This window comes from Amycolatopsis bartoniae, assembly GCF_014191255.1.
Taxonomy (GTDB): domain Bacteria; phylum Actinomycetota; class Actinomycetes; order Mycobacteriales; family Pseudonocardiaceae; genus Amycolatopsis_E; species Amycolatopsis_E bartoniae.
The window spans coordinates 191,735-244,476 of record NZ_JACHWH010000008.1 but is presented as its reverse complement, the minus strand read 5'-3'; the positions used below and the strand labels follow the sequence as shown (position 1 = coordinate 244,476).

Below are 52,742 nucleotides of genomic sequence, written 5' to 3'. Positions count from 1 at the left end.
GCCCGGCCCGCGTCCGCTTGCCCAGCGGCAGCCTGCCGCCCGCGTCCTCCGGGATGTCCAGGTCGCTGAACAGGTGCTTCGACGTCGAGTACGTCTCCACCGGCTCCGGGATGTCGAGGCCGAGCGTGTCGGAGATCAGCTTCCAGCGCGCCTCCTCGTCCCAGTCGACGAGGGTGATCGCGACACCCGTCTTGCCCGCGCGGCCCGTGCGGCCGATGCGGTGCACGTACGTCTTCTCATCGTCGGGCGTCTGGTAGTTGATCACGTGCGTGACGTCGTCCACGTCGATGCCGCGTGCCGCGACGTCGGTGGCCACCAGCACGTCCACCTTGCCCGACCGGAACGCCCGCAGCGCCTGCTCCCGCGCGCCCTGGCCCAGGTCACCATGCACCGCGGCCGCGGCGAACCCGCGCTCGGCGAGGTCGTCGGCGACCTTCTGGGCGGTGCGCTTCGTGCGGGTGAACACCATGGTCAGCCCGCGGTCCTTCGCCTGCAGCACGCGGGCGAGCAGCTCCGGCTTGTCGAGCGAGTGCGCCCGGTACACGAACTGGGTGGTGCGCTCGTGGATCGCGCCCGCGTCGTTCTCCTCCGCGCGGATGTGCGTCGGGCGGTTCAGGAACGTGCGGGCCAGCGTGATGATCGGGCCCGGCATGGTCGCCGAGAACAGCATGGTCTGCCGCTCGTCCGGCACCATCCCGAGGATGCGCTCGATGTCGGGCAGGAAGCCCAGGTCCAGCATCTCGTCGGCCTCGTCGAGCACCAGCGCGCGGACCTTGCCCAGCACCAGGTGCTGCTGCTCGGCCAGGTCCAGCAGGCGGCCGGGGGTGCCGATGACCAGGTCGACGCCCTTGCGCAGCGCGTCGATCTGCTGCTCGTAGGGGCGCCCGCCGTAGATCGCCAGCGTGCGGATGCCCAGGTGCTTGCCCGCGTCCTGCAGGTCGTGGGCGACCTGGACGCACAGCTCACGGGTCGGGACCACGACGAGGGCCTGCGGGGTGCCGTCACCCGGAGTGGTGATGCGCTGCAGCAGCGGAACGCCGAAGCCCAGCGTCTTGCCCATGCCGGTGCGGGCCTGGCCGATGAGGTCCTCGCCGGCGAGCGCCAGCGGCAGGGTCAGGGCCTGGATGGCGAACGTGCGCTCGATGCCGGCCTCGTTCAGCGCCCGCACGATCTCGGGGCGCACCTCGAACTCGGCGAACGTCGGGTTTTCGGGCTTGACCTCGGCCTCCGCGCGCAGCGGGTGCGAGGTGTCGGTGGCGGGCACGCCGCTTTCGCTGTGCTCCAGTGCCACCGCGTCGGTCTCTGTTCGGTTGGGGGAAGTGCTCGCGGTCAGTGTGATCGCCTCTCTCGTACCAGCGCGCACAAGCCTGGTAGGGGCTCGGCACTCGACCGCGGGATTCGTCAGCCGGCGGGAATGCCGTCAAAAGGCGTGCACGCACACTGTGTTGTCCTCAGGCCGCCGGGATGCGGCCCGATATCCGCCCCGCAGCGGCGTCACCCCAGGTGAGAGGCACTGTGCCTCGAGGGCGGGCGCCCTGTCGCCGGAGCGGAAGCTCCGTCATACGCCTACTATTGTACCGGCAACCCGGCTGGCCTCGGGATTTCGGTCCCGCGTGTCCACGTTAGATTGGTCTCTTCCAGTGCGGCTATCGTCGAGGCGTGACCACCCAGATCAGTGAAGGCGTCGTCGACCTGCTCGGTGTCATCGCCTACGGGGAGCTGTCCGCGTTCGACCGGATGGCGGAGGACGCCCGCGGCGCCCCCACTCTTTCGGGCCGGGCGGCGCTGGCCTCGATGGCCGCCGCCGAGATCGGGCACTACGACCTGCTGTCGAAGCACCTCGCCGAGCACGGGGTGCCGGTCGAGAAGGCGATGGAGCCGTTCGTCGACCACATCGACGCGTGGCACGCCAAGACCGCGCCGAAGTCGTGGCTGGAGTCGCTGGTCAAGGCATACGTGGGCGACGGGCTGGCGGCGGACTTCTACCGCGAGGTCGGCAGCTGGCTGGACGAGGAGACCAAGCAGCTGGTGCTGACGGTGCTGGACGACACCGGGCACTCCGCGTTCGCCGAGCGCGAGGTCGCCGCCGGGATCGCCGCCGATCCGAAGACGCGGGACAAGCTGGCGCTGTGGGGACGGCGGCTGCTGGGGGAGGCGCTCACGCAGGCGCAGTACGTGGCGGCCGAGCGGGACGGGCTGACCGAGCTGATCGTGTCCGGGTCGGGTGACCTGTCGGGAATCGCGGCGCTGTTCCGGCGGTTGCAACAGGGGCACTCCAAGCGGATGCAGAAGCTCGGGCTCGGATAACCTGAGCCGGACGAACGTACGACGGACAGGCGGAGGTCACCTGTGGAGGTCAAGATCGGCATCAAGGACTCCCCCCGCGAGCTGGTGGTGTCCAGTGGCCAGACGGCCGACGAGGTCGAGACGCTGGTCGCCGACGCCCTCAAGGCCGCCGACGGGGTGTTCCGCCTCACGGACGAGAAGGGGCGCAAGTTCCTGGTCCCGTCCGACCGCATCGCCTACGTGGAGATCGCGCCGACGGACGTCCGCCGGGTCGGCTTCGCGGTCGGCGCGTAGGGCTTTTCACTCGAACGAGGGTCGTTCCCGCTGCGGCGGGGACGACCCTCGTTTCGTTTCGGGGCCCGGGTCAGCCCGTCAGGTCGGCCAGCGTCGTCGGCACCCGGAACGGGGGTGTGCTCGTGCCGAGCAGGCGGTAGCGGCCCCACGGGTCCGGGTCGGACACCTCGCCGCGCGCGGTGCCTTCCGGCGTGCGGATCTCCGCCGGCTTCTTGCGGCCGCCCAGCAGCTCGTCCAGCGCGGGGTCCGCACTGATGCGGCCGTACCAGCGGTAGTAGCCGTCGATGGGCTGGAAGTGCCCCCGCAGCTCCACCCGCACCTCGAACTCCGCGCCGTCCACCACGAGCGTGGCCGGGCCGGTGTAGCCGTCCTCGTCGTCAGCCGACATCCGACTTCTCCTCCTTCACGGGTGCGAGCTGCACGACCTTGTTCTCCTCCAGCGGGAGGTTCGGGTCGATCGTGATGCCCTGCTGCCGGGCCAGGCCGTCGATCGCGGCCCAGATGATCTGCGTCAGGTACTCCACCACGGAGTCGCGGCTCATCGAGCGGCGCTCCAGCCACCACTCACCGGTGTTCTGGACCATGCCGACGATCCCGTACGCCCACGGCTCCGCGGCGCCCGAGTCCATGCCGAACATCCGCATGTAGTCGCCCAGCAACGCGGTCAGCGCGGTCGCGATGAGCTCCTTGTCCTCCGCCACCACGTCCGCGTCCGCGGCCTTTTCCGGGAACGAGCCACGCGCGAGCAGGTGGTAGAGGTTCGGGTGCTCCTCGATGACGGTGAAGAACGCGTCCAGCGCCATGCGGATCCGCGGCACCGGCGCCAGCTCGGAGTTGATCGCCGGCACGAGCCGGGAGAACAGCAGCTCCGTGCCGCGCTGGCCGAGGGCGAGGTACAGGTCCGCCTTGTCCGCGAAATGCCGGTACAGCACGGGTTTCGTGACGCCCGCGGCGACCGCGACGTCCTCCATCGCCAGGTCGGGGCCGTGCTCGTCGAGCGCCTTCAGCGCCGCCTCGACGAACTCCGCCCGCCGCGCCACCCGGTGCTTGCGCCACCGGTCGCGCCGGGCGTCGCCGGTCGCGGGCTCGCCCGCCTTGGGTGCCTTGCCGCCACGCTTGACATGCTCCGTCACGGGACGCATGCTACCAAAGGTAACTGTTACCGGGAGTTACAGAAACCTGGGAGGGCGCGATGACGCGGGCACTCGACGGCCGGGAGAAGACGGCGGACCGGCTGCTGAAATCTTCGGCCAACAAGTTCTACGACCCCGAGGTCGACATCGACTGGAGTGCCCCGCTTCCGGACGGCAGCCTGTACCAGCTCGAACACCGGTGCTCCCTCTACGGCACCCACCTGTGGGACCGGCTGACCCCCGAGCAGCGCATCGAGCTGGGCAAGCACGAGCTGGCCAGCATCGCGAGCAACGGCATCTTCTTCGAGGTGCTGCTGATGCAGCTGCTGCTCAAGGAGGTCTACAACTCCGACCCGACGACCCGGCACGTGCAGTACGCGCTCACGGAGATCGCCGACGAGTGCCGCCACTCGACGATGTTCGCGCGGTTCGTGGAGCGCACCGGCGCGGAGGCGTACGGGCCGGTTCCGATCGTGCACCGGCTCGGCAAGCTGCTGCCGTTCATCGGCTACGGCCCCGCGCTCTACGGGTCGATCCTGGTGGCCGAGGAGGTCCTCGACCGGCTGCAGCGCGAGACCATGGCCGACGAGCGCGTTCAGCCGCTGGTGCGCATGGTCAACCGCATCCACGTCCTCGAAGAGGCCCGGCACGTCACGTTCGCCCGCGAGGAGGTGACGCGGGGCATGGCGAAGCTGTCGAAGACCGAGCTGTACTACCAGCGCTGGCTGATCGCCGCGGTGAGCTTCGGAACCGTCCGCAGCCTCATCAACCCGCGCGTCTACAAGGCCGTCGGGCTGCGGCCGCGCGAGGCATGGGAGACCGCACTCGCGAACCCGCACTTCCAGGAGACGATCCGGTGGGCGGGCGAGCGGATCATGGGCTTCCTGCAGGAGTCGGGCCTGGTCGGAGCCCCGGGTATGAGCCTGTGGCACAAGTCGTTCCTGCTCGCGAAATGACGGCGATCGGACAGCGCGGCACGCGCCACCGCTTCGTGACCGCCGACGGCACCGCCCTCTACGTCGACGTCACCGGACCCGAGAACGCGCCGGTCACGCTGGTGCTGGTGCACGCGTGGACCCAGGACCACACCGAATGGGCGCCGATCCTGCCCCTGCTGCCCACGGACGTCCGGGTGCTGCGCCACGACCACCGCGGGCACGGCGCGTCCGCGCCCGCGAAACCGGGCACGGCGACGATCGCGCAGCTGGCCGACGACCTCGCCGAGGTGATCGCCGACCGCGCGCCCGAGGGGCGGCTCGTGCTGGCCGGGCACTCGCTCGGCGGCATGACGGTGATGGAGCTGGCGGAGCGGCATCCGGAACTGGTGCGCGAGCGGGTCGCGGGAGTCGCGTTCATCGCCACGTCGTGCTCGAACATGGACCGCCTCACGCTCGGGCTGCGTGGCCCGGCGGGGCGTGCCGCGATCCGCGCGGACAAGGCGCTGGCGCGCATGCTTTCCCGGTACGGCAAGGATTCCGCGCCGGTCCCGGCGCCGCTGGCGCGGCCCGCGACGAAGTGGCTGGCGTTCGGGAAGAAGGCCGTGCGGGCCGACGTGCGCGCGATGACGGACCAGGTGCTGCGCGCGCACCCCAGCAGCATCGGCGGCTTCCGGGACTCGATCTCGCGGCACGACCGGCGTGAGGCGCTGGCGACGCTGGCGGGCAAGCCGGGCGTGATCATGGTCGGCGACCGGGACCGCCTCACGCCGGTGCCGCACGCCCGCGTCATCGCGGACGAGCTGCCGGGGGCGGAGTTCGTGCTGTTCCCGGGCGCCGGGCACGAGCTGCCGTATGAGCGCAAGCACGGGGTGGCGAAGCGGCTGACCCAGCTGGTGGACGCCGCGCGGGAGTGAATTCCGCTACTTCCCCTGCAGGGGGAAGCCGGCGCCGATGCCCCGCCAGGCGAGGGTCGCGGTGAGGTTCACGGCTTCTTCGCGGCTCATGGTGCTGTGGTGGGTCAGCCAGAACCGGGCACTGACCTGGCTCAGCCCGACCAGCCCGACCGCGAGCAGGCGCGCCTTCGCCTCGTCGAGTCCGGCGTCGGCGGTGATCGTCTCGGTGATCGCGTCGACGCTCGCCGACGTGGCGCGGTCGACGGCGTCCTGCACGGCGGGCTCGCCCCGCAGGTCCGACTCGAACACCATGCGGAACGCGCCTGCGTCGTTGTTCACGAAGTCGAAGAACGCGCCGACGGCGGCGTGCACGCGCAGCTTGTTGTCCGTGGTCGAGGCGAGCGCCTCCTCGACGCGCCCGACCAGCTCGTCCACGTGGCTCTCCAGCAGCGCGATGTAGAGGTCGAGCTTGCCGGGGAAGTGCTGGTACAGCACGGGCTTGGACACCCCGGCCTGCTCGGCGATCTCGTCCATCGCCGCGGCGTGGTACCCGTTCGCGGAGAAGACGCGCTGCGCGGCCGCGAGCAGCTGGGCCCGCCGCTCGGTGCGCGGCAGCCGCACTCCCCGCTGCTGTGCGGGCGCCATTTCCGACATGTTTCCTCCTGTATCAACCCGTTCGAGATTACTCGTGGGTACCGTTGAGTCGCCAAGGCCGGGTCGCGGTTGCATCCTGGTTCAATGACCGACACCGTGCAGAGAGCCGGGGAAGCCGGTTCCGGCAGACGTTCCCCGCTCACCCACGTGCCCCTGTCCAAGACCCCGTTGCCCGCGCTGGACCCGCAGCTCAAGCCCTGGCCGGGCGAGATCGAGACGGCGGGCGGGGTGTCCCTGCACACGCGACGCACGCCCGGCTCGGACGAGGCCACGGCAGTCTACGTACACGGCCTGGGCGGTTCGTCGACCAACTGGACCGACTTGGCCGCGCTGCTGTCCCCGTTCGCGTCCGGGATCTCCGTCGACCTGCCCGGGTTCGGCTTCTCCGAGCCGGTCGAGGGGTTCCGGTTCAGCCTCGACGAGCACGCCGACGAGCTGGGCAGGTTCGTCGAGGGGCTCGGCGCCGGGCCCGTGCACCTGCTGGGCAACTCGATGGGCGGCGCGGTCGTGCTGTTGCTCGCGGCGAAGCGGCCGGAGCTGGTGCGTTCGCTGACCCTCATCTCGCCCGCGATGCCCGACCGCAGACCCGATCCGCGACGGCTGTCGGACCCGCTGATGGCGCTGGCGTACCTGCCGGTGATCGGCCGCGGTGTGCGCAAGCGGCTGGCGTCGCTGAGCGCGCGGGAGAGGGCGGAGCAAGTGATCAAGCTGTGCTTCGCCGACCCGGACGCGTTCCCCGCGCACCGGCTCGACGAGCTCGTCGAGGAGCACAACGCGCGCGCGGAGCTCAAGTGGGCCAACGCGGCGATGGCGGCGAGCACGTTCGGCATCTTCCGCACGTGGTTCGCGCGGGGTGCGGCGTCGCTGTGGGCCGTCGCCCCGCAGGTGCGCGTGCCGTCGCTCGTGGTGTGGGGCACGCAGGACAAGGTGATCTCCGTGCGGCGCGCGGCGCGGACCGCGAACGCGCTTCCGCGGGCCCGGCTGCTGGTGCTGCCGCGCACCGGGCACGTGGCTCAGATGGAACGCCCGGTTCCGGTTGCGAGGGCGGTTTTGGGCATGTGGGAGCGCTTGGAGGGGAACGCCTGGTAGGCCATCCGGGTGAGAGAAATCCGGTGTGTGGTGGACCAGTCGCTGTGCGCAGTGCACCGGGGGTGTGGCACCCTTGGGCCGTGAACCGGGTGACGAACGGCGCGCAGAGCGAGGATCAGCGGGTGCGACCGCGGTCTTCGGCCCGCCGTTCCCGCCGGGATCCGGCCGGCCGGTACGAGCCGCGCCGCCGTCGCACGACGGCCGAACCGCTCAGCGCGTCGTGGCGGCCCGCGACCCCCGGACAGTTGGAGCAGACGCCGGAGGAGGCCCGGCGGGCGCGGCGGGAACGCGGGCGGATGCGGCGCGTCGCGAAGGCGTACGGCTGGCGCATGTACGCGTTGCCGATCCTCGTCGTGATCACCGCGCTCGTCGTGTTCAACACCGCGCGCGAGCCGGCGCAGCCGATCGACCCGGCTGCCACCGGCGGCGACAACGCGTTCGGGAACAACGTCGTCGCCGAGAAGCCCGCGCTGCCGGCGAACCTGAACGTGCCCACGGCGCCGCTGCCGGACGGCGGTGCGTTCACGCAGGCCGGGAAGATGACGTGGCACGTGGTGCCGCTGGCGGCGGACGGCACGAGCGGCAAGCGCGCCGGTACCGAGGGGAAGCTGTACCACTACACGGTCGAGGTCGAGGACGGCATCGATCCGGCGAGCTACGCGGGTGACGACTCGTTCGCGCGCACCGTCGAGGCCACGTTGTCCGACAGCCGCAGCTGGATCGGCACCGGCAAGGTGAGCATGCAGCGGGTCGACGCGAGCTACCCGGACCCGGACTTCCGCGTGCGGCTGACCACGCCGGACACCGCGACGCGCGCGGACCTGTGCGGGTTCGGCATCCCGTTCCCGACGTCGTGCTACATCCGCGGCTTCCACCACAGCGTGATCATCAACCTGTCGCGGTGGGTGCGGGGCGCGCTGGCGTTCGGGGCGGACATGGGCACGTACCGGCAGTACGCGATCAACCACGAGGTCGGGCACGCACTGGGCAACGGGCACGTGGGCTGCAAGGAGGACGGCGCGCCGGCGCCGGTGATGATGCAGCAGACGTTCGGGGTGAGCAACAACTACGTCGCCGAGCTGAACCAGGTGGACATCTACAACTCGAAGTCCGTGCCCGCCGACGGGAAGACGTGCAAGCCGAACGCCTGGCCGGTGCTGAACCTGGGGGACACCGCGCCGACGGGGTGAGCCGGGGGCGAAACGAGGGCCGCGGCGACGAAGTGGGACCACGGCTCGCGGTAGGGCCGCTCCGGTACCTCGCTCGGTCGGTCCGGATCCGGGGTGCCCGGGTTGCACGGGCGCCGCATCTCGACAGGTGCGAGTCGACCGCTCGTCGCTTCGCCGTTCGCGCGACCACCCGTCCCGCGTCGCGGCCTTACCCTTCCCACTTCCTGGGACGCCGCCCGGGAAGACGCGGGACCTCACCCGCGTTGTGGATACTGGGTAGTTGGGACGCGATCCGCGCGAGTATGGAGGACCCGATGTCAGGCACGCTGCCGCCGCTGGTCGAGCCGGCCGCCGAGCTCACCAAGGAAGAGGTGGCCCGCTACAGCCGCCACCTCATCATCCCGGATGTCGGGATGGACGGGCAGAAGCGGCTGAAGAACGCCAAGGTGCTGGTCATCGGCGCGGGCGGCCTCGGCAGCCCGGCCCTGCTGTACCTCGCCGCGGCGGGCGTCGGCACCCTCGGGGTGATCGACTTCGACGTCGTCGACGAGTCGAACCTGCAGCGCCAGGTGATCCACGGCCAGTCCGACGTGGGCAAGCCCAAGGCGGTCTCCGCGAAGGAGTCGATCGCCGAGATCAACCCGTTCGTCGACGTCATCCTGCACACCGAGCAGCTGACCACCGAGAACGCGCTCGACGTGTTCCGGCCGTACGACCTGATCCTCGACGGCACGGACAACTTCGCCACGCGCTACCTCGTCAACGACGCCGCGGTGATCCTCGACAAGCCCTACGTCTGGGGCTCGATCTTCCGCTTCGAGGGCCAGGTCAGCGTGTTCTGGGAGAACGCGCCCAACGGCCGCGGCCTGAACTACCGCGACCTCTACCCCGAGGCCCCGCCGCCCGGCATGGTGCCGTCGTGCGCCGAGGGCGGCGTGCTCGGCGTGCTGTGCGCGTCGATCGGTTCGATCATGGTCACCGAGGCGATCAAGCTCATCACCGGCATCGGCGAACCGCTGCTCGGCCGTCTGATCAGCTACGACGCGCTGGAGATGAAGTACCGCGAGGTCAAGATCCGCAAGGACCCGGAGACCCCGAAGATCACCGAGCTGATCGACTACGAGGCGTTCTGCGGTGTGGTCAGCGACGACGCGCAGCAGGCGGCGAGCAACCACACCATCACCCCCGCCGAGCTGAAGGCCAAGTTCGACGCGGGCGAGAACTTCGAGCTGATCGACGTCCGCGAGCCGCACGAGTACGAGATCGTGAACATCAAGGGCGCCAAGCTCATCCCGAAGGACCGCATCCTCTCCGGTGAGGCCCTCTCGGAGCTGCCGCAGGACAAGCCGATCGTGCTGCACTGCAAGTCGGGTGCGCGCTCGGCCGAGGCGCTGGCCGCGTTGCACCGCGCGGGCTTCAAGGACGCCACCCACCTCGGCGGCGGTGTGCTGGCCTGGGCCAAGCAGATCGACCCGAGCCTGCCGACCTACTGACGCCGACCACCACGAAGGGGCGCCCCGGAACTCTTCCGGGGCGCCCTTTTCCGCAGGTAGCCTCGGTTCCGTGTCGTCCGGATCGGCTGTCCCGCAGCGCGTGCTGAACGCGTTCGGCGTGCAGGAGGAGCCGGAGCGGATGCCGGGCAGCTCGGCGTGGCGCTGCGGTGACCTGGTGCTGAAACCGGTCTCCGACAAGGCCCGCGCGGTGTGGCTCGCGAACGTGCTGGGCCGCCTGGTGGTGCCGGACCTGCGCATCGCGCGCCCGGTGCGCGCCACCGACGGGCGGTGGATCATCGGCGGCTGGACGGCGAGCCGGTTCCTGTCCGGGCAGCCCGAGCACCGCCACGACGAGACCATGCTGGCCGCGCTGAAGCTCGCGCTGGCCACCTCCCGGCTGCCCCGGCCGGACTTCCTCGGCCGCCGCCAGGATCCCGACGCGCTCGCCGACAAGATCGCGTGGGGCGAGCTGGACGTGCCGGTCGAGGAGAGCAGGGGCGGGCGCTGGTTCGAGGTGCTCGCGGTTGCGCGAAGACCGGTGCCGCTGCCGGACCAGGTCGTGCCGGGGGACCTGTTCGGTGCCGTGTTGTTCGACGGCCCGGCCCCGCCGGGGATCGTCGACTTCGAGCCCTACTTCCGCCCCGCCGAATGGGGCGCCGCCGTCGCCGCGGTGGACGCTGTCGCGTGGGGCGGCGCGGATCTGGATTTCCTGCGACGCTGGTCACATCTGCCCGAGTGGTCGCAGTTGTTGTTGCGGGCCGTGCTGTTCCGGCTCGCCGGGCACTCACTTCGCCCGCGTGCCACCGTTTCCGCGCTCGACGGCCTGCGTGCCGCGGCCGCGGCGGTGAGCGAGCTGCTCTGAGCAGCGGCTTCTCACCACCTGCCCGCCGCGATTGCCGAGCAATGTCAAACGCCTGAAACATTCGGACGTTTCCAGGTAACAAGCCCTCCTTACCGTCGGTACGCGTCGAGGTGAGGAGGTGTCCCGTGACGTTGACGGCTGACCAGCAGGTCGGAACCGCGACCCACTGCCCGTACTGCGCGCTGCAGTGCGGAATGACCGTGACGGGCACCACAGTGGCTCCGCGTGAGTTCCCGACCAACGGCGGCGGCCTGTGCCAGAAGGGCTGGACGTCCGGCTCCCTGCTCACCTCGCCCGCGCGGCTCACTACGCCGCTCGTCCGCGTCGACGGCGAGCTCGTGCCCGCGGACTGGGACGACGCGCTCGACCTGATCGCCCGGCGCGTGACGGAAATCCAGGCGCGCCACGGCAAGGACGCGGCCGCGTTGTTCGGCGGCGGCGGGCTGACGAACGAAAAGTCCTATCTGCTGGGGAAGTTCGCGCGCGTCGCGCTGGGTACCTCGCAGGTCGACTACAACGGCCGGTTCTGCATGTCCTCGGCCGCCGCCGCGGGCAACAGGGCGTTCGGGCTGGACCGCGGGATGCCGTTCCCGCTCACCGACCTGGCCGAGGCCGACGCCGTGCTGCTCGTCGGCTCGAACCCGGCCGAGACCATGCCGCCGTTCATGCAGCACCTGCGCCGCGCCAAGGAGGTCGGCGGGCTGGTCGTGGCCGACCCCCGGCGCACGCCGACGGCGGAGCAGGGCAACCTGCACCTGGCGCCCGCGCCCGGCACGGATCTCGCGCTCGCGCTGGGAATCCTGCACGCCGCGGTCGCCGACGGGCACGTCGACCGGTCCTATGTGGACGAGCGCACGCACGGTTTCGACGCGGTGTGGCGGATCGCCGCGCGGTGGTGGCCGGAACGCGTCGAGCGCGTGACCGGAGTCTCCGCCACCGACCAGCGCCAGGTCGCCGAGCGACTCGCCAAGGCGCGCAACGCCTACATCCTCACCGCGCGCGGCACGGAACAGCACGCGAGCGGCTCCGACACGGTCAGCGCGTGGATCAACCTCGCGCTGGCGCTGGGACTTCCCGGTCGCCGCGGCTCCGGCTACGGCTGCCTCACCGGGCAGGGCAACGGCCAGGGTGGCCGGGAGCACGGCCAGAAGGCCGACCAGCTGCCCGGTTACCGGAAGATCGACGACCCGGCCGCGCGCGAGCACGTCGCGGGAGTGTGGGGGATTCCCGCGGAGTCGCTGCCGGGGCCGGGTCGCTCGGCGTACGAGCTGCTCGACGCGCTGGGCACGGAAGGCGGGCCGAAGGCGCTGCTGGTGTTCGGCAGCAATGTCGTCGTGTCGGCGCCACGCTCGGCGCACGTCGCGGACCGACTGTCCTCTTTGGACCTACTGGTGGTCGCGGACCTGGTGCTGTCGGAGACCGCCGCGCTGGCGGACGTCGTGCTGCCGGTGACGCAGTGGGCCGAGGAGAGCGGCACGATGACCAACCTCGAAGGCCGCGTCCTGCTGCGTCGTCGCGCGCTCCCGCCGCCCGCGGGGGTGCGCACGGATCTCCAGGTCCTGCAAGGGCTCGCGACGCGGCTCGGCCAGCCGGCGGAACGCTTTCCCGTCGACGCGGAGACCGTGTTCACCGAACTCCGCGCGGCCTCGAAGGGCGGCCTCGCCGACTACTCCGGCATCACCTACGACCGGCTGCGGGCGGGCGAAGCACTGTACTGGCCCGTTCCCGGCGAAGCACACGAAGGAACCCCGCGAGTGTTCCTCGACCGGTTCGCGCACCCCGACGGGCGCGCGCGGTTCGTTCCGGTCGAGCACCGCGGCCCCGCCGAGCCCACGGACGAGGAGTTTCCCTTGCAGCTCACCACCGGCCGGGTGCTGCAGCACTACCAGTCCGGCGCGCAGACACGGCTGGTCGCCGAGCTCAACGACGTCGTGCCGGAGGCGTACGTGGAGGTGCATCCCGACACCGCTTCCCGTTGTGGCCTGGGCGAAGGCGACTGGGCGCGGCTCGCGTCGCGGCGCGGCGAGATGACCGCGCGCGTGCGCTGCGTCTCCTCGATGCGCCCGGACGTCGTGTTCCTGCCGTTCCACTTCGCGGGTGCGCAGCGGGCGAACCTGCTGACCAACCCCGCGCTGGACCCGACGAGCCGGATGCCCGAGTTCAAGGTGTGCGCCGTCAAGCTGGAGGTGGCATGACTCCGCGCAAGGTCGTCGTGCTCGGGTACGGCATGGCCGGGGCGCGGCTGGCCGACGAGATCCGCCGCCGCGACCCGGAAGGCGCCGCCGTCGCGCTCACTATCGTCGGCGAAGAGCCGCACCACGCCTACAACCGCGTGCTGCTCTCGGCCGTCGTCGCGGGAACCATGCACGCGGACCTGGTGCGGCTGCACGAGTCCGGCTGGGCGGCCGAGCACCACGTGGACCTGCGCACGGGAGTCCGGGCCACCGGCATCGACCGCGAGCGGCGGCACGTCACGCTCGACGACGGATCCATTGTGGACTACGACGCGCTCGTGCTGGCCACCGGCAGCAAGCCGTGGTTGCCGCCGGTCGAAGGGCTGACCCGCGAGGACGGCACTCCCGCGCCGGGCGTGGTCACCTTCCGGACACTGGAGGACTGCGACCGCATCCTCGACGTGGCGAAGGCCGGGGCGCCGGTCGCGGTGCTGGGCGGCGGCCTGCTCGGCCTCGAAGCCGCCCGCGGCCTGGCCGGACGCGGCAACCTCGTCACCGTCGTGCACCCCGCGGGGCACGTCATGGAGCGCCAGCTCGACGCGGGCGCGGGCCACGTGCTGGCCCGGCTGCTAGGCACGCACGGCATCGACTTCCGGCTCAACGCCTCCGCTGCCCGCTACCTGCCGGGCAGCGGCCTCAAGCTCGACGACGGCAGCAAGGTCGCCGCCGACCTCGTCGTGGTCTCCGCCGGTGTGCGGGCGGAGACCGAACTGGCCCGGGACGCCGGGCTGGCGGTCGACCGCGGGGTCGTCGTCGACGACTCGCTGCGCACCAGCGACGGGCGCGTGTACGCGATCGGCGACTGCGCGCAGCACCCCGGCACGGTGTCCGGGCTGGTGGAACCCGCGTGGCAGCAGGCGGCGGTGCTCGCCGACCTGCTCACCGGCACCCACGTCGCCGCGCGTTACCGCGGCACGCAGGTGGTCACCAAGCTCAAGGCCCGCGGCGTCGACCTGACCGCGCTCGGCGAGGCGCACACCGACGTGCACGACGCGCACGCCGAGGTGCTCTCCCTCGCCGACCCGACCGGCGGCCGCTACACGAAACTCGTGATCCGCGAAGACCGCGTCACCGGAGCGATCCTCCTCGGCGCACCCGACGCGGCGGCCACCATCACCCAGCTCTACGACCGCGGGGTACCCGTGCCCGCCGACCGCCTCGCCGTCCTGCTCGGCCGCACGCTGCCTTCGGGCACGTCGGTCGCGGGCGGCCCGGCCGACCTGCCCGCCTCCGCCGTCGTGTGCCGCTGCAACTCGGTGACGAAGGGGCGCCTGGTCGAAGCGTTCCGTGCCGGGGCCACCGACGTGGCCGGGCTCGCGTCGGCGACCAGGGCGACGACCGGCTGCGGCAGCTGCCGGGACGCGGTGTGCGGCATCTCCGAGTGGCTCGCGACAACTTCCTGACAGGAGCGGAAAACATGACGACTGCGACCCGCGGCCGCCGGTGGATCGACCACTGGACGCCGGAAGACGACACGTTCTGGGCCGCCACCGGGAGGAAGGTGGCCAACCGCAACCTGTGGTTCTCCATCTTCTCCGAGCACGTCGGGTTCTCCATCTGGAGCCTGATGTCGGTGCTGGTGCTGTTCATGGGCACGCCCTACCACCTGTCCGCGGCCGACAAGTTCCTGCTGACCTCGACGGCGACGCTCGTCGGCGCGTTCGCCCGGATCCCGTACAACTTCGCGGTCGCCAGGTTCGGTGGTCGCAACTGGACGATCATCAGCGCGTTGCTGCTGCTGATCCCGTCGATCACGGCGGCGTTCGTGATGAAGCCCGGTACGCCGCTGGGCGTGTTCCTGCTGCTGTCCGTCCTTTGTGGAGTAGGTGGTGGGAACTTCGCCTCGTCGATGACGAACATCAACGCCTTCTTCCCGGAGAAGAAGAAGGGCATGGCGCTGGGGTTGAACGCCGGTGGCGGCAACCTCGGCGTGGCGGTCATCCAGCTGGTCGGACTGTTGATCATCGCGACCGCGGGGACGAGCGCGCCGAGGCTGATGCTGGCCGTGTACATCCCGCTGATCGTGCTCGCCGCCACGGGTGCCGCGTTGTTCATGGACAACCTCGCGTCGGTCCGCAACGACCGCAAGGGCATGCGCGAGGTCATGAAGGACGCGCACTGCTGGGTGATGTCCTTCCTGTACATCGGCACCTTCGGCTCGTTCATCGGCTACAGCTTCGCCTTCGGCCTGGTGCTGCAGAACCAGTTCGGTCGCACCCCGCTGCAGGCCGCGTACGTGACCTTCCTCGGCCCGCTGCTCGGCTCGCTGGCGCGGCCCGTCGGCGGCTGGCTGTCCGACCGGATCGGCGGCGGCCGGGTCACGTTCTGGAACTTCCTCGGCATGGCCGCGATGACGGTGGTGCTGATCGTCGCCTCGGAGGCCAAGTCGCTGGGACTGTTCACCACCGCGTTCGTCGTGCTGTTCGTGCTGACGGGCGTCGGCAACGGGTCGACGTACAAGATGATCCCGGCGATCTTCAAGGCCAAGGCGAAGGCCGCGATCGACGCCGGTGCGGACGAGGCGGCGGAGCTGCTCCGGGCGCGGAAGCTCTCCGGCGCCCTCATCGGCCTGGCCGGCGCGATCGGTGCGTTCGGCGGCCTGCTGGTCAACCTGGCGTTCCGGCAGTCGTTCCTGAGCACGGGGAGCGGGTTGTCGGCCTTCATCGGGTTCCTCGTGTTCTACGGGGTGTGCTTCGTCGTGACCTGGGCGGTGTACCTGCGCAGGTCCGAGGTCAGTGAAAAGCAGCCGGCCCTGGCCCAGGCCCGGGTCTGAAAGAGCTGCGTGAGGAGGAACGAGTCATGACGCGGACACTGGTCGTCGCCGGCCACGGCATGGTGGGACACCGGCTCGTGGCGGAACTGCGGGCGGCGGACACCGAGGGGACGTGGCGGGTCGTCGTGCTCGGCGAGGAGCCCCGCCCGGCGTACGACCGGGTCGCGCTCACGTCCTACGTGGACGGCTGGGACGCGCAGGCACTCGACCTCGGTGCGCACACCGGCGTCGAGCTGCGGCTCGGCGACCCGGTGGTGGCCGTCGACCGGGAGGCTCGCACGGTCACCACCGCGAGCGGGCACACCGAAACCTACGACGCGCTCGTGCTGGCCACCGGGTCGAAGCCGTTCGTACCGCCGGTGCCCGGCCACGACCTGCCCGGCTGCTTCGTGTACCGGACGATCGAGGACCTCGACGCTATCCGCGAGGCGGTGGAGAACGCCAAGGCCCGTAAGCGCGGCCGTGCGGCGGCGATGGTCGTCGGTGGCGGGCTGCTCGGGCTGGAAGCGGCGAAGGCGTTGCGGGACATGGGTCTCTCGCCGCACGTGGTCGAGATGGCCCCGCGGCTGATGCCGATCCAGGTCGACGACGGCGGCGGCAACCTGTTGCGCAAGCTCGTCACCGAGCTGGACCTGACCGTCCACACAGGAACGTCCGCGGCGAAGATCGAGCCGGACGGCGACCGGCTGACGGCGAGCCTCACCAACGGCACCGAGCTGGACCTCGACCTGATCGTGTTCTCCGCCGGGGTCCGTCCGCGCGACGAGCTGGCTCGTGCAGCCGGGCTCGCCGTGGGGGAGCGTGGTGGGGTGCTCGTCGATTCGGCCTGCCGCACCAGCGATCCCGCCATCTGGGCGATCGGCGAGTGCGCGGCGGTCGAGGGCCGCTGCTACGGGCTCGTCGCGCCCGGGTACACGATGGCGGAGCTCGTCGCCGGGCAGCTGCTGGGCAAGGACGGCGAGTTCCCCGGTGCCGACCTGTCGACGAAGCTGAAGCTGATGGGCGTCGACGTGGCGAGCTTCGGCGACGCGCACGCCGCCACCGAAGGCGCGCTGGAGGTCGTGCTCGCCGACGCGGTTTCGGGCTACTACAAGAAGCTCGTGGTGTCCCCGGACGGAGTCCTGCTCGGCGGGATCCTCGTCGGCGACGCGAGCGCGTACAACCTGCTGCGCCCGCTCGTCGGCAGCCCGCTGCCCGCCGACCCGGCGGCGATGCTCGCTCCGGAGGGTGCATCCGGTTCGGTCGGTGTCGACGCGCTGCCCGACGAGGCCGGGATCTGCTCGTGCAACAACGTGACCAAGGGCGCGATCACCGAGGCCATCCGCACGCAGGGCTGCGACAGCGTCGCCGCGATCAAGGGCTGCACGCGGGCGGGCACGACGTGTGGTTCGTGCGTGCCGATGCTGTCGAAGCTGCTCGACGCGTGCGGGGTCGTGCAGTCGAAGGCGGTGTGCGAGCACTTCACGCACTCGCGCCGGGAGCTGTTCGAGATCATCAAGGCCACCCGCATCACCACGTTCGGCGAGCTGATCGCCAAGCACGGCACGGGCACCGGTTGCGCGATCTGCAAGCCCGCGGTCGCCTCGATCCTCGCCACGATCGGCACCACGGAGCGCGACGGCGTGCACGTCCTCGACGGCGAGCTGGCGAGCCTGCAGGACACCAACGACCACTTCCTCGCCAACATGCAGCGCAACGGCACGTACTCGGTGGTGCCGCGCATCGCGGGTGGCGAGATCACCCCGGCGAAGCTCAAGGTGATCGCCGAGGTCGCCGAGGAGTTCGGGCTGTACACCAAGATCACCGGTGGACAGCGGATCGACATGTTCGGCGCCACCGTCGACCAGCTGCCGCACATCTGGAAGCGGCTGGTGGACGCGGGGATGGAGTCCGGGCACGCGTACGGCAAGTCGCTGCGCACGGTGAAGTCCTGCGTCGGCTCGACGTGGTGCCGCTACGGCGTGCAGGACAGCGTGGGCATGGCGGTGGAACTGGAGCTGCGCTACCGCGGCCTGCGGTCACCGCACAAGCTCAAGGCCGGCGTCTCGGGTTGTGCCCGTGAGTGCGCCGAAGCGCGGGGAAAGGACTTCGGCGTGATCGCGACGGAGAAGGGCTGGAACCTCTACGTCGGCGGGAACGGCGGCACCTTCCCTCGGCACGCCGAACTGCTGGTGTCCGATGTGGACTCGGAGTCGCTCATCCGGTACATCGACCGGTTCATCATGTTCTACGTGCGCACCGCCGACCGGCTGCAGCGGACCGCGCCGTGGATCGAGGAGATGGAAGGCGGCCTGGACCACCTGCGCGAGGTGATCGTGGACGACAAGCTGGGTATCTGCGAGGAGCTCGACGCGGCGATGGCCAAGCACGTGGAGAACTACGCCGACGAGTGGCGCGGTGTGCTGGAGGACCCGGAGAAGCTCGCGCGTTTCACGTCCTTCGTGAACGCGCCCGGCGCGCCTGATCCGACGATCTCGTTCAGCGCGGAGCGGGAGCAGAAGGTTCCCGTGCTGCTGGGTGTACCGGAGGTGGTGTCCCGATGACCACGATGCAGACGCGGACGGTCGTGGTGTGCGAGCTGGCGCGGCTGATCCCCGGCCGCGGGGTCGCGGCCCTGCTGCCGGACGGCAGGCAGGTGGCGATCTTCCTGACCGCGAGCGGCGACCTCTATGGACTGTCCAATATAGACCCGTTCGCACGTGCGGCAGTGCTCTCGCGAGGGTTGGTCGGCGACGTGGGCGGTGCACCGTTCGTGGCCTCGCCCCTGCTCAAGCAGCGGTTCGACCTGCGCACCGGGGTGTGCCTCGACGACGAGTCGGTGGCCATCCGCACGTACGAGGTGCACGTCGCCGACGGGGTGGTGCACGTCAATCCATGACCCAGATCCCGCCGCTCGCCGGGTTCGCGGTGGGCATCACCGCCGCCCGGCGCGCCGACGAGCTCGGCGCCCTGCTGGTGCGCAAGGGCGCGACGGTGCGGTACGGCCCGGCGCTCCGGATCGTGCCGTTGGCAGACGACACCGAGCTGTACGCGGCGACCACCGGCTTGCTGGAGGAGCCGGTGGACGTCGTCGTCGCGACCACCGGCATCGGCTTCCGGGGCTGGATCGAAGCGGCGGAGGGCTGGGGACTGGGCGAGGAACTGCTGCAACGGCTGGACAAGGCGACGCTGCTCGCCCGTGGACCGAAGGCGCGCGGGGCGATCCGCGCGGCGGGACTGTCCGAACAGTACTCACCCGCGTCGGAGAGTAACGCGGAGTTGTTGCAGCACCTGCTCGACTCGGGGGTTGCGGGGCAGCGGGTCGCGGTGCAGCTGCACGGCGAGCCGCTGCCGTACTTCGTGGACTCGCTGCGGGCGGCCGGGGCCGAGGTGATCGAGGTACCCGTGTACCGCTGGGTGGGGCCCGCCGACCCGGGCCCGCTGGACCGGTTGCTGGACGCGGTGCTCGACGGCGGGATAGACGCGATGCCGTTCACGAGCGCACCGGCGGCGGCGAGCATGCTGGCGGTGGCCAAGCGCACCGGGCGGCACGCGGCGCTGGTCGACGCGCTCACGCACCGGGTGCTGGTCGCGTGCGTCGGGCCGATCACGGCAGCTCCGCTGGCGGCGCTGGGCATTCCGACGGTGCAGCCGGACCGGGCGCGGATCGGCGCGCTGGCGAGGACGGTGGGGCAGGCGTTGACGGACCGCTCGCCGCGGTTGTGCGCGGCGGGACGGCAGATCGAGCTGCGTGGGCAGGCGGCCATTGTGGACGGTCAGCTGTGTGAGATCCCGCCCGCGCCCATGGCGGTGCTGCGGGCGCTGGCACGGGAGCCCGGGCGAGTGGTGTCGCGGCGGGAGCTGACGGCGGCGTTGCCCGGCGGCGGGGAGGAACACGCGGTGGAGACGGCGATTGGCCGGTTGCGCACGGCGCTCGGGGAGGGGCGGCTCGTGCAGACCGTCGTGAAGCGGGGCTACCGGCTGGCGGTGGCGCGATGATCGTGCTGGCGGCGCACGGCACGCGTGACCCGGCGGGCCCGCGGGTCATCACCCGGCTCGCGGCGCGGGTGCAGGCCGAGGTAGGGGTACCGGTTCGCGTGGCGTACGCGGACGTCCGGCAGCCGGACTTGACCTCGGTGTTGCGCTCGGTGCGCGGCCCGGCGGTGGTCGTGCCCGCGTTCCTGGCTTCCGGATATCACGTGCGCGTGGACATCCCGGCGCAGATCGAGGCGAGCGGGCACCGGAACGTCGTGCTGACGGAGGCGTTCGGCCCGGCGCCGGAGCTGGTCGGCGCGTTGCGGGAACGGCTGGTGGCGGCGGGATACCGTCGTGGCGACGCGGTGGTGCTGGCGGCGGCGGGTTCGAGTGACCGGCGGGCGTTGGCGGAGGTTCGTACCGTGGCGGACGCTCTGGGGTCTGTTTTGGACAGTCCCGTGCGGATCGGTTACGCGGCGACGGCGAGTCCTTCGGTGGCGGAGGCGGTGGCGTCGTACGGGAAGCGGCGGGTGGCGGTGGCGTCGTGGCTGCTGGCGCCGGGGTTGTTCCAGCGCCGGCTGGACGAGGCGGGGGCCGACGTGGTGGCCGCGCCGCTGGGGGTCCACGCGGGAGTGGTGGAGCTGGTGGTGCGGCGGTACCGGCAGGCAGTCCGGGGCGCGCTCGCCGCCTGACTCACAGCTCACTCGTAGGTTCCGCACACGGGTTTCCCAGGCGCGGCGACGAAGGTCGATCTCGTCAGCAACCGGACTTCCGCGAAGAGAGAACCCGATGACGTACGACCCCGCGCAGCGTGCCTCCCGCGAGGGCCAGGCGCAGACGGAGAGCTTCGCCACCCCCAGCGGGCCGGCCCAGTACGGACCGGCCGGACAGGGTGGGGCGGCCACGGCTACCGCAGCCCCCACGGCGCCGCCCGCCCCACCCGCCTCCTCCACCGGTACCGACGCGACCACCGCCGTCGTCGTGTCGGAACCGGCCTGGCCCGACAAGGAGCGCCCGGTGCGGCGCGTGCCGAGCACCAGGATGACCGGGGAAGCCGGTGATCGAGGTGGAGTGGGCGAGGGATGGCCTGGCTCGGCGTCGGCCGAGGCAGCTTCCGCAACCTCCGGGACCACCACCCCGCCCGCGGGATGGCCGGGCGGAAGTGCCGTTCCGCCCGGTACTCCCACCCCGCCTGCCCCGCCCGGCGTTCCGGGTGTGCCCCCCGCCAAGAAGCCGGCGAACAAGTTGTCCGTCGGGCTCGCGAGCATCCTCGCGGCCGCGGCGCTCGTCGTCGGCGGCAGCGTCGGGTTCGTCATTGGGCATTCGACCGGGTCCGGCTCCGGCACGCCGTCGAGCCAGTTCGGCCCCGGCGGTGCCGGTGGCTACGGTCCCGGCGGCGGCATGGGCGGGTTCCCCGGTCAGCAGCAGGACCAGTCCGGCACCGCCGACCAGGGGCAGGGCCAAACCACCTGAGTTCTCCCGGAGGTTCCGATGGGACTGTTCACCCTCCTCTTCGTGGCGGTGATCGCCGGCTGCCTGTTCATGGCGTTCCGGCGTCCGCAGCGGGAGGCACCGTCCGACGCCCAAGCCGAGGCGCGCCGCTGGATCGACCGGCTCGCGGCGGGCATCACCAACCTCGACGCCACCGGCAACGCCGCCGCGACGCAGGCACTCGGCGACGCGGCCGAGCGGCACAACGCGGCTTCGGTCGAGCTGGCGCAGGCCCGCACGCCGATGCAGTACCACCTGGCCGGGCAGACCGCGGTCGAGGGCCTGCACTACATCCGCGCGGCGAGGACCGCACTGGGCCTCGACCCGGGTCCGGCGCTGCCCCAGCAGGCGACGGGCAGCATCGACACCCGGCGGCAGGTGACGGTGGGTGGGCAGGAGTACGTCGCCTCGCCCCGCCCGGGCGACGCGACGCCGTACTACTACCCGGGCGGCACCGTCGGCGGCCGCGCGGTCCCCGCGGGCTGGTACAGCACCCCGTGGTGGAAGACAGCGCTGGTCGCGGGCGCGGCGGGCATGGGCGGGGCACTGCTGATGGACACCCTCCTCGGCGGGTTCGGCGGACACCACCACGACTTCTTCGGTGGCGGCCCCGGTTTCGGAGACTTCGGTGGGCCAGGAGGCCCCTTCTGAGCCCATCCACCGGAGGCTGACCGTCCGAGCACGAGCACTCGGGCGGTCAGTCCATCATGGACGGACCCCACCGCCGGGACTTCGGCAGTGGCTTGGGATACCCAGCCCGGCTGGTGTGCAGTCCCAACGCCACCAACGACTCCGCCAAGCGCACCGCGGCGGCGACCCCGTCGATCACCGGAATGCCCAGCTCCGCGCTGATCCGCCGGTCCAACCCGGTCATCCCCGCGCATCCGAGCACCAGCACCTCCGCCCCGCGGTCGCGCACCCGCCGAGCCGTCGTCACCAGTGCCGACGCCGTGCGCACCTCGTCCGCCAGCTCCAGCACCCCCAACCCCGAGCCGACGACACCCACGCAGTGCGCGGCGACCCCGGCCCCGTGCAAGCTCTCCTCGATCAACCCGCACGTTCGGTCCAAAGTGGTCACCACCCCGTAGCGACGGCCCAGCAGACACGCCAGGTGCGCGGCCGCCTCGGTGATGTCCACGACCGGCACGTCCAGCAGCTCCCGCGCGCCCTCGCGGCCGTGCTCACCGAACCCCGCGAGCACGACCGCGTCGAACGTTTCCTCCGTGGTGCGCAACAGGTCCAGCACTGCGGCGGCCGACAGGAAGCTGTCCAGCCAGCCCTCCGCCGACTCCGGCCCCCACGACGGCGTCAACGCGACGATCTCGGTTCCGGGGCTTGCCGCAGCACGGGCGCCTGCCTCGATCTCCTTCGTCATCGCCTCGGTGGTGTTGCAGTTCGTCACCAGGATCCTGGTCACCTCCGCGCCACCGCCCAGTACGCGAGCGCGGACACGGCAGTGCCGATGAACCACGAGTACGGCGCCGCCGGCTCGAACACCGGCACCAGCGCGATCACGGCGGTCAGCGCGGCCGTCGGCACGAACACGCCGAGCGCACGCGGGTTGACACCACGACGGTAGTGGTACGGCGAGCCGGGCGCGGGGTCGAACAACGCCGTGACGTCCACCTTCCCGCGCCGGACCAGGTAATAGTCCACGATCATGATCCCGAACAGCGGCCCGAGGAACGCGCCCAGGCCGCCGAGGAAGTAGTTCACCACCGCGGGCGAGGAGTACAGCTTCCACGGCAGCACGCACAGCGCGAACACCGCGCTGATCATCCCGCCGGTCCTGAAGTTGATCCGCTTCGGCCAGATGTTGGCCAGGTCGTACGCGGGGGAGACGAAGTTCGCGACGATGTTGACGCCCATCGTGGCCACCGCGAACGTCAGCGCGCCGACGATCAGCACCGGCGTGTTGTGCACCTTCGCCAGCAGTTCCGCCGGGTCCGTGATCGCCTCGCCGAACACCTTGAGGCTGCCCGCGGTGACGATCACCGACAGCAGCGCGAACGCCGTGGAGTTGATCGGCAGGCCCCAGAAGTTGCCGCGCCGCACCGTTTTCTGGTCCGGGGTGAACCGGGAGAAGTCGCAGAAGTTCAGCATGAGCGTGCCGTAGGTGGCGAGGATGAGCCCGGCCGCGCCGAACCACTGGCGCACCTGCTCACCGCCGGAAAGCGCTTTCGGGCTCTCGGTGAACGAGATGCTCCAGTGCCCGGCGGCGAGGATCCACACCGCGAGCGCGATCATCACCACCCAGATCGCGGGCCCGCACCAGTCCTGGAACTTCCGCACCGACTCCATGCCTCGGGTCAGGATCAGCGCCTGGACCGCCCACAGCGCCACGAAACAGATCCAGCCCAGCGCGTGCAGGCCGAGGAAACCGTGCTCGGTCCACGACTTCAGGCCCGGGTCGATGGCGAGCACCAGCACCGTGATCGCGACCGACGCGAGGTAGGTCTGGATGCCGTACCAGAAGATCGCGATCACCGCGCGGATCAGGGCCGGCAGGTTCGCGCCCGCCGTGCCGAAGCTGATCCGGGCCACCACGGGGAACGGCACGCCCGTCCGCTGCCCGACGCGGCCCATCAGGTTCATGCCGACGTAGATGATCACGAACCCGAACAGCAGCGCGGTGAACACCTGCCACGCGGACAGGCCGAGCACGAACAGGCCAGCCGCGAACGTGTAGTTGCCGAGGTTGTGCACGTCCGACATCCACAGCGCGAAGATGTCGTAGACCTTCCACTTCCGCTCACGGGCGGGCGCGAGGTCGTCGTTGTACAGGCGGGAGTCTGGTGGGGTCTGAGTCGCGGTCTCGACGGCGGTCACGGACGCCTCCGGAGGTTTGGGATACCAAACTTGGTGTTCCCAAGGTCGTACACTGGCGGCCGGAGGTCAAGGGAGAGGCGGGTTGCATTCGTGTTAAACCAGAAACCCCTGGCCGTCGTGCGGCAGCGGGTGGTGGACGAGCTGCGTGGCCGGATCCTCTCGGGCCGGCTCAAGCCGGGCGACCGGCTCGTCGAGCGGGAGCTGGCCGAGGACCTGGGGGTGTCGCGGCTGCCGGTGCGGGAGGCGATCCGCGCGCTGGAGTCGGAGGGGTTCCTGGAAACCCCGTCGCCGCGTCGGGTCGTGGTGCGTCAACTGTCCAGAGTGGACGTCGAAGAGCTGTTCGACGTGCGGGAGGCGCTGGAGGTGCTCGCGTGCGGGCTGGCGGCGGAGCGCGCGGGGAAGGCGGGGCTGGCACGGCTGGAGGCAACGCTGCGGGAGGCCGCGCGCGCCACGGAGAGCGGTAAGGGCAGCCGGATCACGGCGGCGAACAACCGGTTCCACGACGAGATACTGGCGGTCGCCGGGCACCGGTTGCTGTCGACGCTGATGCAGTCGCTGGAGGGGCGGCTGGCGTGGCTGACCGGGCAGAACGAGCACTGGGACGACCTGCTGGCCGAACACCGGCGGCTGTACGAGGCGATCGCGTCCGGGGATCCGGAGCGCGCACGGGCCTGCGCGCTGGAACACGTGCGGGTCAACCGCGAGGTGACGTTGTCGTTGCTCTTTCCGGCGGAATGACGGCGCTTGCCACCTAAGCCCAAACCATCCGCAGGTCCCCGAACCCCCGCACCCGCGCCACCCGTTCGGCCTCCTCCTCGGCGGCCTTGCGTGCCGCCGGGGGAAGGGGCGCGAACGGCGTGATCGTGAAGTCCAAGCGCTTCCGCCCGCTTCCCTTGCTGCGCCACGTTCCCGCCACCTCGCCGTCCACCAGCAGCGCGCCCGGATTGCCGAGGATCTTCCACACCTCCTTCTGCCGCGCCTTGTCCGGCACCAGCGTCGCCCGGTCGCGCGCCTGCAGGAACGGGTCCCACGGCGGCAGCAACCGCACCACGGCGGGCTCCGGCGGGTTCGCCAGCAGGTCGGCCTCCGCCGCCGGAACGTACGTTTTCCGGCCCGCGTAACGGACTTCCACCAGGTCCGCGGGCCACATCTTCTTCGCCAGCGTCGCCGTCGTGCCGATGAAGCCCGCTGCTTCGCCAGGGCCGGCCGGTCCGTGCAGGCGCAGGTAGTTCCGCACCACCGACGCGGCCGCCGCGACGTCCGGCGCCGTCGGCAACCGGCCCTTGAACGGCGCGAGCACCGCCGGGAACTCGCCCGCCACCAAGCAGGCGCCGCCGTGGATCGCGGCCAGCCGGAGGACCTGTTCGAGGATGTGCGTGGCCTGGCAACCGCGGCACCAGTACGACAACCCGGGCGGCACGAGCTTCGTGACCTCCGTGCTCACCGCGCCCTTGCTCATCGGCTTCCGGACGACCTTCCGGACCGCCCGCGCCGCCGCGAACAGGCCCTCCGTCGCGCCCATCCCGGCGGCCTCGACCTGCCGCCGCTGCCAGCCCATCCGCGCCATCGCATCCGCCTCCTCCAGCGGCACGAGCGCCGCCACGACGGACGGCAGCTCGTCGGCGCGGTGGAAGTGCGGGGCGCCCCGGTGGGTCCAGGCGAGCACGAAACGCGGGTCGTCCACAAAGGACTCCTCGCGCACCGGGCCGTCCAGCCGGGCGGCCAGCGAGATCGCCGCCGTGTCACGCTGCGTGCTCTGCAGCCCGAGGTCGAAGACCGCGAGCCGGGCCGCGTCGGATTCCGTGCGGTGCAGGCCCTGCGCCGCCACCCGGTACGCGAGGACCTGCTCGCGGTCCACTTCGAAAGTCACAGTCGGTAGTCCAGGGTGTACGACATGGTCTCGCTCGCTCCCTCGATCGTTCCGGAGCCGCTCAGCCCGGCCAGCTCACCGGTGCCCGAACCCGGGACGACGGTGAACGTGCCGCGCACTCCGTCCGCTCCGTAACCTACCTCGTGCCGGACGACGAAACTGCCCTTCCGGCCGTCGACGCTGCCGGTGATCCGCTCGAAGCCGAGCCCGGGCCCCTCGCCCGGGTAGTACAGCAGGTAGTCGCACACCGACGTGCCCTCGATGCGGCCGCGGTAGGAGAAGGTGCAGTGCGCGTGGGCGAAGCGCGGGCCGTCCTCGGGCCCGTCGACAACGGCTTCGTCCCAGCTCTTCATGGTGAACGTGTCGGTCATGCGCACAGCTTCGCGCACATACCTGCCATCTTCTGTCAGGTTTTCGGCGACAATGGGGAACATGCGGGCGAGCAGGTTGCTGTCGGTGTTGCTGCTGTTGCAGAACCGGGGCCGGATGACGGCCGACGAGCTGGCAGCGGAGCTGGAGGTGTCGGTGCGCACGGTGTACCGCGACATCGAGGCGCTCTCGGCCGCGGGCGTGCCGGTGTACGCGGATCGCGGCCGCGCGGGCGGGTACCAGCTGGTCGGCGGCTACCGGACGCGCCTGACCGGGCTCACCGAGGAGGAGGCGCAATCGCTTTCGCTCGCCGGACTGCCCGTGGCGGCGGCGGAACTGGGGCTCGGCACGGTGCTCGCCGCTGCGCAGCTGAAGCTCTACGCGGCGCTGCCGGAGGAACTGCGCGACCGCGCCGGGCAAGTCGCCGAGCGCTTCCTGCTCGACGTGCCCGGCTGGTTCCGGGGCGTCGAGAGCCTGCCACACCTCGCGGAGATCGCGCGGGCGGTGTGGGAGTGCCGCCTGTTCACGACGCGTTACCGGCGGTGGGACGGCAGCGAGGTCGACCGCGTGCTGGAACCGCTGGGGCTGGTGCTGAAGGCGGGCAACTGGTACCTCGCCGCGCGGGCCGGCAACGGCGTGCGGACGTACCGGGTGTCACGGATCTCCGCGCCGGAGTTGGGGGAACGGTTCGAGCGACCGTCCGATTTCGACCTCGCGGCGTACTGGCGGGAGTGGTCGGAGAGCTTTGAAAGGCGGTTGTATCCCCGGATCGCCGTGGTGCGTCTGTCGCGACTGGGCCGGGACCTCGTACCTTTCTACTTGGGAGTGGTCGGCGCCCGCGCTCTGCGGGAATGCCGGAACGAGCCGGACGAGGACGGGTGGTTGCGAGTGGAGTTACCGGTGGAACCGGGCGCTCCGGCGCTCGGCGAGCTGTTGCGGTTCGGGCCTGAGCTGCAGGTGCTGGAGCCGCCCGAGTTGCGGGCCGAGGTGGCGGCCGCGGTCGCGAAGATGGGGGCGAGCTATGGGTGACCTCACCGGCGTGACGATCGGCGTGACCGCGGAGCGGCGTGCGGACGAGTTCATCACGGCGCTGGAACGGCACGGCGCCACGGTCCGGCACGCGCCGACGATCCACATCGTCCCGTTGCCCGACGACGACCACCTCCGCGCGGCGACGGACGAAGTGCTCGCCGGAGTCGACGTGCTGGCGGTGACGACAGGCGCCGGTTTCCGCGGCTGGCTCGACGCGGCCGACGGCTGGGGCGTGTCGGACAGGCTGCTCGACGTGCTGCGGGAGGCGCGGATCTTCACGCGCGGCCCCAAGGGCAAGGGCGCGGTGCGCGGGCGCGGGCTGACAGAGGAGTGGTCGGCGCCGGAGGAGAGCAACCGGCAGCTGTTCGCGCACCTGCTCTCGGCGGGGGTGGCGGGCAGGCGGGTGGCGGTGCAGCTGCACGGGTCGGTGCTGCCGGAGACGCAGCGGCTGGTGGAGGCGGGTGCGCGGGTGATCGAGGTGCAGCCGTACCGGTGGGAGTGGCCCGCGGACCTGGACCCGGCGCAGCGGTTGCTCGACGGGGTGCTGTCGGGGCGGGTGCAGGCACTGGCGTTCACGAGCGCCCCGGCGACGGCGAACCTGCTGAGCCTCGCGCGGGAGCGCGGCGCGTACGAGGAGCTGCTGGCGGCGCTGCGGGGTGACGTGGTGTGCGCCTGCGTCGGCCCGGTCACGGCGGCGCCGCTCACCGAGGCGGGAGTGCCGACGCTGCAACCGGAACGGCAGCGGCTCGGCGCGCTGGTGAAGCTGCTGGTGGCGGAGCTGGGGGCGTGACGGGGCCCGTCAGACCAGGTTGTCGTGGGTGATGCCTCGGCGCCAGTAGCCCGTGAAGGTGATCGCGCTCTTCGGGAAGCCCCGGTCGCCCACCAGGTGGCGCCGGGCGAACTTCACCATGCCCGCCTCGCCCGAGATCCAGCCGTACGGGGTGCCGCCGGGGAGGGCGGCCAGGCGGACCGCGTTCAGCAGCCGCTCGCCGTGGGGGCGGGACTGCCGGTGCACCCAGTGCACCTGCACGTCACCCAGGGTGGTGAAGCGCTGCTGCTCCGCGGGGTCGTCCACCTCGATGTACACCCGCGCGACCGTGCCCGGCGCGAGCCGCTCCAGGATGGCGCCGATCGCGGGCACCGCGGTTTCGTCGCCGATCAGCAGCTGCCAGTCCGTGCCCGCCGGAACAGTGTGCAACCCGCCCGTACCGAACAACGCGATCGTGTCCCCCGGCTGCGCGCCCAGCGCCCACCGGCTCGCCGGACCGGTGTCGCCGTGCAGCACGAAGTCGATGTCGATCTCCGCACCGCGATGAGCGCGCACCGTGTACGTGCGCATCGGCGGCCGTACGTCGTCCGGCATCGCCAGGTACGACTGGTACCACGAGTCGCGCGCCAGCTCCGGCAGCACCGGGCGCTCCTGCCCCGGGCGCGGGAAGAACAGCTTGACGTACGCGTCGGGGCAGGCCACCGTCAGCCGCCTCAGCTCGTCACCCGCGAGGCTGATCCGGGCCATGTGGGGCGTGAGCCGGCGCACCTGCGTCACCTGAGCCAGGGAGAAGACCACAAAGGGAAGGCTAACCTAAGACTGCCGACCCGGAAAGAGTAGTCCGAGTCACACCCGCCAGCGGTACGTCCGCAGGTCCACCCGCTGCCCGTCCGCGAGCACACCCTCCGCGCGCAACAGCTCCAGCTGCCGGTGCACCAGGTGCGGCGCGGGCGTGCCGTTCGCACGCAGGATCCGGTGCCACGGCAGGTCGTGCCCGTCCTCGCGGAGCACGCGACCGACCAGCCGGGGCGTGGACGCACCCGCGATGGCCGCGATGTCGCCGTACGTGGCGACCCGGCCGGGCGGCACCGAAGCGATCACATCCCGCACCCGCTCGTGCAGCTGTTCGTCCACTCGTCAAAAGTACGCGCGTGCCGGTGCACGGGTACGTCATCCCGGCATGATTTCCTGACAGGCATGAACGCGCGCGGGACGGCGGTCCGGCGGGCGCGGCTGGTCCGCCGTCCCGCCGAACCGCTGCACCCGCACTCGTGGGAGCCGGCCGCTCGCGCGGTCATCGAACGGCCCCGTGGCTTCGTCCGGGTCCTCGGCGGTCCGGGTACGGGCAAGACGTCGCTGCTGGCCACGGCCGTCGCCGCCCGGATCGACGCCGGGACCGACCCCGAGAGCCTGCTGGTGCTCACCACCTCCCGCCGGGCCGCCGACGCGCTGCGCGCCGACATCACGCGCCGCAGCACGTCCGGGGCCGACGGCCGCACCATCCGTGAGCCCATCGTCCGCACGGTGCACTCGTACGCGTTCGCCCTGCTGCGCCTGCAGGCCAACGCCCTCGGCGACCCGCCGCCCCGGCTGTTGTCGAGCCCGGAACAGGACGTGGTGGTCCGTGAACTGCTCGCCGGCGACCTGGCGCAGGGCGCGCCCGACTGGCCGGAGCAGCTGCGTCCGGCGCTGGCCGTGCCCGGGTTCGCCGAGGAGCTGCGCGACCTGCTCCTGCGTGCCGCCGAGCGCGGGCTGGGGCCGGAGGACCTGGTGAAGCTGGGCCGGCGCACCGACCGCCCGCAGTGGGTCGCCGCGGGCGTGTTCTGGCGCCAGTACGAGGAGGTCACCATCCTCTCCAGCGCCGGTGGCGCGCCCGCGCTCGACGCCGCGGAGCTGGTGGCCAGCGCGCTGGTGGAGATGGAGGGCGACCCCGACCTGCTCGCCCGCGAGCAGGCGCGGATCCGGCACGTGTTCGTCGACGACGCCCAGCACCTGGACCACCTGCAGTTCCGGCTCATCCGCCTGCTCGGTTCCGCCGCCGAAGACTTCGTCGTCGCCGGTGACCCGGACCAGGCCGTGTTCTCCTTCCGCGGCGCGGATCCGGCGTTGCTGACCGACGCCGACGACGGCGGCCGCACGATCACGCTGACCCGCGCGCACCGCCTGACCCCCGAGGTGCACGCCGCCGTCGCGCGCCTCGCCCACACCTTGCCGGGCACCAACTCCCACCGCTATCCCACACCGGGCGACGGCGAGGGCGCGGTGAAGGTCCGGCTGCTGCCCACGCCGTCGGCCGAGGCGAGCTGGGTCGCCGACCAACTGCGCCGCGCGCACCTCAACGACGGCGTGCCGTGGTCGGAGATGGCGGTGCTGGTGCGTTCGCCGGGCCGCTCGTTCCCCGTGCTGCAGCGGGCTTTGCGGGCCGCGGGCGTGCCGATCGCGTCGGCCGCCGAGGAGCTGCCACTGGCCAAGCAGCCCGCGGTGCGGCCGCTGCTGGCGATCCTGCGCATCGCCGTGGACCCCGCCGTGCTCGACGTCGACCTCGCCGAGATGCTGCTGTCGTCCTCGCTCGGCGGGGCCGACCCGCTGGCGCTGCGGCGGATGCGCCGCGGTCTGCGGCGCCTCGAACTCGCCGCGGGCGGTGAGCGCTCCAGTGACGAGCTGCTGCTGGAAGTGTTGCTGGACAACGACAAGCTCGCCGGACTGGCGGCCGCGGAGGCCGCGCCGATCCAGCGCGTCGGCGCACTACTGCAGGTGACCGCGAACGCCGTCCGCCGGGGCGCGCCCGTCGAGCAGGTGCTGTGGGAGCTGTGGAAGGAGAGCGGGCTGCAGAACCGGCTGCTGCGGCAGTCGGCGCGGGGCGGCTCGCTCGGTTCGCAGGCCGACCGCGACCTCGACGCCATCGTCGCGTTGTTCCACGCCGCCGGGCGCTACGCCGACCGGCTGCCCAAGGCGAGCGTGGCGGCCTTCGCGGAGTACCTGTCTTCGCAGAACATCGCGGGCGACAGCCTGGCGCCCGTCGCGGCGCGGGGCGAGGGCGTGTCCCTGCTGACCGCGCACGGTGCCGCCGGTCGCGAATGGACGGTGGTCGCGGTCGCCGGGGTGCAGGAAGGCAGCTGGCCGGACCTGCGGCTGCGGGGCTCCCTGCTGGGCGTGGAACGTCTGGTGGACCTGCTGTCCGGTGTGGACAGTGACGGCGTCTCGGCCACGGCACCCATCCTGGCGGAGGAGCGACGGCTGTTCTACGTCGCCGCCAGCCGCGCGCGGCGGACGCTGCTGGTGAGCGCGGTGGCGGGGGAGGACGAGCAGCCGTCGCGGTTCCTCGACGACATCGAGCCCAACAACTCCGACGAGTCCGACTCGCGCATGAAGCCGCCGGGCCGCTCCCTCGTGCTGGCCGAGCTGGTCGGCGAGCTGCGGCGCGCGGTGTGCGACGAGAAGACCGAGCCCGAGCGCCGCGAACGAGCCGCGCGCCAGCTCGCGCGACTCGCGGAGGCCGGAGTTCCCGGCGCCCATCCCGGCTCCTGGTACGGCACCGGCGAGGTGTCGTCGGAGGACCCGTTGTACGGCACGGGCGACGTCGTGCGCATCTCGCCGTCGACAGTGGACACGCTGGTGAAGTGTCCCCTGCGCTGGCTGATCGAGCGGCACGGCGGCAGCGACCCGGCGCAGCTCGCCGCGATCACGGGCACCCTCGTGCACGGCCTGGCGCAGGCGGCCGCGGACGGCCTCGACGACCAGGGCCTGCGGCAGGCGCTCGACGAAGCCTGGGCGAAGGTCGACGCCGGCGCCCCCTGGTTCTCCCGGCGTGAGCGCAACCGCGTCGAGCAGATGGTGCGCAACTTCCTGGCGTGGCTGGAGAACAGCCGCCAGGAGCTGGTGCAGCTGGGCGTGGAGCAGGACATCGAGGTCGAGCTGCCGGTGGGTAACGACGGGCTGCTCGTGCGGCTGCGCGGGCGCGTCGACCGGCTGGAGTCCGACAAGGACGATCGCCCGGTGATCATCGACCTCAAGACGGGCAAGACGCCGGTCAGCGCGGGCGACGCCGAGCTGCACCCGCAGCTGGCCGCGTACCAGCTTTCGGTGCTGCTGGGCGCTTTCGGCGAGGGCAAGCAGCCCGGCGGCGCCCGGCTGGTGTACCTCGCGAAGTCACACAACAAGACCGGTGCCACGCAGCGGGAACAGCCGCCACTGGACGACGACAGCGGCAAGCGGTGGCTGGAGCTGGTCCGCGAGGTCGCGCAGTCCGCGACCGGGCCGGAGTACCAGGCGAACGAGAACGTCGACTGCGATCGCTGTCCCGCCAAGGGATCCTGCCCGCTGCGGCCGGAGGGGCGGCAGGTGACCGGCGGATGACGCGCGTCAGCCCGGCCGAGCTGGCCGCCGCGCTCGGACTCCACCCGCCCACGCCCGAACAGGCAGCCGTGATCGCGGCGCCCGTCGAGCCCGCCCTCGTCGTCGCGGGCGCCGGGGCGGGCAAGACCGAGACCATGGCCGCCCGCGTCGTGTGGCTCGTCGCCAACGGGGTCGTGACGCCGGAACGCGTGCTGGGCCTGACGTTCACCCGCAAGGCCGCGCGGCAGCTCGCCGAACGTGTCCGGGCGCGGCTGCGCCGCCTCGCCGGTTCGGGCCTGCTGGACCGCGTCGACCCCGGCGGCGGGCTGCGCACCGCGGTGGCCGCGGGCGAGCCGACCGTGCTGACGTACCACGCGTACGCCGGGCGGCTGCTGTCCGAGCACGGGCTGCGCCTACCGGTCCAGCCCGGCGTGCGGTTGCTGTCGGAGACGTCGTCGTGGCAGCTCGCGCACCGCGTGGTGTCCACTTGGGACGGTGACCTCGACACCGACCGGGTGCCCGCCTCGGTGACGGCGCAGCTGCTGGCGCTCGCGGGGGAGCTGGGCGAGCACCTGGTGACCGAACAGCAGCTCGCCGACTACAGCAAGTGGTTGTGCGACCTCATCGAGACGGCCCCACGGGCGAAGGGACAGCGGGCCGCGCTGCCCAAGGCGCTGGGCGAAATCGCCGCCGCACAACGGTTCCGGCTGTCGCTGATCCCGCTCATCGAGAGCTACCACCGGCGCAAGCGGGCCGAGGGCGCGCTCGACTTCGCCGACCAGATGTCGCTGGCGGCGCAGCTGGCGAGCGACCACGCCGAGGTCGCGGGCGGTGAACGTGACCGGTACGGCGCGGTGCTGCTCGACGAGTACCAGGACACCGGGCACGCCCAGCGCATCCTGCTGCGCTCGCTGTTCGGCGGTGTCGAAAACCTGCCGCTGCCGGTGACCGCGGTCGGCGACCCGGCACAGGCCATCTACGGCTGGCGCGGGGCGAGCGCGGCGAACCTGCCCCGGTTCACCACCGACTTCCCGCGCCGCGACGGCGATCGCCTCGCCCCGGCGCGGGAGTACGGCCTGCTCACGAGCTTCCGCAACCCGCCAGAGGTGCTGACGCTGGCCAACGGGATGGCCGAACCGCTGCGGGCGCGCGGCCTGGGCGTGGCACGCCTGCGTGCGCGGGACGGCGCCGGCCCGGCGGACATCGAATACGCGCTGCTGCGCGACATCCGCGCCGAACGCGAGTGGGTCGCCGACGCGCTCGCCCGCCGCTGGTTCGCGCACCTCGACGCGAACGGCTCACCGCCGACGGCCGCCGTGCTCGTGCGCCGTCGCGCCGACATGGCGCCGATCGCGGCGGAACTGCGGGCACGCGACCTGCCGGTGGAGGTCGTCGGTCTCGGTGGGCTGCTCGACGAGCCCGAGGTCGCCGACCTCGTCGCCACTCTGCGGGTGCTGGCCGACCCGCTCGCGGGCACCGCGGCCGCCCGGCTGCTGACCGGAGCACGCTGGCGCCTCTCGGCGTCCGACCTCGCCGCGTTGTGGCGGCGTGCCAACGAGATCGCCGCGCCGCCGCCGACCGCGGAGTCCACTGTGGATGAGCTGTTCGTGGAACGCGCCGAGCAGACGGGCCTCGTGGATGCGCTGGACGACCCGGGCGACCCGGCGCGGTACTCCGCCGACGGTTACGAGCGGATCCGCAGGATCGCCGCCGAACTGTCCGGTTTGCGTCGGCGCTTGGACCAGTCCCTGCCCGAGCTGGTCGCGGACGTGGAACGGACGATGCTGCTCGACGTCGAGTCGCTGGCCCGGCCGGGCGGCGCGGGGCGGGCACACCTCGACGCGTTCGCGGACGTGGTGGCGGACTTCGCCGAGACGTCACCGGACGCCACGCTGATGTCCTTTGTGGACTATCTGCTGACCGCCGCGCACGCCGAGGACGGGCTGACCCCGGGTGAGGTCGAGGTGCTGCCGGACCGCGTGCAGGTGCTCACCGCGCACGCGGCGAAGGGGCTGGAGTGGCAGGTCGTCGCCGTGCCGCACCTGTCGAAGGACGTGTTCCCGAACAAGCGCCGCTCGTCGTCGTGGCTGCGGACGGTGACCTCCCTGCCGGCGCACCTGCGTGGCGACTCCCAGGACCTGCCGAAGCTCCAGGTGTCGTCCGGAATGGACCGCAAGGAGATCACCGAAGCCTTCGAGATCCACGAACAGAGCTTCGCCGAGCGGGAGGCCGAGGAGGAGCGGCGGCTGTGCTACGTCGCGCTGACGCGGTCCGAGCACGCGCTGGTCGTGTCGGGGCACTGGTGGAACGAGACCAGCTCGCGCCCCAAGGGACCGTCGGACTTCCTGCTGGAACTGGCGGAGATGGGCGTCGGCACGCGCGCGGTGTGGGCCGACGAGCCGCCGGAGGACGAGGAGAACCCGCTCGTCACACAGTCCCGGACGGCGCGGTGGCCGGTGGATCCACTCGGCGGCCGCCGGGACGCGGTGGCCGAGGGCGTGCGGATGGTGCTGGCCGCGATGGACGCCGAACCCGTGGACGAGCAGGACGATCCGGACGGCTGGATCGCCGACACCGATGTCCTGCTGGCCGAGCGCGCGGCGAACGCGGGCGCGGGCGAGGAGGTGACGCTGCCGGGGCACCTGTCGGTGAGCCAGCTGGTGGAGCTGGCCGCCGACCCGGGCGGGCTCGCCCGGCGGCTGCGGCGGCCGCTGCCAGTGCCGCCGAACACATTCGCCCGCCGTGGCACGGCTTTCCACGGCTGGCTGGAGCGGCGGTTCGAGGGCGAACGCCTGCTGGAGCTGGAAGACCTGCCCGGCGCCGCGGACGAGGACGCCGCGCCGGACGAGGCGCTGGACGAGCTGCGGGCGGCGTTCGAGGCGAGCAGCTGGGCGGTGCGGACGCCGCACGAGGTGGAGGTGCCGTTCTCCACGGAGATCGACGGCGTGCTCGTGCGCGGCCGGATGGACGCGGTGTTCGCCGATCCCGACGGCGGCTGGACGGTGGTGGACTGGAAGACCGGCGCGGTACCGGAACCGGCGCGGCTGCGGTCGCTGAGCGTGCAGCTGGCGGCGTACCGGCTGGCGTGGGCCTCCTTGTCGGGCACGCCGCTGGAGAAGGTGCGCGCGGCCTTCCACTACGTGCGGGAGGATGCGACGCTGCGCCCGGTGGACCTGCTGGACGCCGACGGACTGCGGGACCTGCTGCGAAGCGTGCCGGAGGGCTGAGCCGCGGCGGAGCCCCGTCGTGGTGATCGGCTGCTGACCGCGTCCGGGGGATGAGACGTGGCCCGCACGACCGACCGCTGGCGGTGGCGGGCGGTCAGGCCATCCCCTACGATCCGCGGCGTGCGTGACCCTGAACGAGCGAGCGAGCTCGTCGGCATGATCAGGATGCCCGAGCCGTCGCTCAGCCCGGTGCGGTCCATCGCCAAGCGGATCGTGTACGCACTGATCGCGCTCGTCGCGGCCGTGCTGATCGTCTACGCCGGGCGCGGCGGCTACCGCGACGTCAACGGCGACGGACTGTCCCTGCTGGACAGCTTCTACTACGCCACCGTCTCGCTCTCGACCACCGGCTACGGCGACATCACCCCGGTCAGCGCGTCGGCCCGGCTGATCAACGTCCTCGTCATCACGCCGCTGCGGGTGCTGTTCCTCATCGTCCTGGTCGGCACGACACTGGAAGTGCTGACCGAACGGTCGCGGCAGGCGTTCCGGATCCAGAAGTGGAGGTCCAAGGTGCGGGACCACGTGGTGGTCGTCGGCTTCGGCACGAAGGGCCGGGCGTCGGTCAAGACGCTGCTGGGCGACGAGAACATCGAGCCCAGCCGGATCGTCGTCGTCGACACCGACCAGCAGGCGCTGGACGCGGCCGCCGCGCTCGGCCTGGTCACCGTGCACGGCTCGGCGACCCGCTCGGACGTGCTGCGCGTCGCGGGCGTGCAGCGCGCCAAGGCGGTGGTGGTCGCGACGAACCGGGACGACTCCGCCGTGCTCGCCACGCTCACCGCGCGCGAGATGGCGCCCAAAGCGCACATCGTCGCGTCCGTGCGCGAGGCGGAGAACGTGCACCTGCTCAAGCAGTCCGGCGCGAACCAGGTGGTGGTGTCGAGCGAGACCGCCGGACGGCTGCTCGGCATGGCCACCTCGACGCCCGTCGTGGTCGACATGGTCGAGGACCTGCTGACCCCCGAATCCGGCCTGGCGATCGCGGAGCGTGCTGTCGAGCCCTCGGAAGAGGGAGGCTCGCCCCGGCATCTGAGTGACATCGTGCTCGGCGTCGTCCGCGACGGGCAGCTCCACCGCGTCGACTCGCCGCAGGTGGACGCCATCGAGCCGGGCGACCGCCTGCTGTATGTGCGGAAAGTGACTCCCGCTGACCACAACGAGTGATAGATCGGGGCCACACGGCTCTGCCTGTGCTTCCCGGGGTTTCTCTGGAACCATGGCTTTCGTGCAGTGCGCCAAGCGAGTCCGTCCGGGGCGGGCATGAGTTCCCATCACCTGCGCTGGCAGAGCCTGGTGGTCCCGGTCCTGGTGGGCGTGGCCATCGTGGTCGTGGTCTGGTGGGCGGGCCCTGGCCTGTTCGGCTCGGTGTCGGCGAGCGGGGGCACAGTGGCCGAGGCCACCATCACCACCCCGGCCGCCTGCACCGCGGCCGACCCGAAGGAGACCGTGCAGTTCTCCTCGGGAGGCGCGACGCACACTGGTTCGCTCGACGCCTGCGGGCACGACAAGAACGACCGGGTGGAGATCACGATCCCCGACGACCTGGGCAGCGGCACGGTGAACGTGCACCTGGCCGACGTCGTGGTGGGCCACTCCGGCCTGCGCCGCCCGGTGGGCCTGGCGCTGCTGGCGCTGAGCTGCCTCAGCGGAGCGGCCTACGCGTTCCTCGTGCAGCGCGGCTCCCGCCGCCCGGAGGCCGTAGCGGCCTGAGCCGCTAGGACACCGCGCTCGACGGGGCCGAGAAGGTGTTGCACTGCGCGATCCGGTTGTACTGCGCGCCCTTGCGCCACCACGCGGCGTAGTGGGCGTTGGTGCCGTGGTCGTTGCTGCCGGACGTGTTGTCGCCGCGGGTGTCCTGGTCCCGCCACGCCTTCGCGTACATCTCGCGCGTCACCGAGCCGCCGCGGTCGACCACCGCGCCCAGGAACATGCCCGAGAAGCACTGGGCCTGCAGCTCCTTGCGCCGCGACAGCTCCAGCCCCGCCGGGGTGGTCTGGCCGACCGCGTAGATCTGCTGCCACACCGCGTCCATGATCCCGGCCACCTCCTGCACGTGGTGGCCGTACTCGTGCGCGATCAGCGCCAGGTAGACGCCCGGGTTGTCGCCGTACTGGTCGATCTGCAGCCCCCGGTACGGCACGTACAGGTTGTTGTCGCAGTAGTACGCCGCCGTCGCGACGCCGACCGCGATCGTGCCGCACGCGGTCGTGAAGCTGGTGCCCGTCGGGAAGTGCAGCGTCGGTGGCAGGAACGGCAGGTGGTACGCCTCCAGGAACGGGCCCCACGCCTGGTTCAGGCACTCGTCCGCCGCCGTGAAGAACGCCTCCACCGCGGCCTGGTCGCTGTGCCAGCCCGGCAGGTCGCACACGATGTTCTGCAACCCCGCGTCCGGATCCTGCAGGATCGGGTGGTCGGCGAGCTCCAGGATCTTCTCGCCCGCCACCGCACCGGACCCGGCGTTGCCCGAATCCACCGAGGTGGGCGACGCCGACACCGCCGACGTGCCCGAACCCGGGTGACCACCGGTGCGGCTCACCACGACGAACACCACGAGCCCGGCCAGCAGCACCGCCACCGCACTGAGCGTGAACGCCACCAGCGGGCCCGAAGCCCGCTTCGAGCGGCGGTGTCGTCGGCCCGGCTGCGGAGCTTCCGGGGAGGGGCGCGGCGGCGAGTGCGTCATCGAGCGCAAGCATAGTCAGCACCCGCAGATCACGACTCGGAAATGCCCGTGTGCCCGAGATGGTCGCGCGCGGCGCGCTCTGCGAGAGTGTGCGCGTGAGAACCGAGACCTGGAGATGCACTGATGAGTGAGCCCGGGGGCTGGACCAACCCGGACCAGCCACGCAGCGACCTGCCGCCGATGCCGCCGCCCGCGCAGCGGCCACCCGGAGCCGGGTACGGCAAGCCGGGCGTGATTCCGCTGCGGCCGCTGTCCGTCGGCGAGATCCTCGACGGCGCCGTCACCACCATGCGCCGCCACCCCGCGCTCGTCTTCGGCGTCTCGGCCGTGGTCGCGGTCGTCGCCGGGGTGCTCGACTTCGCCGTCAGCTACTGGGCGGTGGGCGACATCTCGACGGTGCAGCAGCTCGGTCCCGCCGCCACGCAGGAAGAGGCGATGCGCTGGTTCGGGCACCTGCTCGGCAGGCTGGCCGCGTCGCTGGGCCTGTCGCTGCTGATCTCGCTGCTGATCCGCACGTTCCTCGCCGGGTTCATCACCGTCGTGGTCGGCCGCGCCGTGCTGGGCCGCCCCGTCACGTTCCGTGAGGCGCTGACCGAGCTGCGGCCCCGCCTGCTGCCGCTGCTGGGGCTGACCGTGCTCGTCACGATCATCGTCATGATCGCGTCGGTCTTCCTGGTCATCCCGGGCATCTGGCTGTGGACGCTGCTGAGCCTCGCCGCGCCCGCGCTGGTGCTGGAGCAGAGCCGGATCGGCGAGTCGATGCGGCGCTCGCGGCGGCTGGTGTCCGGCAGCTGGTGGCGCGTGTTCGGCATCCTGGTGCTCACCGCGATCGCGGCGTGGATCATCAGCACGATCATCGAGATCCCGTTCGGCGTCGGCGTCGGCCTGAGCAGCGACCCGACGCAGGCCGTGAACCAGTCGGCGGGCTCGCTGCTGCTGTCGTCACTCGGCGGTGTCATCGCGGAGACGATCGTGGGGCCGTTCACCGCCGCCGCGACCGCGCTGCTGTACATCGACCAGCGGATGCGCAAGGAAGGCATGGACATCCAGCTCGCCCGCTCCGCCGGCACGGTGCAGTGATCCTGCCGCTGCGTGTGGACGTCCCGGTCACCATCGACCGGGACTCGGCGCAGCGCGCCGCGGAGGCGGAGCTGAGCGGGCCGGAGTACCACGTCAACGACCCCGGTCTCGTCGACCGGGTGCTGCGCTGGCTGGCGGAACGGCTGGCGGACCTGTTCCACGCCGCTTCGACGGCCGTGCCCGGCGGGCCGCTCGGGTTGCTGGTGCTGCTCGCGGTGCTCGTGCTGATCGCCGTCGTGGTGCGGCTGCGGGTCGGCAAGCTCGCCCGCACCACGCGCGTGCCGGGGCTGGTGTTCGAGGACACCACGCGCACGGCGGCCGACTACCGGCAGGCCGCCGAGCAGGCGGCCGCGGCGGGGGACTTCGCCGCGGCCGTGCGGGAGCGGTTCCGCGCGCTGGTGCGCGGACTGGAGGAGCGCGGCGTGCTGGAAGCGCTTTCCGGGCGCACCGTCGACGAAGCCGCACGCGACGCGGGCGCGCGGTTGCCCGCCTCCCGTGACGCCCTCATCGCGGCGGCCCGCCTGTTCGACGACGTGCACTACGGGGACCGGCCCGCCGGGGCCGATGACTACCGGCGACTGGCGGCGCTCGACGAGCAGGTCCAGCGGGAGCGTCCGGGAGTGCCCGCGTGACCTCGGTTTCCCCGGACGCGCGTCGGATCTGGCGCGCCGCACGTGCCCCGGTGTTCATCGCCGTGGTGCTCGTGCTCGGCGCGGTGGTGCTCACCCTCGCCCGCGACGACGGGACGCACGGCGGGCTCGACCCGGGCTCGGCCGACCCCGGCGGCTCCCGCGCACTGGCGAAACTCCTGGAGCGCCAAGGGGTGCACATCCAGCCGACGCACTCGCTCGACGACACCGAGGCCGCGCTCGGCCCCGACACGACGCTGCTCGTCACCGACTCCAGCCTCGTCGAGCCCGCCCGGCTGGCGCAGCTGCGCGGCCGGGCGGCGGACGCGGTGTTCGTCGGCGCCGGACAGGACGCGCTCGACCTGCTGCTGCCCGGAGTCGTCGTGAAGGGCCAGGACGACCCGTCCGTGCGCTCGCCGGACTGCACGGTCGCGGTCGCCGTCGCGGCGGGGAACGCGATGCTCGGCGGCCTGGAGTACGAGGCGCACGAGCGCGGCCGGCCCTGCTACGGCGGGTCGCTGCTGCAGATCACCGGCACCACCACGCTGCTCGGCGACGGCACCCCGCTCACCAACGACCGCCTCGACGAGCAGGGCGACGCCGCGCTGTCGATGCGGCTGCTCGGCCGTCACCCGACGCTGGTCTGGTACGTGCCGACGCCCGGCGACCCCGCGGCGGGGCTCACCCAGCGTTCGCTCACCGACCTGCTGCCGCGGGGCTGGCTGTTCGGCGCGATCCAGCTCGGCGTCGCGGCCGCGCTGTTCGTGCTGTGGCGGGCCCGCCGGCTCGGGCCGGTCGTCACCGAGCCGCTGCCCGTGGTCGTGCGCTCGGCCGAAACCACCGAAGGCCGCGCCCGGATGTACCGGCGTTCCGGCTCGGCCGCGCACGCTGCCGGGCTGTTGCGCCAGGCGACACTGGAGCGGCTGCACCCGGTGCTCGGGCTGGGCGCCGGTGCGGAACCCGCCGCGGTGCTCGCCGCGATCACCGCGAGGACGGGCCGGGACGCGGGCCCGCTGCTGTACGGTCCGGCTCCGGAGGACGACGCGTCGCTGGTCCGGCTCGCCGACGAGCTCGACCGGCTGGAGGGAGAGGTATCTCGTGACCACTGAGGCGGCCGTGGACGCCCGGCAGGCGCTGCTCGCGCTGCGGGCCGAGGTCGGCAAAGCGGTGGTCGGCAACGACGCCGCCGTCACCGGGTTGATCATCGCGTTGCTGTGCCGGGGGCACGTGCTGCTCGAAGGCGTGCCGGGCGTGGCGAAGACGCTGCTCGTGCGCACCCTCGCGACGGCGCTGGACCTCGACAGCACGCGGATCCAGTTCACCCCGGACCTGATGCCCGGCGACGTCACCGGCTCGATCGTCTACGACTCCGGCGAGTTCTCCTTCCGCGAGGGCCCGGTCTTCACGAACCTGCTGCTCGCCGACGAGATCAACCGCACCCCGCCGAAGACGCAGTCGGCGCTGCTGGAGGCGATGGAGGAGCGGCAGGTGTCGGTGGAGGGCCGCGCGCGGCCGCTGCCGGACCCGTTCATCGTCATCGCGACCCAGAACCCGGTGGAGTACGAGGGCACGTACGCGCTGCCGGAGGCGCAGCTGGACCGGTTCCTGCTCAAGCTCACCGTGCCGACGCCGTCGCGGGAGGACGAGATCGGCATCCTCTCGCGGCACGCGCAGGGCTTCGACCCGCGTGACCTGGCAGCGGCCGGGGTCCGGCCGGTGGCGGGCGCGGCGCAGCTGGCCGCGGCGCGGGCGGCGGTGGCCGCGGTCGCGGTCAACCCGCAGGTGCTGGGCTATATCGTCGACCTGTGCCGCGCGACGCGTGCGTTGCCTTCGGTGCGGCTGGGCGTTTCGCCGCGTGGCGCGACGGCGTTGCTGGCGGCGACGCGGGCGTGGGCGTGGCTGGCGGGCCGGGACTACGCGACGCCGGACGACGTGAAGTCGTTGGCACGCCCGGCTTTGCGGCACCGGCTGGACCTGCGCCCGGAGGCCGAGCTCGAAGGCGGGACCGCGGACGGCGTGCTGGACCGGGTCCTCGCGACCGTGCCCGTGCCGCGCTGATGGCGATCACCGCGCGGGTCGGGGTGCTGGCCGCCATCGGAGCCGTGGTGGTGGGGCTGGCGGTTCCGTCGTGGGGTGGCGTGGCCGCGGTGTTCGCCGTGCTGGTGGTGCTGGTGCTGGTGGACCTCGCGCTGGCGGGTGGCGTGCGGGGGCTGGGATTCACGCGCTCGGGCGAGACGTCGACGCGGCTCGGCGAGCCGGTCGAGGTGCGGCTGGCGGTGACGAATCCGGGCCGCCGCGTGGTGCGGGGCGTGGTGCGGGACGCGTGGCCGCCGAGCGCCGGGGTGGTGCGGGACCGGCAGGCGTTGGTGGTTCCGGCGGGGGAGTCGCGGGTCGTTTCGTTCGAGCTGCGGCCCACTCGGCGTGGGGAACGGCGGGCGGACCGGGTGACGGTGCGTTCGGTGGGGCCGCTGGGCTTGGCGGCGCGGCAGGGTTCGCACCGGGTGCCGTGGGCGGTGCGGGTGCTGCCGCCGTTCCACAGCCGGCGGCACCTGCCGTCGCGGCTGGCGCGGTTGCAGCAGCTGGACGGCAGGCAGGCGGCGCTCGTGCGCGGCGCGGGGACGGAGTTCGACTCGCTGCGGGAGTACGTCGTCGGCGATGACGTGCGCTCGATCGACTGGCGGGCGACGGCGCGGGCGCGGGACGTCATGGTGCGCACGTGGCGGCCGGAGCGGGACCGGCACGTGTTGCTGGTGCTGGACACGGGCCGCACGTCGGCCGGCAGGGTGGGCGACGAGCCCCGGCTGGACGCGATGATGGAGGCGGCGCTGTTGCTGGCGACGCTGGCTTCCCGGGCGGGCGACCGGGTCGACTTGTTGGCGTACGACAGGCAGTTGAGGGCGTCGGTGCGTGGCGGATCGGTGCCTGCGCTGGTGAACGCGCTGGCGCTGCTCGAACCGGCGTTGGTGGAGACGGACGCGCGGGGCCTGGTGGGCGAGGTGTTGAGGCGGACCCCGCACCGGTCGTTGGTGGTGTTGTTGACGGGCTTGGACGCCGCGCCGCTGGAGGAGGGTCTGCTGCCGGTGCTGCCCGCGTTGTCGGCACGGCACGGGTTGGTGGTGGCCTCGGTGACGGACCCTCGGTTGACGGAGATGGCGCGAGGCCGAGGCGACGCGGAGGCGGTGTACGAGGCCGCGGCGGCGGAGCGGAGCCTCGCGGAGCGTCGGCACGTGTCGGGCTTGTTGCGCCGGCGGGGGGTGGAGGTGGTGGACGCGGAGCCCGCGGAGCTGCCCCCGGCACTCGCGGACCGGTACCTGGCGCTGAAAGCCACCGGGCGGCTTTGAAGTGGCGGGGAAAACGCTTTCGGTAAGCGTTTTCAGGCCGGGAAGTGGCATGGCTGCGGCGCTGATCGAGGACCTGCGGCCGGTGTTGGGGTGCGGTAAGCGCTTTCTGACGCTGGAACGGTTGCCACTGGTGCTCGCGAACCGGCACTCCCCGCCCGGTAAGCGCTTTCAGGCGGGTCAGTGCGGCAGGCCGGAGGGTGCTCGCCTCTCCTAGCCGCCGAGCGGCGCCGATGCGGGCCGATCGCGGGGCATGCCACCTGCGGTAAGCACCCAGCCAACACCGGCCGCTCCCGCAAGGCGGCTCACCCAGCCACCGGGCCAGCACCGGAGGCGAGGCCCGCCACCCGGCCCCGCCTCCAGCGGAACGCCCAATCAGCCCGTGAAGCCCTCGAAGGTCTTCGTGAACTGGTACTGCGACTGCGAGATGCTGCTGCACGTCGGCGAAACTCCGCCACCGGGGCAGGAGCCGTTGTCGCGGCCCACCGACCAGAAAGCCAGCCGCCCGATGTGGTTCGAGTTCGCCCACTGCACCAGCTGCGTCGCGTCGTCCGGTTGGAAGATCTTGCCGTTGTAGTTGCGCCCGATCATCGGCGTCACGCCCAGGTGCCGCTTGAGGTCGGCGTCCGACATGCCCGGCCAGACCTGCTTCAGCTGCCCCAGCGTGCTCTCCGCCGCCGCGATGACCGCGTCTCCCCAGTCCGCTCGACTGGTCCCGAACTCCATCGTCATCGGGTTCACCAGCACATCCACCCCGTGCGACGCCGCGCTCTGCAGCACCTGCAGCGAGTACGGGTCGACCCCGTAGTCATCACCCTGCACGCGCGGCGTGTAGCTGATCGTCGTGCCGCGCTCGGCCTGGATCGTCTTCAACGCGGCGTTCACCGTGTCCTGCGGGATCGTCGCCTCGACGTCCACGTCCAGGCTGTTCGTCCCCACCGTGTCGAGGATCTTCCGGTACGCCGCCGCCAGCGCGTCCGCCGAACCGCACGTGTACTCCAGGTACGGCCCCGCCGCGCCACCCGTCGCGACGATCACCTGACCGCCCTTGGCCTGGAACGCCTTGATGTCACTCAAGATCCGGGAGTCGTCCAACGGGATCGTGCCGCCCCAGGACGGGTTGCAGCCCGTGCTGTCCGCGAGCACGAACGCCAACGTGACCGTCTTCTGCCCCGTCGCATTGGCCATGTCTACAAGGGACGGTGTACTGGCCGTGATGTCGAGATAGGGCGCCGATCCTGGCGCGGTCACCGCCGCCTGCGCGGGAGTCGCCACTCCCAGCGCGGCCACCGCGGCGGCGAGGCAGAGTCCGATCCGGTTCTTCCACTTGCCCATGACGACCACCTCCGTGGCACCTCAGGGTAAGTGGTCCAGACCACATCCGTCAAGACGTCGTGAGCACCATGAACAGCCGCGTGTTCACCGTCTGCAACAACTCGGCCGAAACCTCGCCGAACTGTTCCGCCAGTGACTCCTTCGGCACGTGGTCCAGTCGCGTGTAGGAAATGTGCAGGCCCTCGCCGGTGGTCACCGTGAGCGGGTCCGGGGTGCCGACGACGTCCATCGTGATCACGTACGGCACGGCGTCGAGGTCGTTGAACATGTCCCCGCTGTAGACCAGCACCCGCCGCCGGTCCGGGCCCGCGACCGCCCAGAGCTGTCCCCTACGCGGCCGAAGAACCACGTCGGCTCTCGGACTGGCGCCGGTGGTACGCGGCGACCTCGGCCCGCGCCTCGTCCGGGTGGGCCTGCCACCACTTGTCGGTCTTCTCGCACAGCTGGCGGAACGCCTCGCGCTCGACCGCCGCGACGAGCCAGGCGTGCGCCGAGACACCCGCCTCCGCGGCACGCGCCTCGATCAGGGCGTGCGTCTCGTCGGGCAGGGACAGTGCCGGCCGCTTCCCCATGGCGTCACCCTACGACGCCACCGCCCGCGGCCGGGCCAACTGCCGCGGGTGTGTCGCTCAGCCGGCCTCGGGCCGCACGTCACCGCCGTACCGCGCGTCCACGTCACCCGTCACGCCCGCCCGCGCGGCCCGCCTGCCCAGCACGAACACGTACGCCAGGAACAGGATTTCGGCCACCGCGCCGATCCCGATCCGCGCCCACGTCGGCAGTCCGGACGGGGTCACGAAAGCCTCGATCACCCCGGACACCAGCAGCACGCACGCGAGCCCGAGCGCCATCGCCGCCGTCGCGCGCCCCTCCTGCGCCAGCGCCGCCGCACGGCTGCGCGGGCCCGGGGCGACCACCGCCCAGCCCAGCCGCAGCCCGGTGCCCGCGGCGACGAACACCGCCGTCAGCTCCAGCAGGCCGTGCGGGGTGATCAGGCCGAAGAAGATGTCGAGCCGCCCGGCCGCGCTCATCAGGCCCGCGCTGACGCCGACGTTCGCCGCGTTGGCCCACAACGCGTACAGCACCGGAAGCCCCAGCAGGACACCGAAGAACAGGCACGTCGCCGCGACCCACGCGTTGTTCGTCCACACCTGCGCGGCGAACGAGCTCGCCGGGTTGGCCGAGTAGTACGTCTCGAACTCGCCGCCGGGCTCGGTGAGCTGCCGGATCTGCTCCGGCGCGGCGATGCTCGCCCGCACGTGCGCGTCGGTCGCGACCCACGCGGCGAGCAGCGCGCTCACCACGATCGTGACCAGCGCGGTGGACAGCCACCAGCGGCGGGCGCGGTAGACGGCGGCGGGAAAGCGCTGCGCGAAGAACAGCCCGACCTCGCGCCACGCCGGGTTGTGCGTGCCGGTGACGGCGGAACGGGCGCGGGTGACCAGTGACGAAAGCCGGGACAGCAGGGCGGGATCGGGCGCCGACGACCGCACGACCGACAGGTGGGTCGCCGTGCGCTGGTACAACGTGATCAGCTCGTCCGCCTCGGGGCCGCGCAGGCGGCGGCGGTCGAGCAGGTCGGCCAGCCGCTCCCATTCGGCGCGGTGGGCCGCGACGAACAGATCGACGTCCACGCGGCTCAGACTACAGTTGCCGGGTGCATCCCGAACCCGATCTGGTGACCGGCGACGCCGTGGTACTGGACCTGCGCCTGGCCCGGCTGGCCAGCCGCGCGCTCGCGTTCGCCATCGACGTGATCATCCAGGTGGTGATCCTGGTCGCCGGGCTGCTCGTGGTGGTCTTCGCGGGGCCCGACGACGGGGCGGCCGCCGCCGCGATCCTGTTGTCGCTGCTGGTACTCGTGCGCGTCGGTTATCCGGTGTTGTGCGAGACGCTCACCCGCGGGCGGACGCCGGGCAAGGCGGCGTTCGGGCTGCGCGTGGTGCGGGACGACGGCGGGCCGATCCGGTTCCGGCACGCGCTGACGCGGGGACTGGCGGGCGCGGTGGTCGACTTCGGGCCCGCGTTCGTGTGGGGCGCGGTGGCGATGGTGGTGTCGCTGGTGTCGGAGAAGTCGAAGCGGGTGGGCGACTTCCTGGCCGGCACCGTGGTGGTGCAGGAGCACGCGCCGGAGGTCGCCGCGCCGGACATCGAGATGCCGCCGCCGCTCGCGTCCTGGGCCGCGGGCCTGGACCTGACCGGCCTGACCGACGACCTGGCGCTGGCGGTGCGGCAGTACCTGGCGCGCTACCAGTCGCTGCGGGAGGACGCGCGGGAGCACCTGGGCCAGAGCCTCGCGCAGGAGGTCGCGGCGCGGATCGGCGCCCCGGTGCCACCGGGCGCCCCGGTGTGGGCGTATCTGATGGCGGTGCTGGCGGAGCGGCGCAGGCGCGCCGCCGGGCCGTTCGGCGGTTAGCCCAACCCGTCTGCCAGGCGTTGGATGGTGGCGCCCAGCCAGGCTTCGAGAGCGGCGGGGTCGCCCAGTTCGGCACGCAGGATCCGGCGGCGGGTCGAGACCCCGAGCACGAAGGCGTCGATCGCCGCGGCTCGGTCACGGGCCTCCGCGTCGGCCAGGCCGCTGTCGCGCAGGTAGCGGTGCAGCGGCTCCAGCGAGTTCGTGTCGAGGAAGGCGGCCAGCGCCTCCGCCGCCTCCGGGCGCTCGCCGGACGCGCGTTGCAGCACGAGCAGCGGATCCTCCCCGTGGGCACCGAGCCAGCGCTGGACGATGCTCGCCGCGAGGCGCGCGCCAAGGCCGGCACGGTCGCCGTGGATGGAGTCCGCGACCGGGATCTCCACCCGGGCCGCCGCCAGGAAAAGGCCGTCCTTGCCGCCGAAGTAGCGCGTGATCAGGTTGGGCGACACCCCGGCCGCGTCGGCCACGCCCTTGACCGTGACCGTCGTGTACCCGTGCCGGGCGAACTGCCGTCGCGCGTGTTCCAGGATCCGCTGCCTGGTCGCCGCAGCATCACGGGAAATCATGTGTACGACCATACACATTGATGTGTATGGTCGTACACATGACACCTGAACTGCGGGAACGAATCCGGCGGACGCGGCGCGTCGCGACTCCGTGGCGCGACGACAGCACGCGCGGCACCGACGGCGCCCACCTCGACGGCCTGCTCGAACACTGGGCGAACGCCTACGACTGGGACGTGCACGAACGCCGCATCCGGGCGTTCCCGTGGGTGACGGCGGGGGCGGGCGACACCGAGCTGCGGATGATCCACCAGCGGTCCGCGGATCCCGGTGCGCCGGTGGTCGTGCTGCTGCACGGCTGGCCGGACTCGGTGTTGCGGTTCGAGCGCGTGCTGCCCCTGCTCGCGGACGTGCACGTGGTGGTTCCCGCGTTGCCGGGCTTCCCGTTCGCGGCTCCGCTCACCGCGCCCGGGATGTCCGTCAACCGGATCGTGCGGGTCGTCGCGGACGCCCTCGATGAGCTGGGGTACTCGCGGTACACCCTGTCCGGCGGAGACGTGGGTGGTGCCGTCGCGGAGGTCCTCGCGGGCGAACACCCAGACCGGGTGGCCTCCCTGCACCTCACGAACGTCGCCCCGCAGCACGCGTTCGCGGTGGATCCGGCGCGGCTCGCGCCCGACGCGGCGGCGTACCTCGCCCGGGCGGCGCAGTGGTTCCGCACCGATGGCGGGTACATCGCCGAGCAGTCGACGCGGCCGAACACGCTCGCCGTCGCCCTCGGCGACTCGCCCGCCGGTCTCGCGGCATGGCTCGTCGAGAAACTGGAGTCCTGGTCCGGCGAATCGGCCTTCACCCCGGACGAGCTGCTCACCTGGGTCACGGCCTACTGGGTCACCGGCACGATCGGTACGTCGTTCGCCACCTACACCGAACCGGCCGCCCTCCCGGCCCGGATCGAGACGCCGACGGTGCTCTCGGTGTTCGCCCACGACACCAAACCGGAGCCGAGAAGCTACGCCGAGGTGTTCCTGAACGTCCGCGAGTACGTGGCACACCCCGCGGGCGGCCACTTCGCCGCCTGGGAACAGCCCGAGGCCTACGCCGCCGACGTGCACCGCGCGGTCGAGCTCGGTACGCAGTCCTAACTGACCTCGCTCGACGGGGCCGCGAAGGTGTTGCACTGCGCCAGCCGGTCGCTCTCCGCGCCCTTGCGCCACCAGGCCGCGTAGTGCGCGTTGGTGCCGTGGTCGTGACTGCCGGACGTGTTGTCGCCGCGGGTTTCCTGATCGTTCCACGCCACGTCGAACACCTGCTGCGTCACCGTGCCGCCGTGGTTGGCCGTCGAGCCGAGGAACATGCCCGAGAAGCACTGGGCCTGCAACTCCTTGCGGCGCGACATCTCCAGGCCGTCCGGGCTGTTCTGCCCGTCGGCGTAGATGACGTCCCACGCCGCGTCCATCAGCCCCACCAGGTCCTGCACGTGGTGGCCGTATTCGTGCGCGAACAGCGCCAGGTACACGCCCGGCTTGTCGCCGTACTGGTCGGTCTGCAGCCCGCGGTAGGGCACGTACAGGTGGTCCTTGCAGTAGTACGCCGCGGTGGTGACGCCGACGTCGATCGTGCCGCACTCGCTCGTGAAGCTCGAACCGGTGGGGAACTCCAGCTGCGGCGGGTGGAACGGCAGGTTCATCGCGTTCAGCACCTGGCCCCAGCGCGCGTTGAGGCACTGCGCGGCCGCGGTGAAGAACGCCTGCGACGCCGCCGGGCTGCTCGGCCAGCCCGGCACGTCGCACGGCGCGTTGGCGAGCCCGGCGTTCGGATTCGCCAGCAGCGGGTGGTCGGCAAGGGTGTAGATCTTGCGCGGCTCGCTCGACGTCGGTGACGGCGACGAACTGGACCGGCTCGACGAGGAGGTCGTGCTCCGGGACGTCGGCAGCCGTGACGAGCTCGACGGGGTGGAGGAGAACGTCAGCGTCGGGATCGTGTTCGACGACGCCGCCGTGCTGGACCCGGACGAGCCGGCCGTCAGCGTGACCACGAGCGTCACCGCCAGCACCACGACCCCGGCGAGCACCCCGGCCACGACGGCGCCGGTGTGCTTCTTCGGCGGGGGCGGCATCGGCGGCCGCGGCGGGTACGGACCCCACGGCGGCGGCCAGTGGCCTGGTGGCGGTTGGCTCATCGCCGCATGGTCTCCCGGAGGTTTCGAAGCGTGCGCCTCGCAGCATAGAGGGTCCGCGCGGGGGCACCGGCGGAAAACGCGAAGATCGTCCGCGGCGCGCACCTTCCCGCCCGGTGATCCCCCGGCCGGGGTGGGCCGGTTGGCCGTAGAGTGGCCGCATGCCCGAGAACTCGCGCTTCACCCTGGACAACGGTCTGCGCGTCGTGGTGGCGCCGGACCCGACCGCGCCCGTGGTCGGCGTCTCCGTGCACTACGACGTGGGCTTCCGCTCGGAGCCGGAGGGGCGCACCGGGTTCGCGCACCTGTTCGAGCACCTGATGTTCCAGGGCAGCGAGAGCCTCGAAAAGCTGGCGCACTTCAAGCTGGTGCAGTCCAGCGGCGGCACGTTCAACGGGTCGACGCACCCGGACTACACCGACTACTACGAGGTCCTGCCCTCGGCGGCGCTGGAGCGCGCGCTGTTCCTCGAAGCCGACCGGATGCGCGCGCCGAAGCTGACGCGGGAGAACCTCGCCAACCAGATCGACGTGGTCAAGGAGGAGATTCGGCTCAACGTGCTGAACCGGCCCTACGGCGGGTTCCCGTGGATCCTCCTGCCCCCGGTCCTGTACTCCACGTTCCCCAACGCGCACAACGGTTACGGTGACTTCACCGACCTGGAGCAGGCGAGCCTGGACGACTGCGCGGCCTTCTTCGACACCTACTACTCCCCGGCGAACGCGGTCCTCACCGTCGCCGGGGACGTGGAGCCGGACAGGGCGCGTGAGCTGATCGAGAAGCACTTCGGCGACGTGCCGCACCGGCCCGCGCCACCGCAGCGCTCGTTCGCCGAGCCGCCGCCCTCGGGCGAGGTCCGCGACACGCACGTGGACCCGCACGCGCCGCTGCCCGCGCTCGCCGTGGGCTACCGGATGCCCGACCCGGTCAACGAGCTCGACGGCTACCTGGCCAACCTCGTGCTGGCGGGCGTGCTGACCGACGGCGACGGCTCGCGCCTGCAGCAGCGCCTGGTGCACCGCGAGCCGCTGGTCACCGACATCGGTGCGGGCGCCGGGCTGTTCGGCCCGTTCGAGGCCCGCGACCCCGACACGTTCTCGATCACCGCGATCCACGCCTCGGAGGTCGCGCCGGAGCGGGTGCTGTCCGCCATCGACGAGGAGCTGGAGAAGCTCGCCGCGACGCCGCCGGACGAGCAGGAGCTGAAGAAGGTCACGGCGCGCTGGGCGTCGAGCCTGCACTCGGAGCACGACAGGCTGGTGTCGCGGACGCTGGGCCTCGGCGCGTTCGAGCTGCTCTACGGCGACTCGTCCCTGATCTACCGGCTGGCCGACCGGATGGCGGCCGTCAGCGCCGCGGACGTCTCGGCGGCCGCGAAGGCCCTGCGGCCCGACTCGCGCGCGGTCCTGCTGGTCGAGCCCAACACGGAGGAGAGCAAGTGAGCACTGCGACCCATCGCGACGCGGCGGAGATCGGCCGGACGCCGCGGGGCCCGCGGCCGGTGCCGGAGCTGGGCGACCAGCGCGCGGCGGCGGATCTGTCCCATGTGGACATCACGCTGGGCAACGGGCTGCGCGTGCTCGCGGTCCGCAAGGCGACCGTGCCGCTGGTGGAGCTGCGCCTGCGGATCCCGTTCGCGGGCGAGGACCCGCTGCACGCCGCCACGGCCGAGGTGCTCGTCGAGACGATGTTCACCGGCACCGGGCGGCGCGACCGGATCGGGATCGACACGGAGCTGGCGCTGATCGGCGGCGAGCTGAACGCGTCGGTGGACCCGGAACGGCTGTCGATCAACGGCAGCGCGCTCGCCAGTGGCCTGCCGACGTTGTTCGAGGTGCTGGCCGACGTGCTCACCTCGGCGTCCTATGTGGACAACGAGGTGAACCGCGAGTCGGCGCGCCTGGTCGAGCGCCTGGCCGTTTCGCGTACGCAGCCACGGGTGATCGCCCGCGAGGCGCTGCTCAAGCACGTCTACGGCGAGCACCCGGTGACGCGGGAGATGCCGCAGGCCGAGGACGTGGCGCGGGTGACGCCGGACGCCGTGCGCGCGCTGCACGCCGCTTCGGTGCTGCCGCGTGGGTCGGTGCTGACGCTCGTCGGCGACTTCGATCCGGACGGGATCGTGTCCAGGCTGGAAGAGGCGTTGGGTGGCTGGCAGTCGGACACCACCGCGTCCGTGCTTCCGGCGTTGCCGCTGGTGGCAGGCGGGGACGTGCTGCTGGTGCCGCGCGCGGGCGCGGTGCAGTCGCAGATCCGGCTGATCGCGCAGGCACTGCCGCGGACCGATCCGCGGTATCCGGCACTGCAGCTGGCGAACCTCACCTACGGCGGGTACTTCTCCTCCCGGCTGGTGGAGAACATCCGTGAGGACAAGGGTTACACGTACAGCGCGCACTCCGGGTTCGAGTTCACCGGCCGCACGGCCACGGTCGGGGTCGACGCGGACACCGCGAACGACGTCACCGCCGCCGCCGTGCTGGAGACCTTCTACGAGCTGGGCAGGCTCGGGCTCGTGCCGCCGACGGCGGAGGAGGTCGAGTCGGTGCGGCAGTACGCGATCGGCTCGCTGCTGACGTCCACGGCTTCGCAGTCGGGGCTGGCCAGCCAGCTGTCCGCGCTCGCGGCCGGTGGGCTCGGCGCGGAGTGGCTGGCGGAGCACCCGGTGCGGCTCGCGGCGGTCACGGTGGAGGAGGTCGCGCAGGCCGCGCTGGACTTCTTCGCCCCGACGCGGTTCACGGGTGTGGTGGTCGGCGACGCGGACAGCCTCGCGCCGAAGCTCGCCGCGCTCGGCGGGTTCACCGTGGGAGAGCCCGCGGCGTCATGACGGTCCCGTTCCAGCTCGGCAAGCTCCCCACCCTGTCGCGGTCCACTGTGGACCGTCA

51 protein-coding genes (1 of these 51 cut by a window edge) are annotated in these 52,742 nt (G+C 72.0%); 34 read left to right on the top strand and 17 right to left on the bottom strand.

Features of this window, described 5'->3' with window-relative positions:
• Nucleotides 1-1,291 (bottom strand): DEAD/DEAH box helicase (locus FHX82_RS29575; protein ID WP_375791763.1); only part of this gene is annotated, 1,291 nt, incomplete at its 3' end.
• Between the two features lie 368 nt (nt 1,292-1,659).
• Here FHX82_RS29575 and FHX82_RS29570 point away from each other — a divergent pair.
• Together FHX82_RS29570 and FHX82_RS29565 are read left to right on the top strand one after the other, a co-directional pair.
• Nucleotides 1,660-2,307, top strand: coding sequence for a ferritin-like fold-containing protein (locus FHX82_RS29570; protein ID WP_145938822.1), 648 nt, complete (start codon nt 1,660-1,662; stop codon nt 2,305-2,307).
• 42 nt (nt 2,308-2,349) lie between these two features.
• Nucleotides 2,350-2,580, top strand: coding sequence for a DUF3107 domain-containing protein (locus FHX82_RS29565; RefSeq protein WP_145938823.1), 231 nt, complete (start codon nt 2,350-2,352; stop codon nt 2,578-2,580).
• 70 nt (nt 2,581-2,650) lie between these two features.
• Here the strand turns inward: FHX82_RS29565 and FHX82_RS29560 are convergent, their stop codons facing one another.
• Together FHX82_RS29560 and FHX82_RS29555 are read right to left on the bottom strand one after the other, a co-directional pair.
• Nucleotides 2,651-2,968 carry a DUF4873 domain-containing protein gene (locus tag FHX82_RS29560; RefSeq protein WP_145938824.1) on the bottom strand — a complete coding sequence of 106 codons (318 nt, stop codon included), beginning with the start codon at nt 2,966-2,968 and terminating at the stop codon, nt 2,651-2,653.
• Nucleotides 2,958-3,722 (bottom strand): TetR/AcrR family transcriptional regulator, encoded by a 765-nt coding sequence (locus FHX82_RS29555; RefSeq protein ID WP_145938825.1) that lies wholly within the window; start codon nt 3,720-3,722, stop codon nt 2,958-2,960. The genes FHX82_RS29560 and FHX82_RS29555 overlap by 11 nt, the downstream gene beginning before the upstream one ends.
• A 50-nt stretch (nt 3,723-3,772) precedes the next feature.
• Between FHX82_RS29555 and FHX82_RS29550 the strand changes: the two genes are divergently transcribed.
• Together FHX82_RS29550 and FHX82_RS29545 are read left to right on the top strand one after the other, a co-directional pair.
• On the top strand, nt 3,773-4,669 hold the full coding sequence (locus FHX82_RS29550) for an AurF N-oxygenase family protein (protein ID WP_145938826.1): 897 nt from the start codon (nt 3,773-3,775) through the stop codon (nt 4,667-4,669).
• The gene (locus tag FHX82_RS29545; RefSeq protein ID WP_145938827.1) at nt 4,666-5,565 is read left to right on the top strand and encodes an alpha/beta fold hydrolase; all 900 of its coding nucleotides are present in this window, start codon (nt 4,666-4,668) and stop codon (nt 5,563-5,565) included. Before FHX82_RS29550 ends, FHX82_RS29545 begins: the two co-directional genes overlap by 4 nt.
• A 6-nt stretch (nt 5,566-5,571) precedes the next feature.
• On the opposite strand, the gene FHX82_RS29540 is transcribed toward FHX82_RS29545, so the two are convergent.
• Nucleotides 5,572-6,198: a TetR/AcrR family transcriptional regulator gene (locus tag FHX82_RS29540; RefSeq protein WP_145938828.1), complete on the bottom strand. Its 627-nt coding sequence runs from the start codon at nt 6,196-6,198 to the stop codon at nt 5,572-5,574.
• An 84-nt stretch (nt 6,199-6,282) separates the two neighbouring features.
• Between FHX82_RS29540 and FHX82_RS29535 the strand changes: the two genes are divergently transcribed.
• The 13 genes from FHX82_RS29535 (at nt 6,283) to FHX82_RS29475 (ending at nt 21,914) form a co-directional block, all read left to right on the top strand.
• Entirely contained in the window at nt 6,283-7,287 is a 1,005-nt protein-coding gene (locus tag FHX82_RS29535) for an alpha/beta fold hydrolase (RefSeq protein ID WP_145938829.1), read from the top strand.
• An 80-nt stretch (nt 7,288-7,367) separates the two neighbouring features.
• Nucleotides 7,368-8,477 (top strand): DUF3152 domain-containing protein, encoded by a 1,110-nt coding sequence (locus tag FHX82_RS29530; RefSeq protein WP_145938830.1) that lies wholly within the window; start codon nt 7,368-7,370, stop codon nt 8,475-8,477.
• A 293-nt stretch (nt 8,478-8,770) separates the two neighbouring features.
• Entirely contained in the window at nt 8,771-9,949 is a 1,179-nt protein-coding gene (gene moeZ / locus FHX82_RS29525) for an adenylyltransferase/sulfurtransferase MoeZ (RefSeq protein ID WP_145938831.1), read from the top strand.
• Between the two features lie 70 nt (nt 9,950-10,019).
• Complete coding sequence (locus FHX82_RS29520; protein WP_145938832.1) at nt 10,020-10,811, top strand: TIGR02569 family protein; 792 nt, start codon at nt 10,020-10,022, stop codon at nt 10,809-10,811.
• A gap of 194 nt (nt 10,812-11,005) precedes the next feature.
• Nucleotides 11,006-13,006: a molybdopterin oxidoreductase family protein gene (locus FHX82_RS29515; protein ID WP_145938839.1), complete on the top strand. Its 2,001-nt coding sequence runs from the start codon at nt 11,006-11,008 to the stop codon at nt 13,004-13,006.
• Complete coding sequence (locus FHX82_RS29510; protein WP_145938833.1) at nt 13,003-14,448, top strand: FAD-dependent oxidoreductase; 1,446 nt, start codon at nt 13,003-13,005, stop codon at nt 14,446-14,448. The genes FHX82_RS29515 and FHX82_RS29510 overlap by 4 nt, the downstream gene beginning before the upstream one ends.
• A gap of 14 nt (nt 14,449-14,462) precedes the next feature.
• Nucleotides 14,463-15,818: a nitrate/nitrite transporter gene (locus FHX82_RS29505; protein ID WP_145938834.1), complete on the top strand. Its 1,356-nt coding sequence runs from the start codon at nt 14,463-14,465 to the stop codon at nt 15,816-15,818.
• A gap of 26 nt (nt 15,819-15,844) precedes the next feature.
• Nucleotides 15,845-18,361 carry a nitrite reductase large subunit NirB gene (gene nirB / locus FHX82_RS29500; RefSeq protein ID WP_145938835.1) on the top strand — a complete coding sequence of 839 codons (2,517 nt, stop codon included), beginning with the start codon at nt 15,845-15,847 and terminating at the stop codon, nt 18,359-18,361.
• Nucleotides 18,358-18,696 carry a nitrite reductase small subunit NirD gene (gene nirD / locus FHX82_RS29495; protein WP_145938836.1) on the top strand — a complete coding sequence of 113 codons (339 nt, stop codon included), beginning with the start codon at nt 18,358-18,360 and terminating at the stop codon, nt 18,694-18,696. Before nirB ends, nirD begins: the two co-directional genes overlap by 4 nt.
• A complete protein-coding gene (locus tag FHX82_RS29490) occupies nt 18,693-19,796 on the top strand; it encodes a uroporphyrinogen-III synthase (protein WP_145938837.1) in 1,104 nt (367 codons plus the stop codon). Before nirD ends, FHX82_RS29490 begins: the two co-directional genes overlap by 4 nt.
• Complete coding sequence (locus FHX82_RS29485; RefSeq protein WP_145938838.1) at nt 19,793-20,464, top strand: sirohydrochlorin chelatase; 672 nt, start codon at nt 19,793-19,795, stop codon at nt 20,462-20,464. The genes FHX82_RS29490 and FHX82_RS29485 overlap by 4 nt, the downstream gene beginning before the upstream one ends.
• 523 nt (nt 20,465-20,987) lie before the next feature.
• Nucleotides 20,988-21,245 (top strand): hypothetical protein, encoded by a 258-nt coding sequence (locus tag FHX82_RS29480; RefSeq protein ID WP_183176901.1) that lies wholly within the window; start codon nt 20,988-20,990, stop codon nt 21,243-21,245.
• Nucleotides 21,246-21,263: 18 nt separating this feature from the next.
• Nucleotides 21,264-21,914, top strand: a complete 651-nt coding sequence (locus FHX82_RS29475) for a hypothetical protein (RefSeq protein WP_145938304.1) — start codon at nt 21,264-21,266, stop codon at nt 21,912-21,914.
• 46 nt (nt 21,915-21,960) lie between these two features.
• Here FHX82_RS29475 and FHX82_RS29470 read toward each other — a convergent pair whose 3' ends face one another.
• On the bottom strand, nt 21,961-22,680 hold the full coding sequence (locus FHX82_RS29470; RefSeq protein WP_222425999.1) for an aspartate/glutamate racemase family protein: 720 nt from the start codon (nt 22,678-22,680) through the stop codon (nt 21,961-21,963).
• Entirely contained in the window at nt 22,677-24,092 is a 1,416-nt protein-coding gene (locus tag FHX82_RS29465; protein ID WP_145938305.1) for an NCS1 family nucleobase:cation symporter-1, read from the bottom strand. The genes FHX82_RS29470 and FHX82_RS29465 overlap by 4 nt, the downstream gene beginning before the upstream one ends.
• A gap of 90 nt (nt 24,093-24,182) precedes the next feature.
• On the opposite strand from FHX82_RS29465, the gene FHX82_RS29460 reads away from it, so the two are divergent.
• Complete coding sequence (locus FHX82_RS29460) at nt 24,183-24,830, top strand: GntR family transcriptional regulator (RefSeq protein WP_145938306.1); 648 nt, start codon at nt 24,183-24,185, stop codon at nt 24,828-24,830.
• Between the two features lie 13 nt (nt 24,831-24,843).
• Here the strand turns inward: FHX82_RS29460 and FHX82_RS29455 are convergent, their stop codons facing one another.
• Nucleotides 24,844-25,962 (bottom strand): winged helix DNA-binding domain-containing protein, encoded by a 1,119-nt coding sequence (locus tag FHX82_RS29455; RefSeq protein WP_229881317.1) that lies wholly within the window; start codon nt 25,960-25,962, stop codon nt 24,844-24,846.
• Complete coding sequence (locus tag FHX82_RS29450; RefSeq protein ID WP_145938307.1) at nt 25,959-26,333, bottom strand: DUF3224 domain-containing protein; 375 nt, start codon at nt 26,331-26,333, stop codon at nt 25,959-25,961. Before FHX82_RS29450 ends, FHX82_RS29455 begins: the two co-directional genes overlap by 4 nt.
• Before the next feature lie 61 nt (nt 26,334-26,394).
• Between FHX82_RS29450 and FHX82_RS29445 the strand changes: the two genes are divergently transcribed.
• Nucleotides 26,395-27,360: a helix-turn-helix transcriptional regulator gene (locus FHX82_RS29445; protein WP_145938308.1), complete on the top strand. Its 966-nt coding sequence runs from the start codon at nt 26,395-26,397 to the stop codon at nt 27,358-27,360.
• Nucleotides 27,353-28,153 (top strand): uroporphyrinogen-III synthase, encoded by an 801-nt coding sequence (locus FHX82_RS29440; RefSeq protein ID WP_145938309.1) that lies wholly within the window; start codon nt 27,353-27,355, stop codon nt 28,151-28,153. Before FHX82_RS29445 ends, FHX82_RS29440 begins: the two co-directional genes overlap by 8 nt.
• 9 nt (nt 28,154-28,162) lie before the next feature.
• Here the strand turns inward: FHX82_RS29440 and FHX82_RS29435 are convergent, their stop codons facing one another.
• A complete protein-coding gene (locus FHX82_RS29435) occupies nt 28,163-28,930 on the bottom strand; it encodes a siderophore-interacting protein (RefSeq protein WP_145938310.1) in 768 nt (255 codons plus the stop codon).
• 48 nt (nt 28,931-28,978) lie between these two features.
• Nucleotides 28,979-29,266, bottom strand: coding sequence for an MGMT family protein (locus tag FHX82_RS29430; protein ID WP_145938311.1), 288 nt, complete (start codon nt 29,264-29,266; stop codon nt 28,979-28,981).
• Between the two features lie 63 nt (nt 29,267-29,329).
• Between FHX82_RS29430 and FHX82_RS29425 the strand changes: the two genes are divergently transcribed.
• The 4 genes from FHX82_RS29425 (at nt 29,330) to FHX82_RS29410 (ending at nt 37,407) form a co-directional block, all read left to right on the top strand.
• A complete protein-coding gene (locus FHX82_RS29425; RefSeq protein ID WP_145938312.1) occupies nt 29,330-32,488 on the top strand; it encodes an ATP-dependent helicase in 3,159 nt (1,052 codons plus the stop codon).
• On the top strand, nt 32,485-35,694 hold the full coding sequence (locus tag FHX82_RS29420; RefSeq protein WP_145938313.1) for an ATP-dependent helicase: 3,210 nt from the start codon (nt 32,485-32,487) through the stop codon (nt 35,692-35,694). Before FHX82_RS29425 ends, FHX82_RS29420 begins: the two co-directional genes overlap by 4 nt.
• Nucleotides 35,695-35,850: 156 nt before the next feature.
• Nucleotides 35,851-36,861, top strand: a complete 1,011-nt coding sequence (locus FHX82_RS29415) for a potassium channel family protein (protein ID WP_145938334.1) — start codon at nt 35,851-35,853, stop codon at nt 36,859-36,861.
• Between the two features lie 96 nt (nt 36,862-36,957).
• Nucleotides 36,958-37,407, top strand: a complete 450-nt coding sequence (locus FHX82_RS29410) for a hypothetical protein (protein WP_145938314.1) — start codon at nt 36,958-36,960, stop codon at nt 37,405-37,407.
• 4 nt (nt 37,408-37,411) lie between these two features.
• Here FHX82_RS29410 and FHX82_RS29405 read toward each other — a convergent pair whose 3' ends face one another.
• Complete coding sequence (locus FHX82_RS29405) at nt 37,412-38,380, bottom strand: neutral zinc metallopeptidase (RefSeq protein WP_145938315.1); 969 nt, start codon at nt 38,378-38,380, stop codon at nt 37,412-37,414.
• Between the two features lie 123 nt (nt 38,381-38,503).
• Here FHX82_RS29405 and FHX82_RS29400 point away from each other — a divergent pair, with 123 nt between their 5' ends.
• From FHX82_RS29400 to FHX82_RS29380, 5 genes are read left to right on the top strand one after another with little or no spacing between them, the layout of a single operon-like run.
• Nucleotides 38,504-39,460 carry a DUF7847 domain-containing protein gene (locus FHX82_RS29400; protein ID WP_145938316.1) on the top strand — a complete coding sequence of 319 codons (957 nt, stop codon included), beginning with the start codon at nt 38,504-38,506 and terminating at the stop codon, nt 39,458-39,460.
• A complete protein-coding gene (locus FHX82_RS29395) occupies nt 39,457-40,092 on the top strand; it encodes a DUF4129 domain-containing protein (protein ID WP_145938317.1) in 636 nt (211 codons plus the stop codon). Before FHX82_RS29400 ends, FHX82_RS29395 begins: the two co-directional genes overlap by 4 nt.
• Nucleotides 40,089-41,198 carry a DUF4350 domain-containing protein gene (locus tag FHX82_RS29390; protein WP_145938318.1) on the top strand — a complete coding sequence of 370 codons (1,110 nt, stop codon included), beginning with the start codon at nt 40,089-40,091 and terminating at the stop codon, nt 41,196-41,198. Before FHX82_RS29395 ends, FHX82_RS29390 begins: the two co-directional genes overlap by 4 nt.
• Nucleotides 41,188-42,147 (top strand): AAA family ATPase, encoded by a 960-nt coding sequence (locus tag FHX82_RS29385; RefSeq protein WP_145938319.1) that lies wholly within the window; start codon nt 41,188-41,190, stop codon nt 42,145-42,147. The genes FHX82_RS29390 and FHX82_RS29385 overlap by 11 nt, the downstream gene beginning before the upstream one ends.
• Entirely contained in the window at nt 42,147-43,430 is a 1,284-nt protein-coding gene (locus tag FHX82_RS29380) for a DUF58 domain-containing protein (protein WP_145938320.1), read from the top strand. The genes FHX82_RS29385 and FHX82_RS29380 overlap by 1 nt, the downstream gene beginning before the upstream one ends.
• A gap of 372 nt (nt 43,431-43,802) precedes the next feature.
• Here the strand turns inward: FHX82_RS29380 and FHX82_RS29375 are convergent, their stop codons facing one another.
• The 4 genes from FHX82_RS29375 to FHX82_RS29360 are packed head-to-tail and all read right to left on the bottom strand — an operon-like array spanning nt 43,803 to nt 46,396.
• On the bottom strand, nt 43,803-44,762 hold the full coding sequence (locus FHX82_RS29375) for a chitinase (RefSeq protein ID WP_145938321.1): 960 nt from the start codon (nt 44,760-44,762) through the stop codon (nt 43,803-43,805).
• A gap of 49 nt (nt 44,763-44,811) precedes the next feature.
• Nucleotides 44,812-45,111, bottom strand: coding sequence for a type II toxin-antitoxin system PemK/MazF family toxin (locus FHX82_RS29370; RefSeq protein WP_229881316.1), 300 nt, complete (start codon nt 45,109-45,111; stop codon nt 44,812-44,814).
• On the bottom strand, nt 45,092-45,334 hold the full coding sequence (locus FHX82_RS29365; RefSeq protein WP_145938322.1) for a hypothetical protein: 243 nt from the start codon (nt 45,332-45,334) through the stop codon (nt 45,092-45,094). The genes FHX82_RS29370 and FHX82_RS29365 overlap by 20 nt, the downstream gene beginning before the upstream one ends.
• Nucleotides 45,335-45,391: 57 nt before the next feature.
• Nucleotides 45,392-46,396 (bottom strand): stage II sporulation protein M, encoded by a 1,005-nt coding sequence (locus tag FHX82_RS29360; RefSeq protein ID WP_145938323.1) that lies wholly within the window; start codon nt 46,394-46,396, stop codon nt 45,392-45,394.
• A 23-nt stretch (nt 46,397-46,419) separates the two neighbouring features.
• On the opposite strand from FHX82_RS29360, the gene FHX82_RS29355 reads away from it, so the two are divergent.
• A complete protein-coding gene (locus FHX82_RS29355; protein ID WP_145938324.1) occupies nt 46,420-47,178 on the top strand; it encodes an RDD family protein in 759 nt (252 codons plus the stop codon).
• Here the strand turns inward: FHX82_RS29355 and FHX82_RS29350 are convergent.
• Nucleotides 47,175-47,741: a TetR/AcrR family transcriptional regulator gene (locus FHX82_RS29350; protein ID WP_145938325.1), complete on the bottom strand. Its 567-nt coding sequence runs from the start codon at nt 47,739-47,741 to the stop codon at nt 47,175-47,177. The two genes, FHX82_RS29355 and FHX82_RS29350, sit on opposite strands and share 4 nt — an antisense overlap.
• A gap of 38 nt (nt 47,742-47,779) precedes the next feature.
• On the opposite strand from FHX82_RS29350, the gene FHX82_RS29345 reads away from it, so the two are divergent.
• On the top strand, nt 47,780-48,826 hold the full coding sequence (locus tag FHX82_RS29345; protein ID WP_145938326.1) for an epoxide hydrolase family protein: 1,047 nt from the start codon (nt 47,780-47,782) through the stop codon (nt 48,824-48,826).
• Here the strand turns inward: FHX82_RS29345 and FHX82_RS29340 are convergent.
• On the bottom strand, nt 48,823-49,863 hold the full coding sequence (locus FHX82_RS29340) for a neutral zinc metallopeptidase (protein ID WP_145938327.1): 1,041 nt from the start codon (nt 49,861-49,863) through the stop codon (nt 48,823-48,825). The two genes, FHX82_RS29345 and FHX82_RS29340, sit on opposite strands and share 4 nt — an antisense overlap.
• A gap of 158 nt (nt 49,864-50,021) precedes the next feature.
• On the opposite strand from FHX82_RS29340, the gene FHX82_RS29335 reads away from it, so the two are divergent.
• The 3 genes in view from FHX82_RS29335 to nudC are tightly spaced (each overlapping or abutting the next) and all read left to right on the top strand, a layout consistent with a single transcriptional unit that may run on beyond the window.
• A complete protein-coding gene (locus tag FHX82_RS29335; RefSeq protein ID WP_145938328.1) occupies nt 50,022-51,302 on the top strand; it encodes a M16 family metallopeptidase in 1,281 nt (426 codons plus the stop codon).
• Nucleotides 51,299-52,684 carry a M16 family metallopeptidase gene (locus FHX82_RS29330; RefSeq protein WP_145938329.1) on the top strand — a complete coding sequence of 462 codons (1,386 nt, stop codon included), beginning with the start codon at nt 51,299-51,301 and terminating at the stop codon, nt 52,682-52,684. The genes FHX82_RS29335 and FHX82_RS29330 overlap by 4 nt, the downstream gene beginning before the upstream one ends.
• Nucleotides 52,681-52,742, top strand: partial view of an NAD(+) diphosphatase gene (gene nudC, locus FHX82_RS29325; protein WP_145938330.1) — the beginning only. It continues 937 nt past the right edge of the window; the window shows 62 of its 999 coding nt (coding positions 1-62); its start codon is at nt 52,681-52,683; its stop codon lies beyond the right edge, outside the window. Before FHX82_RS29330 ends, nudC begins: the two co-directional genes overlap by 4 nt.

What these genes read in the sequence shown, in the direction of transcription:
- FHX82_RS29560 (WP_145938824.1), bottom strand. Translation starts at nt 2,968, where the DNA reads ATGTCGGCTGACGACGAGGACGGCTACACCGGCCCGGCCACGCTCGTG.
- FHX82_RS29555 (WP_145938825.1), bottom strand. Translation starts at nt 3,722, where the DNA reads ATGCGTCCCGTGACGGAGCATGTCAAGCGTGGCGGCAAGGCACCCAAG.
- FHX82_RS29550 (WP_145938826.1), top strand. Translation starts at nt 3,773, where the DNA reads ATGACGCGGGCACTCGACGGCCGGGAGAAGACGGCGGACCGGCTGCTG.
- FHX82_RS29545 (WP_145938827.1), top strand. Translation starts at nt 4,666, where the DNA reads ATGACGGCGATCGGACAGCGCGGCACGCGCCACCGCTTCGTGACCGCC.
- FHX82_RS29540 (WP_145938828.1), bottom strand. Translation starts at nt 6,198, where the DNA reads ATGTCGGAAATGGCGCCCGCACAGCAGCGGGGAGTGCGGCTGCCGCGC.
- FHX82_RS29535 (WP_145938829.1), top strand. Translation starts at nt 6,283, where the DNA reads ATGACCGACACCGTGCAGAGAGCCGGGGAAGCCGGTTCCGGCAGACGT.
- moeZ (WP_145938831.1), top strand. Translation starts at nt 8,771, where the DNA reads ATGTCAGGCACGCTGCCGCCGCTGGTCGAGCCGGCCGCCGAGCTCACC.
- FHX82_RS29515 (WP_145938839.1), top strand. Translation starts at nt 11,006, where the DNA reads ATGACCGTGACGGGCACCACAGTGGCTCCGCGTGAGTTCCCGACCAAC.
- FHX82_RS29510 (WP_145938833.1), top strand. Translation starts at nt 13,003, where the DNA reads ATGACTCCGCGCAAGGTCGTCGTGCTCGGGTACGGCATGGCCGGGGCG.
- FHX82_RS29505 (WP_145938834.1), top strand. Translation starts at nt 14,463, where the DNA reads ATGACGACTGCGACCCGCGGCCGCCGGTGGATCGACCACTGGACGCCG.
- nirB (WP_145938835.1), top strand. Translation starts at nt 15,845, where the DNA reads ATGACGCGGACACTGGTCGTCGCCGGCCACGGCATGGTGGGACACCGG.
- nirD (WP_145938836.1), top strand. Translation starts at nt 18,358, where the DNA reads ATGACCACGATGCAGACGCGGACGGTCGTGGTGTGCGAGCTGGCGCGG.
- FHX82_RS29490 (WP_145938837.1), top strand. Translation starts at nt 18,693, where the DNA reads ATGACCCAGATCCCGCCGCTCGCCGGGTTCGCGGTGGGCATCACCGCC.
- FHX82_RS29485 (WP_145938838.1), top strand. Translation starts at nt 19,793, where the DNA reads ATGATCGTGCTGGCGGCGCACGGCACGCGTGACCCGGCGGGCCCGCGG.
- FHX82_RS29475 (WP_145938304.1), top strand. Translation starts at nt 21,264, where the DNA reads ATGGGACTGTTCACCCTCCTCTTCGTGGCGGTGATCGCCGGCTGCCTG.
- FHX82_RS29450 (WP_145938307.1), bottom strand. Translation starts at nt 26,333, where the DNA reads ATGACCGACACGTTCACCATGAAGAGCTGGGACGAAGCCGTTGTCGAC.
- FHX82_RS29445 (WP_145938308.1), top strand. Translation starts at nt 26,395, where the DNA reads ATGCGGGCGAGCAGGTTGCTGTCGGTGTTGCTGCTGTTGCAGAACCGG.
- FHX82_RS29440 (WP_145938309.1), top strand. Translation starts at nt 27,353, where the DNA reads ATGGGTGACCTCACCGGCGTGACGATCGGCGTGACCGCGGAGCGGCGT.
- FHX82_RS29425 (WP_145938312.1), top strand. Translation starts at nt 29,330, where the DNA reads ATGAACGCGCGCGGGACGGCGGTCCGGCGGGCGCGGCTGGTCCGCCGT.
- FHX82_RS29420 (WP_145938313.1), top strand. Translation starts at nt 32,485, where the DNA reads ATGACGCGCGTCAGCCCGGCCGAGCTGGCCGCCGCGCTCGGACTCCAC.
- FHX82_RS29415 (WP_145938334.1), top strand. Translation starts at nt 35,851, where the DNA reads ATGATCAGGATGCCCGAGCCGTCGCTCAGCCCGGTGCGGTCCATCGCC.
- FHX82_RS29410 (WP_145938314.1), top strand. Translation starts at nt 36,958, where the DNA reads ATGAGTTCCCATCACCTGCGCTGGCAGAGCCTGGTGGTCCCGGTCCTG.
- FHX82_RS29405 (WP_145938315.1), bottom strand. Translation starts at nt 38,380, where the DNA reads ATGACGCACTCGCCGCCGCGCCCCTCCCCGGAAGCTCCGCAGCCGGGC.
- FHX82_RS29400 (WP_145938316.1), top strand. Translation starts at nt 38,504, where the DNA reads ATGAGTGAGCCCGGGGGCTGGACCAACCCGGACCAGCCACGCAGCGAC.
- FHX82_RS29380 (WP_145938320.1), top strand. Translation starts at nt 42,147, where the DNA reads ATGGCGATCACCGCGCGGGTCGGGGTGCTGGCCGCCATCGGAGCCGTG.
- FHX82_RS29375 (WP_145938321.1), bottom strand. Translation starts at nt 44,762, where the DNA reads ATGGGCAAGTGGAAGAACCGGATCGGACTCTGCCTCGCCGCCGCGGTG.
- FHX82_RS29365 (WP_145938322.1), bottom strand. Translation starts at nt 45,334, where the DNA reads ATGGGGAAGCGGCCGGCACTGTCCCTGCCCGACGAGACGCACGCCCTG.
- FHX82_RS29350 (WP_145938325.1), bottom strand. Translation starts at nt 47,741, where the DNA reads ATGATTTCCCGTGATGCTGCGGCGACCAGGCAGCGGATCCTGGAACAC.
- FHX82_RS29345 (WP_145938326.1), top strand. Translation starts at nt 47,780, where the DNA reads ATGACACCTGAACTGCGGGAACGAATCCGGCGGACGCGGCGCGTCGCG.
- FHX82_RS29340 (WP_145938327.1), bottom strand. Translation starts at nt 49,863, where the DNA reads ATGAGCCAACCGCCACCAGGCCACTGGCCGCCGCCGTGGGGTCCGTAC.
- FHX82_RS29335 (WP_145938328.1), top strand. Translation starts at nt 50,022, where the DNA reads ATGCCCGAGAACTCGCGCTTCACCCTGGACAACGGTCTGCGCGTCGTG.